At 62.7% G+C, this 54,991-nt stretch carries 43 protein-coding genes, 1 tRNA gene and 3 pseudogenes; 15 read left to right on the forward strand and 32 right to left on the reverse strand.

The window, feature by feature from the left end:
• Window positions 1–98 precede the first annotated feature (98 nt).
• Window positions 99–1,370, reverse strand: coding sequence for an O-antigen ligase family protein (locus NKH13_RS31275; protein WP_352916667.1), 1,272 nt, complete (start codon window positions 1,368–1,370; stop codon window positions 99–101).
• A gap of 317 nt (window positions 1,371–1,687) precedes the next feature.
• Here NKH13_RS31275 and NKH13_RS31280 point away from each other — a divergent pair, with 317 nt between their 5' ends.
• Entirely contained in the window at window positions 1,688–2,440 is a 753-nt protein-coding gene (locus NKH13_RS31280; protein ID WP_352721497.1) for an SDR family NAD(P)-dependent oxidoreductase, read from the forward strand.
• 40 nt (window positions 2,441–2,480) lie between these two features.
• Here NKH13_RS31280 and NKH13_RS31285 read toward each other — a convergent pair whose 3' ends face one another.
• Together NKH13_RS31285 and NKH13_RS31290 are read right to left on the reverse strand one after the other, a co-directional pair.
• A complete protein-coding gene (locus tag NKH13_RS31285) occupies window positions 2,481–3,062 on the reverse strand; it encodes a DUF1349 domain-containing protein (RefSeq protein WP_352916669.1) in 582 nt (193 codons plus the stop codon).
• 38 nt (window positions 3,063–3,100) lie between these two features.
• Window positions 3,101–4,537 (reverse strand): aldehyde dehydrogenase family protein, encoded by a 1,437-nt coding sequence (locus NKH13_RS31290; protein WP_352721553.1) that lies wholly within the window; start codon window positions 4,535–4,537, stop codon window positions 3,101–3,103.
• 176 nt (window positions 4,538–4,713) lie between these two features.
• Between NKH13_RS31290 and NKH13_RS31295 the strand changes: the two genes are divergently transcribed.
• Window positions 4,714–5,745, forward strand: coding sequence for a hydroxyacid dehydrogenase (locus NKH13_RS31295; RefSeq protein ID WP_352721500.1), 1,032 nt, complete (start codon window positions 4,714–4,716; stop codon window positions 5,743–5,745).
• Window positions 5,746–5,770: 25 nt separating this feature from the next.
• Here NKH13_RS31295 and NKH13_RS31300 read toward each other — a convergent pair whose 3' ends face one another.
• The 11 genes from NKH13_RS31300 to NKH13_RS31350 form a co-directional block, all read right to left on the reverse strand.
• Window positions 5,771–6,256: a hypothetical protein gene (locus NKH13_RS31300; protein ID WP_352721501.1), complete on the reverse strand. Its 486-nt coding sequence runs from the start codon at window positions 6,254–6,256 to the stop codon at window positions 5,771–5,773.
• 104 nt (window positions 6,257–6,360) lie between these two features.
• Window positions 6,361–9,192 (reverse strand): nitrate reductase, encoded by a 2,832-nt coding sequence (locus tag NKH13_RS31305; protein ID WP_352721502.1) that lies wholly within the window; start codon window positions 9,190–9,192, stop codon window positions 6,361–6,363.
• 3 nt (window positions 9,193–9,195) lie between these two features.
• Complete coding sequence (nirD, locus tag NKH13_RS31310) at window positions 9,196–9,525, reverse strand: nitrite reductase small subunit NirD (RefSeq protein ID WP_352721503.1); 330 nt, start codon at window positions 9,523–9,525, stop codon at window positions 9,196–9,198.
• 63 nt (window positions 9,526–9,588) lie between these two features.
• Window positions 9,589–12,039, reverse strand: coding sequence for a nitrite reductase large subunit NirB (nirB, locus tag NKH13_RS31315; RefSeq protein WP_352721505.1), 2,451 nt, complete (start codon window positions 12,037–12,039; stop codon window positions 9,589–9,591).
• Between the two features lie 19 nt (window positions 12,040–12,058).
• Window positions 12,059–13,360 (reverse strand): MFS transporter, encoded by a 1,302-nt coding sequence (locus NKH13_RS31320; protein ID WP_352721506.1) that lies wholly within the window; start codon window positions 13,358–13,360, stop codon window positions 12,059–12,061.
• Between the two features lie 58 nt (window positions 13,361–13,418).
• Window positions 13,419–13,655, reverse strand: a complete 237-nt coding sequence (locus NKH13_RS31325; protein WP_352721508.1) for a hypothetical protein — start codon at window positions 13,653–13,655, stop codon at window positions 13,419–13,421.
• Window positions 13,656–13,905: 250 nt separating this feature from the next.
• Window positions 13,906–14,703, reverse strand: coding sequence for an ABC transporter ATP-binding protein (locus tag NKH13_RS31330; protein ID WP_352721510.1), 798 nt, complete (start codon window positions 14,701–14,703; stop codon window positions 13,906–13,908).
• 11 nt (window positions 14,704–14,714) lie between these two features.
• The gene (gene ntrB, locus NKH13_RS31335) at window positions 14,715–15,611 is read right to left on the reverse strand and encodes a nitrate ABC transporter permease (protein ID WP_352721512.1); all 897 of its coding nucleotides are present in this window, start codon (window positions 15,609–15,611) and stop codon (window positions 14,715–14,717) included.
• Between the two features lie 75 nt (window positions 15,612–15,686).
• Complete coding sequence (locus NKH13_RS31340; RefSeq protein ID WP_352916673.1) at window positions 15,687–17,003, reverse strand: CmpA/NrtA family ABC transporter substrate-binding protein; 1,317 nt, start codon at window positions 17,001–17,003, stop codon at window positions 15,687–15,689.
• Window positions 17,004–17,361: 358 nt separating this feature from the next.
• On the reverse strand, window positions 17,362–18,600 hold the full coding sequence (locus NKH13_RS31345) for a CmpA/NrtA family ABC transporter substrate-binding protein (RefSeq protein ID WP_352721516.1): 1,239 nt from the start codon (window positions 18,598–18,600) through the stop codon (window positions 17,362–17,364).
• 2 nt (window positions 18,601–18,602) lie between these two features.
• Window positions 18,603–19,202: an ANTAR domain-containing response regulator gene (locus tag NKH13_RS31350; protein ID WP_352464414.1), complete on the reverse strand. Its 600-nt coding sequence runs from the start codon at window positions 19,200–19,202 to the stop codon at window positions 18,603–18,605.
• 109 nt (window positions 19,203–19,311) lie between these two features.
• Between NKH13_RS31350 and NKH13_RS31355 the strand changes: the two are divergent.
• A pseudogene (locus tag NKH13_RS31355) lies at window positions 19,312–19,661 on the forward strand (ABC transporter permease); the annotation flags it as partial.
• Window positions 19,662–19,881: 220 nt separating this feature from the next.
• Here NKH13_RS31355 and NKH13_RS31360 read toward each other — a convergent pair.
• The 3 genes and pseudogenes from NKH13_RS31360 to NKH13_RS31370 all read right to left on the reverse strand — a co-directional run bounded on the left by NKH13_RS31360 (window position 19,882) and on the right by NKH13_RS31370 (window position 23,637).
• Window positions 19,882–21,600 (reverse strand): adenylate/guanylate cyclase domain-containing protein, encoded by a 1,719-nt coding sequence (locus tag NKH13_RS31360; protein WP_352916674.1) that lies wholly within the window; start codon window positions 21,598–21,600, stop codon window positions 19,882–19,884.
• A gap of 498 nt (window positions 21,601–22,098) precedes the next feature.
• A pseudogene (locus tag NKH13_RS31365) lies at window positions 22,099–23,241 on the reverse strand (ATP-binding protein); the annotation flags it as partial.
• 261 nt (window positions 23,242–23,502) lie between these two features.
• Complete coding sequence (locus NKH13_RS31370; protein WP_352721520.1) at window positions 23,503–23,637, reverse strand: hypothetical protein; 135 nt, start codon at window positions 23,635–23,637, stop codon at window positions 23,503–23,505.
• 279 nt (window positions 23,638–23,916) lie between these two features.
• Between NKH13_RS31370 and NKH13_RS31375 the strand changes: the two genes are divergently transcribed.
• Window positions 23,917–25,503 (forward strand): serine hydrolase, encoded by a 1,587-nt coding sequence (locus tag NKH13_RS31375; RefSeq protein WP_352721522.1) that lies wholly within the window; start codon window positions 23,917–23,919, stop codon window positions 25,501–25,503.
• A gap of 121 nt (window positions 25,504–25,624) precedes the next feature.
• Here NKH13_RS31375 and NKH13_RS31380 read toward each other — a convergent pair whose 3' ends face one another.
• The 4 genes from NKH13_RS31380 to NKH13_RS31395 form a co-directional block, all read right to left on the reverse strand.
• Window positions 25,625–27,124, reverse strand: a complete 1,500-nt coding sequence (locus NKH13_RS31380) for a helicase HerA domain-containing protein (protein WP_352721524.1) — start codon at window positions 27,122–27,124, stop codon at window positions 25,625–25,627.
• Between the two features lie 199 nt (window positions 27,125–27,323).
• Complete coding sequence (locus tag NKH13_RS31385; RefSeq protein WP_352721525.1) at window positions 27,324–28,211, reverse strand: alpha/beta fold hydrolase; 888 nt, start codon at window positions 28,209–28,211, stop codon at window positions 27,324–27,326.
• Window positions 28,212–28,267: 56 nt separating this feature from the next.
• Entirely contained in the window at window positions 28,268–30,331 is a 2,064-nt protein-coding gene (locus tag NKH13_RS31390; protein ID WP_352721527.1) for a PAS domain-containing hybrid sensor histidine kinase/response regulator, read from the reverse strand.
• 52 nt (window positions 30,332–30,383) lie between these two features.
• Window positions 30,384–36,095: a HAMP domain-containing protein gene (locus NKH13_RS31395; RefSeq protein ID WP_352721555.1), complete on the reverse strand. Its 5,712-nt coding sequence runs from the start codon at window positions 36,093–36,095 to the stop codon at window positions 30,384–30,386.
• 282 nt (window positions 36,096–36,377) lie between these two features.
• On the opposite strand from NKH13_RS31395, the gene NKH13_RS31400 reads away from it, so the two are divergent.
• On the forward strand, window positions 36,378–36,689 hold the full coding sequence (locus NKH13_RS31400) for a hypothetical protein (RefSeq protein WP_352721529.1): 312 nt from the start codon (window positions 36,378–36,380) through the stop codon (window positions 36,687–36,689).
• Between the two features lie 387 nt (window positions 36,690–37,076).
• Here NKH13_RS31400 and NKH13_RS31405 read toward each other — a convergent pair whose 3' ends face one another.
• From NKH13_RS31405 to NKH13_RS31415, 3 genes are all read right to left on the reverse strand, one after another.
• Window positions 37,077–37,325 (reverse strand): DUF6894 family protein, encoded by a 249-nt coding sequence (locus NKH13_RS31405; RefSeq protein ID WP_352464438.1) that lies wholly within the window; start codon window positions 37,323–37,325, stop codon window positions 37,077–37,079.
• A 57-nt stretch (window positions 37,326–37,382) separates the two neighbouring features.
• Complete coding sequence (locus NKH13_RS31410) at window positions 37,383–37,556, reverse strand: hypothetical protein (RefSeq protein WP_352516943.1); 174 nt, start codon at window positions 37,554–37,556, stop codon at window positions 37,383–37,385.
• A gap of 935 nt (window positions 37,557–38,491) precedes the next feature.
• Window positions 38,492–38,710: a hypothetical protein gene (locus tag NKH13_RS31415; protein WP_352916677.1), complete on the reverse strand. Its 219-nt coding sequence runs from the start codon at window positions 38,708–38,710 to the stop codon at window positions 38,492–38,494.
• Window positions 38,711–38,890: 180 nt separating this feature from the next.
• Between NKH13_RS31415 and NKH13_RS31420 the strand changes: the two genes are divergently transcribed.
• Window positions 38,891–39,115: a hypothetical protein gene (locus NKH13_RS31420; protein WP_352464442.1), complete on the forward strand. Its 225-nt coding sequence runs from the start codon at window positions 38,891–38,893 to the stop codon at window positions 39,113–39,115.
• 62 nt (window positions 39,116–39,177) lie between these two features.
• On the opposite strand, the gene NKH13_RS31425 is transcribed toward NKH13_RS31420, so the two are convergent.
• Both NKH13_RS31425 and NKH13_RS31430 read right to left on the reverse strand, forming a co-directional pair.
• A complete protein-coding gene (locus NKH13_RS31425; protein WP_352721532.1) occupies window positions 39,178–39,375 on the reverse strand; it encodes a hypothetical protein in 198 nt (65 codons plus the stop codon).
• Between the two features lie 101 nt (window positions 39,376–39,476).
• Window positions 39,477–39,722, reverse strand: a complete 246-nt coding sequence (locus tag NKH13_RS31430; RefSeq protein ID WP_352721534.1) for a hypothetical protein — start codon at window positions 39,720–39,722, stop codon at window positions 39,477–39,479.
• A 1,017-nt stretch (window positions 39,723–40,739) separates the two neighbouring features.
• On the opposite strand from NKH13_RS31430, the gene NKH13_RS31435 reads away from it, so the two are divergent.
• A complete protein-coding gene (locus NKH13_RS31435; RefSeq protein WP_352721536.1) occupies window positions 40,740–41,330 on the forward strand; it encodes a DUF922 domain-containing protein in 591 nt (196 codons plus the stop codon).
• Window positions 41,331–41,519: pseudogene (locus NKH13_RS31440) on the forward strand (SOS response-associated peptidase); the annotation flags it as partial.
• 820 nt (window positions 41,520–42,339) lie between these two features.
• Here NKH13_RS31440 and NKH13_RS31445 read toward each other — a convergent pair.
• From NKH13_RS31445 to NKH13_RS31455, 3 genes are all read right to left on the reverse strand, one after another.
• Complete coding sequence (locus NKH13_RS31445) at window positions 42,340–43,269, reverse strand: RNA-binding domain-containing protein (protein ID WP_352916688.1); 930 nt, start codon at window positions 43,267–43,269, stop codon at window positions 42,340–42,342.
• A gap of 237 nt (window positions 43,270–43,506) precedes the next feature.
• Window positions 43,507–43,582 (reverse strand) — tRNA-Ala (locus NKH13_RS31450).
• A 162-nt stretch (window positions 43,583–43,744) separates the two neighbouring features.
• Complete coding sequence (locus tag NKH13_RS31455; protein ID WP_352721538.1) at window positions 43,745–44,134, reverse strand: TIGR02300 family protein; 390 nt, start codon at window positions 44,132–44,134, stop codon at window positions 43,745–43,747.
• Between the two features lie 195 nt (window positions 44,135–44,329).
• Between NKH13_RS31455 and aroA the strand changes: the two genes are divergently transcribed.
• The 3 genes from aroA (at window position 44,330) to rpsA (ending at window position 48,514) form a co-directional block, all read left to right on the forward strand.
• Window positions 44,330–45,688: a 3-phosphoshikimate 1-carboxyvinyltransferase gene (aroA, locus tag NKH13_RS31460; protein WP_352916680.1), complete on the forward strand. Its 1,359-nt coding sequence runs from the start codon at window positions 44,330–44,332 to the stop codon at window positions 45,686–45,688.
• Between the two features lie 273 nt (window positions 45,689–45,961).
• Window positions 45,962–46,612, forward strand: a complete 651-nt coding sequence (cmk, locus tag NKH13_RS31465) for a (d)CMP kinase (protein WP_352721541.1) — start codon at window positions 45,962–45,964, stop codon at window positions 46,610–46,612.
• 204 nt (window positions 46,613–46,816) lie between these two features.
• The gene (gene rpsA, locus NKH13_RS31470) at window positions 46,817–48,514 is read left to right on the forward strand and encodes a 30S ribosomal protein S1 (protein ID WP_023676278.1); all 1,698 of its coding nucleotides are present in this window, start codon (window positions 46,817–46,819) and stop codon (window positions 48,512–48,514) included.
• A 105-nt stretch (window positions 48,515–48,619) separates the two neighbouring features.
• On the opposite strand, the gene NKH13_RS31475 is transcribed toward rpsA, so the two are convergent.
• The 3 genes from NKH13_RS31475 to NKH13_RS31485 are packed head-to-tail and all read right to left on the reverse strand — an operon-like array spanning window position 48,620 to window position 51,810.
• Window positions 48,620–49,327, reverse strand: a complete 708-nt coding sequence (locus NKH13_RS31475; protein ID WP_352721542.1) for an SDR family NAD(P)-dependent oxidoreductase — start codon at window positions 49,325–49,327, stop codon at window positions 48,620–48,622.
• 57 nt (window positions 49,328–49,384) lie between these two features.
• Complete coding sequence (locus NKH13_RS31480) at window positions 49,385–50,965, reverse strand: 5-guanidino-2-oxopentanoate decarboxylase (protein ID WP_352721544.1); 1,581 nt, start codon at window positions 50,963–50,965, stop codon at window positions 49,385–49,387.
• Entirely contained in the window at window positions 50,962–51,810 is an 849-nt protein-coding gene (locus NKH13_RS31485; RefSeq protein WP_352721559.1) for a dimethylarginine dimethylaminohydrolase family protein, read from the reverse strand. The genes NKH13_RS31480 and NKH13_RS31485 overlap by 4 nt, the downstream gene beginning before the upstream one ends.
• Window positions 51,811–52,027: 217 nt before the next feature.
• Between NKH13_RS31485 and NKH13_RS31490 the strand changes: the two genes are divergently transcribed.
• The 4 genes from NKH13_RS31490 to NKH13_RS31505 all read left to right on the forward strand — a co-directional run.
• Window positions 52,028–52,837 carry an ABC transporter ATP-binding protein gene (locus NKH13_RS31490; RefSeq protein WP_352721545.1) on the forward strand — a complete coding sequence of 270 codons (810 nt, stop codon included), beginning with the start codon at window positions 52,028–52,030 and terminating at the stop codon, window positions 52,835–52,837.
• 55 nt (window positions 52,838–52,892) lie between these two features.
• A complete protein-coding gene (locus NKH13_RS31495) occupies window positions 52,893–53,687 on the forward strand; it encodes a transporter substrate-binding domain-containing protein (protein WP_352721547.1) in 795 nt (264 codons plus the stop codon).
• A gap of 125 nt (window positions 53,688–53,812) precedes the next feature.
• Window positions 53,813–54,544, forward strand: a complete 732-nt coding sequence (locus NKH13_RS31500; RefSeq protein ID WP_352916684.1) for an ABC transporter permease — start codon at window positions 53,813–53,815, stop codon at window positions 54,542–54,544.
• Window positions 54,544–54,991 (forward strand): ABC transporter permease subunit (locus tag NKH13_RS31505; protein WP_352916686.1); only part of this gene is annotated, 448 nt, incomplete at its 3' end. The genes NKH13_RS31500 and NKH13_RS31505, both read left to right, overlap by 1 nt.

Raw genomic sequence — 54,991 nt, forward strand, 5'->3', positions numbered from 1 at the left:
GCCTCTGTCGTTGTGGCGCTCCCATGCAGAACCTGGCCCATAGTGCATCCTTTGATTCGGACGACAATGATGAACCATCAAAGCCCGGGATCAAACATCTAGCCTCGCACGGCGTCCGGTTCCTCGAGATGGTTCACGGCGCTCCACCGGGAAGGAGCAACGGCCGGCACCCTCACCAGCTTGAAGTAGCTGTAATACAGCAGGAACGATCCCATGATGTAGGGGTTGAGGGTCTCGACCTCGACGAAGGAGCGGATGAACAGAAGCACCATGACGCCGGCAAGAATCACCGAGTCGGCTTGCCATGTCCTGAATATCAGCGCCGAGACGTGACCCCAGAGCGTGCGCAGGATGATCAGCGAAAGCAGTGTCGCACCGACGAAGCCGAGTTCCACCAAGGTCTCGATGTAGGTGTTGTGGAAGTGGAAGCCGCTTCGCGCGGCGATGTAGAATTCGTTCCACAGCCGCTCGGCCTCGGAGAAGCCCTGCACCCAATAGGCCGCGTAGCCGACGCCGAGGATGGGCGCTTGCTGCGCGGCATTCCAGCCCTGCTGCCAGAGGTAGGTTCGTCCGGTGAGCGTCGAATCCTTGCCGAAAAGGCCAAGGACAAAATCCATCAGCCCGAGATTCAGCGCAATCACGGTGCAGGCGACCAGCGCGCCCGCACCGATCATGAAAATCACCCGGCGATGTCGGAGCGAAAGCAGCTTGCCGATGGAAAGCAGGGCGACCAGAGCCAGAACCGCTGGGGTCGATGCCATCGAAGTGGCCGAATGCGACACGACCAGCAGATAGCCCGACAGAAGGACAATCGGTACGATCAACAAAAAGCTTATCCTGCCGCGCCTGAGAAAGGCGAGGTAGACAACGCAGAAATAGATGCCAAGCGATGCGACAAAGCCAATCTGGTTCTTGGAGCTGAACGCGCCGACGAAATTATACGTGCCATCGAGAACGTCATAGGAATAACTCGCGACCTTGAGCGAGTAGAGCAGGACGACGAAAATCCCGATCAGGGCGCCTATGGTCAAGGTCCGGACGCTGACGGTGCGCGCGGCAATATAGGCGCAGGCGATGTGGGAGCAATATTGGACGGCTGTCCTTGCCGTGGTGCCGGGAGCTGCCGACCAGAACACCGAGAAGCAGACATAGGTCGCAAAGGCCAGCGGAAGCCAGGCGCTGGAAGCGTGCCTTAATATCTTCCGGTAGTCGACCAGGATGAGCGGCAGCCAGACTGCATAGTAGGCCAGGATCATAGCCTGGCCGAAAATGGTCGAGTAGGAGAACGCCCAGATAGAGACGGCAACGGCAAAGCTGCCATAGACCGTGTTCTTGTCCGGATCGATCAACAGAGATTTTGGAATCTTCATCTCGGTAGCGGTTTTCCGTCCTTGCAGCTCAATGCCGATTTCATGGGCCGATTCATCGGATCGATGGGAGGCTCGCCTGCAGGCGCTCGCATTGTGCAGTGCAATATAACCCATCCGGCGCCGCCTGTCACCCGGATGCCAACCGGGCGCGTCGTTCCTGCAGTTCTCTCAGTACGGGACGAGACGATTTGGGCAGGAGGCAGTCCCGTCCAATTGCCCGGTGCTGGCCCATCACAAGCTGTTCTGAGGTTGCAAGTCCGCGCTTGAACTTGTCGGCCGTTGACTTCACATTCGCCGCCAATTGGGAGGAAGACCACATGCCGATGAGTTTCGCGGGACGATTTGCCGGACGATCTGCTGTTATCACCGGCGGCGCCTCAGGCATCGGCCTGGCGGTCGCGCAAAGGATCACTGACGAAGGCGGGCGTGTTTCGGTCTGGGATCGCGATGCCGCCCAGATCGAGCAGGCCAAGGCCAGTGTTCCAGGCCTGCACAGCGTGACCCTCGACGTCGCCGACCCCCTAGCGGTCGAAGCCGCCGCCGGAGAGACGATCAAAGCGCTTGGCGCAGTCGATGTGCTTGTCACCAGCGCTGCCATCACCGGACCGAACATGACGGCCTGGGAGTATTCGGTGGAGGATTGGCGCCGGGTCATCGACATCAACATCAACGGCGTCTTCTTCTGCAACAAAGCGCTGGTCCCGCATATGCTCGAACGCAATTACGGCAGGATCGTCAACATCGCCTCGATTGCCGGCAAGGAAGGTAACCCGAACGCCTCGGCCTACAGCACCTCCAAGGCGGCGGTGATCGGCATGACCAAGTCGCTCGGCAAGGAGTTGGCCAAGACCAAGGTGACGGTGAACTGCGTCACGCCGGCGGCCGTGCGCACCGCAATCTTCCAGCAGATGAGCCAGCAGCACATCGACTTCATGCTGTCCAAAATACCGATGGCGCGGTTCGGCGAGGTCGAGGAGGTGGCGGCGCTGATTTGCTGGATCGCGTCCGAGGAATGCTCGTTCACGACGGCTGCCGTCTTCGACGTCTCCGGCGGCCGAGCGACCTACTGAGGCAGGCCGGACGCAAACCGCCCGACCGCATCGCGGCGCCTCAGTCGTGAAGCTCCCGCGAGATCGGCGGGCCGATCGAAAAATCGCTGAATGTCACTTCGAAGCCCTCGCGCTGCGGCGAACAGCACATCATGCCGACATCGACCGTTTTCGACGGCGGGAAATAGGCAAGCCGCACCGGTTTCCAGTGCTTGTCGGTCGCGTCCAGATACTGGACACGGATCGTCTCGGCATGGCGGGTCAGGCGGATCCTGACCCCGTCCGGATCGGCCGGAATGCTGGCCAGCGACCAGTCGGAGGCATCGTTGGTGACGACGACGGAAAAATACATCAGCCCGTCGGTGTATTCGATGCCGGCCTTGATCCAATGGGTCTGGCTCAGGCGGACCATAAGCCCGGCCTGATCGTAAAGCACCTCATAGTGCCCCTTGACCGTGACTTCGGCGCTGAAATCGCCCTCGACCTCACGATAGAGGAAATGGCCATTATCACGCCAGAAGCCGTAGAACGTCTCTCGCCAGAAGTCGGTCTCCTTGCCGGTCCGCACATGCACCGTATTGTTGCCGAAGGCATGGTGCGGCGGCGGATTGAGCCAGGTCAGGTCGGTATTCTCAGATGTCATCGACTTGCTCGCCTGCCTGGCTGGTCTGCCGCCTTTTCTTAGCCGGCAAACGTGTAAGCGGTCTTCACCGTGGTGTAGAACTCTGCGGCATAGCGGCCCTGCTCGCGCGGGCCGTAGCTCGATCCCTTGCGCCCGCCGAAAGGCACGTGGAAGTCGACGCCGGCAGTCGGCAGGTTGACCATGACCATGCCGGCTTCCGAATTGCGCTTGAAATGCGTGGCATGCTTGAGGCTCGAGGTGCAGATGCCGGACGTCAGCCCGAACGGCGTGTCGTTGGCCACAGTCAGCGCCTCATCATAATCCTTGACGCGGATGACGTTGGCGACCGGTCCGAAAATCTCCTCGCGCGAGATGCGCATGGCGTTGGTGGTTTCGGTGAACAGCGCCGGTTGCAAATAGAAGCCGCGGGTTTCACGATCGAGCCGCTCGCCGCCGAATGCAAGGTCCGCGCCTTCCTGACGGCCGATGGCGATATAGTCTTCGTCCTGTTTCAACTGGCTCTGGTCGACAACCGGTCCGATCTGGGTCTTGGCATCGAGAGCGTCGCCGACGACCAGCTTGGCCATGCGGTCCTTGAGCGCCTCGACGAAGCGGTCGTGGATGCCGTCCGTCACCACCAGGCGGGACGACGCCGTGCAGCGCTGGCCGGTCGAGAAGTAGGCACCGTTGATGGCGCAGTCGACCGCGACGGCAAGGTCGGCATCGTCGAGCACGACAAGCGGGTTCTTGCCGCCCATTTCGAGCTGGAACTTGCGCATGTGCTCGACGCTGGCGGCGGCGACACGCTTGCCGGTGCCGACAGAGCCGGTGAAGGTAATGGCGTTGAGGTCAGGGCTGTCGAGCATAGCCTGGCCAACCACCGAACCTTTGCCCATCACCAGGTTGAGCACGCCCTTGGGCAGTCCGGCGCGGTGCAGGATGTCGACAATGGTCCAGGCGCTCTCCGGAACGAGTTCCGCCGGCTTGAAGACGATGGTGTTGCCGTAGGCCAGCGCCGGAGCGATTTTCCAAGCCGGGATGGCGATCGGGAAATTCCACGGCGTGATGATGCCGACGACGCCGACCGCTTCGCGGGTGATCTCGACGCCGACGCCGGGCCGCACGCTTGGCGCCAGCTCGCCCGACAGGCGCAGCGTCTCGCCGGCGAAGAAGTCGAATATCTGGGCGGCACGGACAGTCTCGCCGATGCCCTCGACCAGCGTCTTGCCTTCCTCGCGCGCCAAGGCCCGGCCGATTTCATCTTTCCGCGCGGTGATCTCGTCCGACGCCTTCCTCAGCACCGCGTGGCGTGCCAGCAGGCCCGATCGCGACCATGCCGGAAATGCCGCCTTCGCCGCCGCGATGGCCTGCCGGGCGTGCTCGGCGCCTCCCGATGCATATTCGCCGACCACGTCGTCGAGATTGGACGGGTTGATGTTGCGGGAGCCGGCATCGCCCACCCACTCGCCATCGATGAGGTTCTTTCGAAACGGGATCATGTCGCTGTCTTCCTTGTCGTCCTTCGATCGCCGTCTATCTGGACCACCGACCGCCGCACCGCAAGGCCGAAGGCAGGCAAACTTCTCCTCCTCGACAGGCATGTGATAGGTGTCGGGGCGGGAAAGACGATTCTAGTGTGGTGCGACGCGGATCGCACGGGAGGAAAGGTATCATGTCCGACAGCGCCTTGCCGCTGGTGATCAGCGCACCCGAACCGCGCACGCTCGACCTGATCTTCACGCCGGCTGCGCTGGCGAAATTTCGATCGAAATACCGCATCGTCGAAACATCGCCCGAAGGCGTCGCGGCGCTGCCGGCCGATGTGCTTGCCGAGACCCGCTACATCGTCGGCCAGCCACCTATCGCGCCGGAGACGCTGGAAAAAATGAAGGCGCTGCGCTGCATCTTCAATGTCGAGAGCAACCTCATCAACAACATGCCCTACGAGACGCTGTTTTCGCGCGGCATCCATGTCGTCACCACCGGGCTGGTCTTTGCCGAACCGGTGGCCGAGCTCGGCCTTGCCATGGCGCTCAACCTTGCCCGCGGCATCGTCGATGCCGACCTCGCTTTTCGTCAGGGCAAGGAGCTGTGGGGCGGCGACGGCAACCGGACGGCGCGGCTTCTTTCCGGTGCGGATGTCGGCATCATCGGCTTCGGCGATCTTGGCCGTGCGCTCAACCGGCTACTGTCGGGCTTTCGCACGCAGATAAAAGTCTTCGACCCGTGGCTGCCGCCGTCGATCCTGATCGAAAACGGCGTCGAGCCGGCCTCTCTCGACGACGTTCTGTCGAACAGCGATTTCATCTTCGTCGTCGCTTCGGTGACCAGCGAAAACCAGGGTTTCCTTGGTGCCGAGGCGTTTGCCAGGATGCACAAGGGAGCCGCTTTCATCCTGCTCAGCCGAGCCGGAGTGGTCGATTTTCCGGCACTGATGGACGCCGTCCGCAGCGGCCATATCGTCGCCGCCAGCGATGTTTTTCCTGAGGAGCCTCTGGCCCAGGATCACCCGGTCCGCACATTGCCGGGATTCCTGCGCTCCGCCCACCGGGCCGGCGCGCTCGACATCGCCTTCAAGCGGATGGGCGACATGGTGCTGGAAGACATGGACCTGATCGACCGCGGCCTGCCGCCGATGCGTTCGAAGCGGGCCGAGCGTGAGACCGTTTCGCGAATGCGTTCAAAACCGGTCGACAAGAATTAAGCCGTCTGCCGACGGTCGCACATGCTCAGACGGTGAAGGACCAAAACAGGCAGGCCAGTGTCGCTGCGGCAAAGACGACGAAGAACAGGCTTCTCAACAGGATGTTGTGGCGCAGCTCGTTGATGAAGAGATGGCATCCGACGACGGCTGCGACAAACAGGAACCGCCAGTTCAGCAGCGCCGAGAGCACATCGCGCTGACCGAAAGCAAATCTCGCGGCGAGACATCCAACGATGACCGCAAACAACACGATGACCGTCCAGAAGATCGCATCGGCGGCATGTGTCAGGACGATGCCAGCGAGCCTGATCGGCAGAACCATCATCAGCAGTGCGCTGAAAAAATAGATCGCCGCGAGCGGAATGAACGTCCCCGCATCGGCGACGTCGCTCAAGCGCTTGGCGCCGATCGCGCCATAGGGATAGCCATGCCTGGCCACCGTCAGGCTGAGCGCCATCAGCAAGGCCGCCAGCACGGCGGCAAGCGCGAATGAGGTCAGGGCTTTGCTCATGGGGTTCCCGTTCCGAACGAATCGAAGTCAGAACGTTGGTAGCCCATGGTTTGTAAATTGCTAGTAAGCATCATGCAGCGGCGCGGCAGAGTTCCTCGGCACATTCACTCCGCAGCTTGAAGACGCCGACCGTCGATAATGGTCTTGATCTCGGCGCGGCAAGAGCCGCAATTGGTGCCGGCGTGAAGCGCGGCGCCGATTGCCGCGACGCTGGTGCAGCCGCCGCGCACCGCTTCCGCGATCTGGTTGGCACCGACCCCGAAACAGGCGCAGACGATGGCACCGCGGTCGACGCTCTTGCCGCCCGGCCGCCCGGCGACAATCGCCAGCCGCGCCTGCCGATCGGCATGGTCGGCACCCAGTTGTTCGACCGCCCAGCCGCGCGACACCGCTACCGGGGTCGGCGCAAGATAGAGCGCGCCGACCAGCCGACTGCCCGCGAAACGAGCGAAGCGATGGTGCCCGCCGGCGATGTCGTGATAGGCGAGCGTCTCGCCTTCCATGCCTAACAGGGAGGCGGCAAACCCGGTCCAGTCGCGGCCGGACCGCAGCGCAATTTCGAGGCGCCAGCCGGCGGGGCTGCGAGCGAGGCTCCAGTAATCGGCGTCGATGGATGCGGGCCGTTCGGCAAGCACGGCGAATCCGAAGGCCGTGGCGGCGAACCGCTCGATGCGGGCGGCAACGTTCTTCGAGGCCGGCTGGCCTGAAATCGCATCGGTCGTCGGCGCGACCAGTGCATCGATACGCGCGCGGCCGGAGAACTGATCGGTCCAGTGCATCGGCACGAAAACCGAGCCTCGGCGTTGGCGCACCGTCACCAGCGCGCGGACTAGCACCTCGCCATAAGCCGTGGAGACGCGGACGATGTCGGCATCGCCGATGCCATAGTGCTGCGCATCCGCCGGGTGGATTTCGACGAACGGTTCGGCCATGTGCTGCGACAAGCGCGGGCTCTTGCCGGTCCGCGTCATGGTGTGCCAGTGGTCGCGAACTCGCCCGGTGTTGAGCACCAACGGGTAGTCCGGGTTGGTGCGGGTTTGTGCGGCTGGGCGGATGGCAATGAAGCGTGCCTTGCCGTCGGGCGTGTAGAAGCCGCCGTTGGCGAAGAAGCGGGTGCTTTTGCCCTCCGGCTGGCGCCAGGCACCCCCCTCTGGCCTGCCGGCCATCTCCCCCTCAAGGGGGGAGATTGGCAGTTTTGCCGGTACCGCCTTTTCAGCAATGGTAACGATTGGCGAAACCTGTGGCGACATCCAATCTCCCCCCTTGAGGGGGAGATGGCCGGCAGGCCAGAGGGGGGTGCCTTGGCTCGGCGCTGGCCATTGGAACGGCAGAAGATCCTCATAGGTCTCTGCACCGATATCGCCATACGCGCCTATATCAAAATCGCGCGCCCCGTCATTCTCGAATGTCGACAACGCGGCATGCTCGGCGAAGATGTCGGCCGGCGACACATGCGAAAACGCCTCGCCAAAGCCCATCCGCTTGGCGACTTCAGCGATGATCCACCAATCTGGCCTTGCCTCGCCGGGCCTGGCCAAGAAAGCCCGCTGGCGCGAGATGCGGCGCTCCGAATTGGTGACGGTGCCGTCCTTCTCGCCCCATGCCGCCGCCGGCAGCCGGACATGAGCATGGCGGACCGTGTCGGTCTCGCCCAGCACGTCCGACACCACGACAAACGGGCAGGCCTTGATCGCCGCTTCGACCGCATCGGCATCCGGCATCGAATCGACCGGATTGGTCGCCATGATCCACAGCGCCTTGATGCGTCCGTCGGCCACCGCTTGGAACATCTCGACCGCTTTCAGGCCGGGTTTTTCGGCGACGGTTGGGGCATTCCAGAAGCGCTGCACGCGGTTGCGGTGCTCGGGGTTTTCGATCTCCATGTGGGCGGCCAGCATGTTGGCCATGCCGCCGACCTCGCGGCCGCCCATAGCATTGGGCTGGCCGGTCACCGAAAACGGCCCGGCGCCGGGCTTGCCGATGCGGCCGGTGGCTAGATGGCAGTTGATGATGGCGTTGACCTTGTCGGTGCCCGAAGACGACTGGTTCACGCCCTGGCTGTAGACGGTCACCGTCTTCGCCGTCGCGGCAAACAGGCTGTAGAAGCGGGCCAGTTCGTCCTCACTGAGACCCGTGGCAGCCGCGATGCCGGCAAGATCGAGCGCCGAGGCGGCGAAAAGCGCTTGCCCGAAGCCGGTCGTGTGCGCCGTGATATAGGTGCGGTCCAGTGCGTTGTGCTGGCCGAGATAGGCGAGCAGCCCTGTGAACAAAGCGACATCGCCATCGGGCGCGATCGCCAGATGCATGTCCGCGATATCTGAGGTCATGGTGCGGCGTGGGTCGATCAGCACCACCTTCATCTCGGGCCGCTTTTCCCGGGCGGCGGCAATGCGCTGGTAGAGCACTGGATGGCACCAGGCGAGATTGGAGCCGACCAGCACGATCAGGTCGGCAAGTTCCAGATCCTCGTAATTTCCCGGAACGGTGTCCGAGCCAAAGGCGCGGCGGTGGCCGGCGACCGACGAGGCCATGCACAGGCGCGAATTGGTGTCGATATTGGCCGAGCCGATGAAGCCCTTCATCAGCTTGTTGGCGACGTAATAGTCCTCGGTCAGCAACTGGCCGGAGACGTAGAAGGCGACCGCGTCAGGGCCGTGCTCGGCAATGGTTTGCGAGAAGGTCGAAGCGACAAGGTCGAGCGCTTCGTCCCAGTCGGTGCGGCGACCGTGGATCTCCGGGTATAGCAACCTGCCGTCGAGGTCGATGGTCTCGGCCAGCGCCGAGCCTTTGGAGCAGAGCCGGCCGAAATTCGCCGGGTGGTCCGGGTCGCCACGAACGGTTATTTCGCCGTCCGCGGCGACCTTCGCCAGCACGCCGCAACCCACCCCGCAATAGGGGCAGGTGGTCCTCACCTCGCGCGCTTCATCAATCTGCATGGTTCACGCCGCGCAGCTGGCCAGCGCTTCCAGCGCTATGAACAGCCGCTCGCCGTCGATCCGGACCGCAATGGTGCGCACCGCGCCCTCGTCGGCGCCGAGCGCCTTGCCTGTCTCCAGCGAGATCACCCAATTGTGCAAGGGACAGGTCACCGCCGTGCCATGGACGATGCCCTGGCTGAGTGGCCCACCCTTGTGCGGGCAATGGTCGTCGATGGCAAAGACCTGATCGTCGGCCGTGCGAAAGACGGCGATCTTGCCTTCGGGCGTGGCTACGCAGCGCGCACCGCGACGCGGAATGTCCGAGAGCGTGCCAATTGATACCCAATTCATGTGGCCATTCCTCTTTTGCGCGTGTTCTTGTCCGAAAACCGCATTCCACTCGGGAACACGCGCCTACTCCGCCGCCTGCGCAAAGCCGACCGAAGCCATCGGCCGGAATTCATGCTTGTCCTTGCCGGAAGCACGTTCCGACCACGGATCGACCTGGGCGAATTTCTGCGAAAAGACGAAGCGGTCGAAATAGGTCTTGCGCTTCTCGCCATCGTCCATGATCTGGCGCTTGATCTCGGCGATGCCGACGCGCTTGGCCCATTTGTAGATACGCTCGAGATAGCGGCCCTGCTCGCGATACATCTGCGTCAACGCCACGATATGCTCCAGCGCCTCGTCCTCGGTCTTGACCAGGCCGAGCACTTCGGTGCCCTTGATGTCGAGGCCAGCGGCGCCGGCGAAATGGATTTCGTAGCCACTGTCGACGCAGATCACGCCGACATCCTTGCAGGTCGCCTCGGCACAGTTTCGCGGACAGCCCGACACCGCCATCTTTACCTTGGCCGGGGTCCACGAGCCCCACATGAATTTTTCGATACGGATGCCCAAGCCGGTCGAATCCTGCGTGCCGAAGCGGCACCAGTCCGAGCCGACGCAGGTCTTCACCGTGCGCAGTCCCTTGGCATAGGCGTGGCCGGAGACGAAGCCAGCCTGGCCGAGATCGGCCCACACCGCCGGCAGGTCCTCCTTGCGGATGCCGAGCATGTCGATGCGCTGGCCGCCGGTGACCTTGACCATCGGGATCTCGAACTTGTCGACGACGTCGGCGATGGCGCGCAATTCGGCGGCGTTGGTGACCCCGCCCCACATGCGCGGCACCACCGAGTAGGTGCCGTCCTTCTGGATGTTGGCGTGGACGCGCTCGTTGATGAAGCGCGACTGGTAATCGTCGGCGTATTCGTCGGGCCAGTCGCAGACGAGATAATAGTTGAGCGCCGGCCGGCACTTGGCGCAGCCGCAGGAGGTCTTCCACTCCAGCTCCTGCATGACGGCGGGAATGGTCTTCAGGCCCTTGGCCTTGATCAGCCGGCGGACCTCGTCATGGCCGAGCGCGGTGCAGCTGCACATCGGCTGGACCGCCGCGGGGTTGTATTTGTCGCCGATGGTCAGCACCATGAGCTTTTCGACCAACCCGGTGCAGGAGCCGCAGGAGGCCGACGCCTTGGTGTGGGCGCGCACGTCATCGAGCGAGGTCAGGCCCTTGGCCGTGATCGCGCCGGTGATCTTTCCCTTGCATACGCCGTTGCAACCGCAGATTTCCGCATCATCCGGCAAGGCTGCAACGGCCGCCATAGGGTCCAGGGGGGCGCCTCCCTGGTAGGACTGGCCGAAGATGAGCGTATCGCGCATCTCGGATATGTCGGTCTGCTTCTTCTTGAGGTCGTTGAACCAGGCGCCGTCCGCCGTCTCGCCATAGAGCACGGTGCCGATGATGCGGTCGTCCTTGAGCACCAGGCGTTTGTAGACGCCGGCCGCAGCATCGCGCAGCACGATCTCCTGGCGGTCATCGCCCTCGGCGAAGTCACCGAGCGAGAACAGCTCGATGCCGGTGACCTTTAGCTTGGTCGGCGTGTCCATGTGGACGAAAGCCGCCGCCTCATTACCGGCCAGATGGTTGGCGGCGACGCGCGCCATCTCGTAGAGCGGCGCGACCAGTCCGTAGACCTGGCCGTTGACCTCGGCGCATTCGCCGATTGCGTAGATATCGGGATCGTTGCTGCGCATGCCGGCGTCGACGACGATGCCGCGATTGACGGCAATGCCGGCTTCCTTCGCCAGCGCCGCATTCGGCCTGATGCCCACCGCCATGACGACGAGCGTCGCCGGGATGATGGTGCCGTCGGCAAGCTCCACCCGCTCGACCTTGCCGTTGCCGGTGATCGCCTGGGTGTTTGCCTTGGTGATGACCTTGATGCCGCGCTGCTCGACGGCGCGCTGCAGGAGATAGCCGGCGGCCGGATCGAGCTGACGCTCCATCAGCGTCGGCATGACGTGCAGCACGGTGACGTCCATGCCTTGCGCATTCAAGCCCGCGGCTGCCTCGAGCCCGAGCAGGCCGCCGCCAATGACCACGGCCTTGGCCCGCGACTGGGCGGCAAGCATCATCGCCCGGACGTCGTCGAGATCGCGATACGTGAGCACGCCGGGCAGATCATGGCCTGGCACCGGAATGATAAACGGCACTGAGCCGGTGGCGATGACGAGCTTGTCGTAGGGCTCGGTCACGCCATGATCGGAGGTGACGGACTTTGCCTGCCGGTCGATGGCGACGATCTTGTGGCCCTTGTAGAGGGTGATGCCGTGCTTGATGTACCAGCCGTCGCCATGGATGATGATCTCCTCATAGGCCTTTTCGCCCGACAAAACCGGCGACAGCATGATGCGGTCGTAGTTCACGCGCGGCTCGGCGTTGAAGATGGTGACCTGGTAGCGCCCAGGCGCCTTTTCCAGGAGGTGCTCCAGCATGCGCCCAGGGGCCATGCCGTTGCCGATGATAACGAGTTTCTCGGTCATGTCCTGATCCACTCCGGTCTCACTCAGCCGCGTAGGAAAGGCCTGAAGCTTCGTCAGACGCCGTGCGCTCCATCCGCCGGATGGAAAAATGCATCCAGGCAAAGCAGGTGGCGACGATGACGAAGAGCAGCATGAAGCAGCTCGACCAGACGCCGGTGAGGTCGTTGAGCGCGCCGAAGACGATTGGCAGGATAAAGCCGCCGAGCCCGCCAATCATGCCGACAACGCCGCCGACCGCGCCGACACTCTGCGGATAGTAAGCCGGGATGTGCTTGTAGACGGCAGCCTTGCCAAGGCTCATGAAGAAGCCGAGCACACAGGCAACGGCTATGAAGGCGAGCGGGCCGACCTCGAAATGGAAGGCGATCGGCCCGCTGACACCGCGCACGACGTAGTCTGCCGAGGGGAGAGACAGAACGAGAGTCGCGGCGGCACTGACAGCGAAGGTCCAGTAGAGCACGGTGCGGGCGCCGATCCGGTCGGACAGCACGCCGCCATAGGCGCGGAAAATACTTGCCGGAATTGAATAGGCCGCGCCGATCATGCCGGCGGTCGCAAGCCCGAAGCCGTAGACGCCGATCAGGTAGCGGGGCAGCCACAGCGAGAGCGCCACGAATGCACCGAAGGCGAAGAAATAATAGAAGGCGAAACGCCAGACCTGCAGGTTCTTGAGCGGCGCGAATTCCTGCAAGAAGCTTCCCGCGGGTGCAGCCTTGCCGTGGCGGCGCTCGCGAATGACCGGATCGTCGCCGGTCGTGAACCAGAAGACGGCGGCCATGACGACGAGTGCTGCCGCCCAGATCAGCGCGACCGACTGCCAGCCCCAGGAGAGAAGCACAAACGGTGCCAGGAATTTGGTGACCGCGGCGCCGACATTGCCGACACCGAAAATGCCAAGCGCCGTACCCTGCTTGCCGGCCGGGAAGAAGCGCGAGACATACGCGACACCGACGGCGAAGGAACCGCCGGCGAGCCCAACGCCAAGCGCAGCGACCAGCATCTGCCCGTAGGTGTGCGCAAAAGCGAGCAGGAAGGTCGCGACCGCCGCCGCAAGCATGGTCGCGGTGTATACCAGCCGTCCGCCAAAACGGTCGGTCCAGACACCGAGCACCATACGCACGAGCGAGCCGGTGAGGATCGGCGTGCCGACCAGCAGGCCGAACTCCGTCTCGTTCAGCCCCAGCTCCTGCTTTATGCGCACGCCGATGATTGAAAAGATCGTCCACACCGCGAAGCAGACGGTGAAGGCGATGGTGGACATCACAAGCGCCTGCCGGGGAGCACTGTCCTGGCTGGGCGCGGCTGGGAGATTTGCGGTCATTTTCTGGCTCCGATTTGCGGCGTGGGAGGCACCGCCCTTGTCTGTTCGTTCGCGACTGTCAGCGGCGCGGCATCGCCGTCAGCGCGCTGCTGGCCAGAAAATCGCGGCGCGTGACGTCCGCGAGGGACGCCCCAGTTCCGATCCGTTTCATCATCGTCGTCTCCGGTTGGGCGCCGCTTGGGACCAGCGCCGTCGATTGCGTCAAAACAAAAAAGCCGCCGGCCAGGTCTTCGCGTCCGGGGTTCCGGGAGCGCGTGTGGACCTGAGCGGCAGCTTTGCCTGTGGCGCCCGCCATTGGACGCCGTGTCACTTGGCCCTTGCGGACCTACATTTTGAAAAGCAGGAAGCGTGCCAATTCGACAGCGCTCAGAATTATCTAATGAAACCAATGTGAACCGCAGCCGCGCGACTCTTGACCAAGCTCGGCAGCGGATCAAAGATTAGTCAGAATGCCTTGCACAGCAGCATAATGTTTGTGCAATGCGGTAGATTGCCCATTGCCGATGCAGATTGCCAATGATGATGACGAGTTTCCGGTTATTGCCTTACTCCGCGGCTTCGACGAAGCGGTGGCGTTCGTAGAGGAATTTCAGCACCGCCTCGCGGCAGCGCAGGAAGGTGCGGTCGGAGGAAAGCTCGATGCGTCGGCGCGGCCGGGCAAGCGGCACGGGAAGAACCTCGCCGATGGTGGCCGCCGGACCGTTGGTCATCATCACGATGCGGTCGGACAACAGCACCGCCTCGTCAACGTCATGGGTGATCATGATCGTCGTCGAGCCGAGCCTCGAATGGATATCCATCACCGCGTCCTGAAGATGGGCGCGCGTCAGCGCGTCGAGCGCGCCGAAGGGCTCGTCGAGCAGCAGGATCTTCGGCTCCATGGCCAGCGCCCGGGCGATGCCGACGCGCTGCTTCATGCCGCCCGATATCTCGGCCGGACGTTTGTCCTTGGCATGCGCCATCTGCACGAGATCGAGATTGCGCATGATCCAGTCATGCCGCTCGGCCCGGCTCCTGCTCCGGCCAAAGACCTTCGTGACTGCCAAATTGATGTTTTCGTAGACGGTGAGCCATGGCAGCAGGCTGTGGTTCTGGAACACCACGGCGCGTTCCGGGCCAGGGCTGTCGACTTCCTTGTCCTCGAGCAGGACGGCGCCGGCGGAGACCTTGGTCAGGCCGGCGATCAGGTTGAGCAAGGTCGACTTGCCGCAGCCAGAATGGCCGATAATCGAGACGAATTCACCCTTGTCGATGGTCAGCCGGATATCCTTCAGGACGTCGCTGACCTGGCTGCCGCGGGCGAAGGATTTGTCGATATGGTCGAGCTTCAGATAGGCCGTCATCGTCCCTCTGCTCACTTTGCCGTTGTGCCGCGGGTGACGAAGACGCCGACTGCCGCGACCAGGCGGTCGAGGCAGAAGCCGGTGACGCCGATATAGGCGAGCGCGACGATGATGTCGGGCAGGCGGGACGAGTTCCACGCGTCCCAGATGAAGAAGCCGATGCCGACGCCGCCGGTCAGCATTTCGGCGGCGACGATGGCCAGCCACGACAGGCCGATGCCGATCCGCAATCCGGTGAAGATGTAAGGCGCGGCCGCCGGCACCATGATCTTCACGAAGAACTCGAGCTGGTTGAGCCGGAGGATACGGGCGACGTTGCGGTAGTCCTCGGGGATGTTGCGGACACCGACCGCAGTGTTGATGATGATTGGCCAGATCGAGGTGATGAAGATGACGAAGATCGCTGACGGGCTGGAATCGCGGAACGCCGCCAGCGACAGCGGCAGCCAGGCGAGCGGCGGCACCGTGCGCAGGATCTGGAAGACCGGATCGAGGCCCCGCATCGCCCAGATCGACTGGCCGACGAGCGCGCCGAGCGCGACGCCGACGATTGCCGCCAGGCCGAAGCCCATGGCGACGCGCTGCAGCGACATCAGCACCCGCCAGGCGAGTCCGATGTCCTGCGGGCCATTGTCGAAGAACGGGTGGGCGATCAGGTCATAGGCCTCGTTCCACACCTGGCTTGGCGGTGGCAGGCTGGCTGTGGGCGACGAACAGGCGACCTGCCAGACGACGAGCATGATGGTGATAACAATGACCGGCGGCACCAGCGTGCTTGCCAGCTTGCCGGCGATCGCGGCCGGGTCGAAGCGACGCCGCGCCCTGGCGGTGAAAGCGATGACCTCGGCGGGCTTGGCCGGTGCGGGGAACGGCTTCACCTCGCTGTCCTCGATGGCTTGGATAGACATTGTTTCGAAAAACTCCTTGGCGGCACGTGAAAGGCAGGCGGCGCTGCCACCGCCTGCCGCGCGTCTATGTCAGGCTCAGGCCGACACCTTGATCTTCAGGCTGTCGAGATAGGCCGACGGGTTCTCCGGATCGAAGATCTTGCCGTCGAAGAAGGTTTCGGGGCCGCGCGACGTAGACGCCGGAATATCGGCCGCGGCGACACCAAGGTCCTTGGCCGCCTCGCGCCACAGATCCTCACGGTTGACTTGGCCGACCAGTGCCTTGATGTCGGTGGTCGGCGCGAACTTGCCCCAGCGAATGTTCTCGGCGAGGAACCAGCTGTCGTGGCTCTTGAAGGGATAGGACACGCCGCCCTGCCAGAACTTCATATAGAGGTCGGTGCCGTTGGCGACGCGGCCATTGCCGTAATTGATGTCGCCCTTGAGGCGGCCGATGATGTCGGCGGTCGGCACGTTCATCCACTGCCGCTTGCCGATGATAGCGGCCATCTCGTCCTTGTTTTCTTTTGCTTCGCACCATTGCTGGGCTTCCATGACAGCCATCAGGATCGCCTTGGTGGCGTTCGGGTACTTGTCTATGAAGGCGGCGCGCAGGCCGAGCGCCTTTTCCGGATGGCCCTTCCACAGTTCGCCGGTGGTGGCGGCGGTGAAGCCGACGCCCTGATGGACGAGCTGCTCGTTCCACGGCTCGCCGACGCAGAACACGTCCATGTTGCCGACCTTCATGTTGGCGACCATCTGCGGCGGCGGCACGACGATGGTCGAGACGTCCTTGTCGGGATCGATGCCGCCGGCGGCCAGCCAGTAGCGCAGCCAGAGGTCGTGCGTGCCGCCCGGGAAGGTCATGGCGGCCTTCACCTCCTTGCCTGCGGCCTTCTTGGCAGCGAAGGCTTCCTTCAGCTTTGAGGCGTCGATGCCGACGCCGGTGCCGGCATATTCCTGGGCGACGGAAATGCCCTGGCAGTCGTAGTTGAGCCGTGCCACGATCGCCATCGGCAGCGGCTGCTTGTTCTGCGTCACCTTGCCCGTGTGCATCAAATAGGGCATCGGCGTCAGGATATGGGCGCCGTCAATGCCGTTGGCTTCGCCGCCGAGCACCAGATTGTCGCGCGTTGCCCCCCACGACGCCTGCTTGAGCACTTCGACATCGGGCATGCCGAATTTTTCGAACAGGCCTTTTTCCTTGGCAATCATCAGCGGTGCCGCATCGGTCAGCGCGATGAAGCCGAGCTTGGCGCCGGTGACTTCCGGCGCGGCCGCCGCGGCATAGGCGCCGGAGGGCAGCAGCGCACGCGCCGCCGCCAGCGTTGCCGCGGTGGCCGCGCTGATCCTCAGGAAATCCCGGCGGCTGATCGCCGTTTGGGCGGAATGGCTCTTGATGCGTTTCGTCATCGTCATCTCCGGTTGGGCGCGGCTTGGGATCGGCGCCGTCGATTGCGTGTTCGACCAAACAAAAAAGCCGCCGGCCAGGCCTCGCGCGTCCGTCCATCCGGGATCGCGTGTTGACCTGAGCGGCAGCTTTGCCTGTAGCGCCCGCCATTGGACGCGCATTCCGTGACTCCGAGAAGAGTCTGCCTATTACAAAGCAGGAACCGTGCCAGTTTCGGAATGGACGACAAACATCAATGAGATCAACGGCATGCCAAAATCGTCGGCGCGCCGGCCCGCTGGGCGAGCAAGCCAAAGATTGTTCATTAGCGCATTTGCACGCACATTTTTTGTGCAGCGCACAAGAATGCCGCGGAAATGATCAGGCTTCGGCGCGCGCCAATTTCTGGCCGGCAATGTAGGCGTCGATCTCGTCGGGATCGAATATCTGGCCATCGAAGAAACCGTCGGGACCGAGCACCAGGCTTGCCCCCGCCGAACCAACTGGAGTCGCGGCCTTCAGCGCGCCCTCGACCTTGGCATTGGCACCGGGAAGCGCCACGCCAAGCGGCTTCAACGCCGAGCGGTAGAGATCGGGGCGGTAGCAGTCGCGGGCAACAGCGAGGTTTTCCGGCGTATGCGCGACATGCCCCCAGCGTACCATCTGCGTGTAGAACCACAGCGCATGGCTCTTCCATGGGAAGTTCGCCGCCTTGTCGAAGGGCAGAAAGAAGTCGCCGACGCTGAGTTCGGCGCCGCCGCCGAGCGCAAGATGGCCGCTGAGGATCGGCATCTGCAGCGCCGGCGCCAGACCAAGGAAGGCCGGTTGCGCCATCAAGGCCGCGAGTTCGTCGCGGTTTGCCGGATCCTGGCACCAGCGCGCCGCATGATGCAGCGCGCGCAGCAGGGCCGAAAGCGCGTCCGGCTGTTTTTCCGCCCAGGCCTTGCGCACGCCGACGACTTTCTCCGGGCTGGTCTTCCAGATGGCCGCCTTGACCGTGGCGATATGGCCGGTGCCGGCGACGACAGAGGCGCTGTTCCAGGGTTCGCCGACGCAGTAGCCGTCGATCCTGCCGGCCGCGAGCGCGTCGGCCATGAAGGGGGGCGGCACGATGACGATTTCGATCTCATGCGACGGGTCGATGCCGCAGGCGGCGAGCCAGTAGCGCAGTTCGTAATTGTGCCCGGAGTGCGGATGGACGACGGCAAAGCGAAGCGGATCGCCGCCGGCATTCGCCCGTTCGCGGATCAGCGCCCCCAACGCCTTGCCGGCCCGCGCCGGATCGAGGTCGGGTCGGGCGTCGTGCGCGGCCATGCCCGCCCAGACGGCGTTCGAAACCGTGACGCAATTGCCGCCAAGGCCGAGCGAAAACGGCACGACCGTGTCGGAGGCGAGCGGCGTCAGCCCCAGGTTGCAGGCGATCGGCATCGGCCCCAGCATATGCGCCAGATCGAAATGGCCGATGGCGATGCGGTCGCGGATGTTGGCCCAGGACGTTTCCCGGTTGAGCGTCAGATCGATGCCTTCACGCAAGGCGAAGCCGATTTCCTTCGCTGCGACAAGGACAGCGCTGTCGAAGAGCGGCATGAAGCCAGCATTGATCCGGTGCTCGGCCGCCATTCTCAACTCTCCTCGGGATCCAGAAGGCCTGCCGCCGTCACCAGGCTCTGGGCGATTTCGGCGATCTTGCGGTTCTGGTTCATGGCGGTCTTGCGCAGCAGCGTATAGGCCGCGTCCTCCGACAGGCCGCGCGACTTCATCAATATGCCCTTGGCGCGATCGATCACCTTGCGGCTTTCCAATTCGCTGCGGGCTTCTTCCAGTTCGCGCGCCATGCGCGAAAACGCGTTGAAGCGGCTGATCGCCATATCGAGGATCGGCTTGACGCGCTCCTGGCGCAGGCCGTCGACGACATAGGCCGACACCCCGGCTTCCACCGCGGCTTCGATCGACGCCTGGTCCGAGCGATCGACGAACATGGCGATCGGCCGCTTCACCACGCGCGAGAGCTGGAACATGTTTTCGAGCATGTCGCGGTTGGGATTTTCGAGGTCGATGACGATCACGTCGGGTTCGATCTCGGCGATCCGCCGCGCTATGCCGGTGACGTCGTGGATGACCGTGACCTGCTGATGGCCGGCCTCCCGCAGTCCTGCTTCGATTATCGAAGCGCGGATGTGGTTTTCATCGATCACCAGGACAGTGAGGGATTTGCGGATCATGCCGCATTTTGCGCAGGCGAGGCGATTGTGCAATGCGGCATGGCGAGATTCACGCAAACAAAGCCGGGCGCCGCCTGAGCATTGGATGCGACGGCCAGCGTCGCGGGCGGCCGTCGGCGACTACGAATGGGCAACGCGCCTGTCCGGCGTCCGCTACTGGCGGGTGATCACGGCACTCTACGTCATCTCGAGCGTACTCGCCGGCACTGCTCTACATCGCCTGATCAAGGCGCTGTCGCTCGTCGAACCGCTGGTGCTGCCTTCGGTGGCCGCGGCGGCTACACCGGCACCATCATTGGGGCGCTGATCCTCACCGTGCTGACGACGCTGCTGACCATCCTGCAGATGCCGGAAGGAGCGCGGCGGATTTTGTTTGGGCTGATCATGCTGTTTGTCACGGCGGCTTATTTGCGGATTATTGAGGATCGGCAGGGGGCTGACGCGAGCAGCTGCTTTTGACCCGAAGCAGACTCTCGCAAACGGAGCCGTGCATGACAGCTTGCGCCGCACGGCAGTCATTCCTACGGTCCCGTCGATTCACCAAGAGCGGACATCGCTAAGGCAGCTTTGCGCTATCAACGGTCATTGATCGATGGAACCCACTGGCATCGCCCTCATAGCCAAAAGACGAGCGTATGTCCTGACGAGAGCAAGTCGGCGATCCAAAGCGATGCGCTCCTTAGTCGGGAAGGCCAGCCTTGCGGTAACCTTCGACGAAGCGCTGGAGCACTTCTTCGTCGTCGAATGGCTGCGATGTTGCCCAGTGCCTGATGCTGAAATAGGGATCGCTCATCAGGAAGAATTCCGCCTCTTGACGGGCTTCGTCAAGGCGCCCGAGCTGCGCGAGGGCTGCCGCTAGGATGCGCCGCGACGTGGTGCGGTAGGTTTCCGGCTTGCGTAAGGCATCGACCGCAGATTGATAGTCGCCGAGCGCATAATAGGCTTGGCCCGCCATCCAATAGTACCACCCTGGAGGGTGCGGATTGAGCCGCAACGCCCGCTTCACGAATTCGACGCCCTTGACCGCGTCGCCCCTTAAGGTGATGAGATCCGAGCGCATCGCCCAGGCATCGGCATGATTGGGATCGAGCTTGAAGGTCGCCTCGAACTCGGCATCCGATTCCCGGAAGCGCCGTTCGTGACCAAGTATGATGCCCAGCAACCAGCGGTTCCCGGCATCGTTAGGGTCGAGCGCCACTGCCCGCTGCGCTTCCGCGAGCGCGCGAGGCTGGTTGGTTTCCTTCGGCTCGTTCCAGAACAGCCAGCCGAGCCAAAGATTGAGGGCCAGCAAGCTATGTGCTTCGGCATAGTCGGGATCGAGTCCGATCGCCTTTTCCAGGAGCATGCGCGCTTCCCGCGCGCCTAACCCGGTCTGAAAACTGACGCCGCGGGCTCGGACGCAGAGGTCATAGGCTTCGAGACTCGTCGGCCGTTTGCGCGCCGGCTGTCCGGCCAATCGGCCGACAAGGGCTTCGACGATCTTGGCCGTGACCTCGTCCTGCACTGCAAAGATATCCTCGAGGCTGCTGTCGTAGCGCTCGGCCCAGATATGATCGCCGCCGACCGCGTCGATCAGCTGCGCATTGATGCGCACGCGCCCCGCGGCGCGCCGGGCGCTGCCTTCAACCACATAGCGCACCCCAAGATCACGCGCGGCCAAACGCACATCGACCGGCCGTCCCTTGTAGGCAAAGGTCGAGTTGCGCGCGATTACGAAGAGGCCAGCGCAGCGAGAGAGATCGGTGATCAGGTCTTCGGTCAAGCCGTCGACAAAGGTTTCCTGCTCCGGATCGTTGCTCATGTTGGTAAAAGGCAAGACCGCGATCGAGGGCCTGTCGGGCAATTCCAGCGATGTCAGTCGGCCGGCCGGAGCGGCTCTCGGAACCTGCAGGTTCACACGATAGCAGTATATCGGCTCGGCTATATTCTTTACCCGCTGCTCGCCCATGGGCTCGAACGCAAACGCCAACTTCTGCCTGACCTCCTTGGACACCTTCTCTGAAACGCAGATGCCACCGGGCTCGGCGAGTTGTTGGAGGCGCGACGCCACGTTCACGCCCTCGCCATAGCGATCGTCCCCTTCGACGATCACTTCTCCAAGGTTGATTCCGATCCGGACTTCGAAGCGCTGGTCTTCGGCGACGCTCGCGTTACGCTCTGCCATTCCGCGCTGAAGCGTGACCGCGCATTCGACCGCATCCACGACGCTGCCGAACTCCGCCAGCAGGCCGTCCCCCATTAGCTTGAAGATTCGCCCATGTCGCGTCGCGATCTCCGGCTCGAACAGCTCTTTGCGGCCACGTTTTAGCCGGTCGAAGGTGCCGGCCTCATCCGCCTCCATGAGCGCCGAGTATCCGACGACATCGATGGCAAGGATGGCAGCGAGCTTCCGCTCCATGTGAGCCTCAGTGAAGGTTCGCGACACGCAGGCCGCACGCCAGAGGCAAGTAGGGCCGGCGCTTCCGGCGTGCCCTCACCGGCCTCTATACCACAGATCACGCCTCTTGAGACTATGGCTCGCGCGACGCCTTGGCTCACCTGCCGCGGCGCCCCTGACGAGCGAGTCCCACCTATCCCGCCGTTTGTTCGCGGCAGTTGCCTCGCGACCGGACTGTGACCCCTTTGGCTCAAACGTTTCCCTTAGGCCGTGCTCGTTTGAAGGCCTGAAAAGGGGTCGATACATGACAGTCCCAACGGCGTTCGCGGAGGTCGCGATACGGCGCAAAGCGGTCCGCACTAAGACACGAAGGTCGGCTCTTTAGCCCAATCATCCCGAAAGCGGATCTTCCGATGTCGGCCCAAACGCGACATCTGAGTAGTGGTTCGGCGATGACCGCTCTTGGCGCTTTGCTGATCTTGAGCGACGTCAGCTTTCGCCCAAACCGCCCCGCCCCCATCACACAGCCAAACTCCCCTGCTCCGCCTCCGCGGCACCGGGATCGCCCGGCGCCGTCGCCCAGGCCAGTTCCACAAGCGTCACCGTCCGCCGTCCGACCCCGTCGAGCTGGCACACGATCAGCCCCTCTCCTCGATATAGGTCAGCAGGCGCCGGGCGCGGCGTAGCGAGTGCGAGCCATAGGCGCGGGCGATCGCCGCGTCGCTCGGGCAGGGCCAACCTTCCTTGGGGGCGCGGGCGATCATCATGAACACGCCCTGCATATCCTCGGGCAGCAGCGAAGCGCGCGCCGAAACGTCTTTGCCAGGCGTCGTCACCGGCCATGTCGGAGCCGAGGCCGGCGCGGGCGCGGGTCAGCATGCGGCGGAACTCCGGCAGGTCCGGCACGACCGAGGCGAGGCCCTCGATGCGGCAGCGGACCACGAACTCCTGATAGAGCACGCCGATGACACGGAAGCCGGCATCGGGTTGCGCCAGCACGGCGCGCAGCACCCGGTCGACGCGCTCGCGCCGCTCCGCCAGATCCTCAGCGCTGATCGGCGGCTCCGCCGGTTCGGGGCGGATTTCCAGCGCCGCCGATTTTGCCGCCATCAGCTGATCGAGCAGGTCCGGCGACGAGCGGCGCTGCGGCCGGACGGTTTCCGGCGGCGGCGCCGCCAGGATGATGGCGCGAGCATCCTCCAGTGCCGCTTCCGGCAGCGGCATCAGGCGCGGGGTCGCGTTGCGCGGACTCGTATCGGTCGGGCCGATGCGCAAGCCGAGCGGACGGCGCGACAGCGCCGGGCCCAGCGCCATGAATTGCCCGCGCTCGAGGTCGCGAAAAGCCTCCGCCTGGCGCCGCTCCATGCCGAGAAGGTCGGCGGCGCGCGCCATGTCGATGTCGAGGAAGGTCCGGCCCATGAGGAAATTGGAAGCCTCGGCGGCGACGTTCTTGGCAAGCTTGGCCAGCCGCTGGGTGGCGATGATACCGGCAAGCCCGCGTTTGCGGCCACGGCACATCAAATTGGTCATGGCGCCGAGCGAGAGCTTGCGCGCCTCGTCTGAAACCTCGCCGGCAACCGCCGGCGCGAACAGCTGCGCCTCGTCGACCACCACCAGCATCGGGTACCAGTGGTCGCGGGCGACCTCAATCATCCCGCCTAGTGCGAGCACGTTCTCAAATCTGTGCACAACTTGTACAATTGGTCGAGCGCTGCGAAGCTTGGTATCGACGGCTTAATACTGCGGAGGCCGAGGGCGAGGTGAAAGCGGCTAACTTTGCCCGCCTCAGCTACAAGGAGAATCTAGAACTCATCGTGGCAATGGGACAACGCACAAAACCTTATGCGGGCACGGTCAGATCTCTGATTAAGCAAGAAGTAGCAGCAGGGCGGGAGTGGCTTGGTGCAATAGTTTGGATCTGAATCAGGCGTTCGTCCCGAAAGCGGAAGGGCAGCTTTCGGCCCACTTGCCGCAAGCAAGATCGGTCAAGACGAAGCGTCCCGGCCCCTTGACCATCAGGACCCCATGCAGCAGGCCGTAGACCTCGCGATGGGCCATGTAATTGGCTTTCGATGACTTTCTGGTTGGCCGCCAGCCCGTTGGCGAACAACTCCTGATTGGATGCCGCCCGGGCTTGGAATGTTGACGTTCTCCCGCCGTCCAATTGCCGCCCGCGTAGGTAACGCGGATACTTCACCAGGTCCCGAAATCACATGACGCGCAGCCGCCGTCTCTGTCTGATCTTTGGAACTTAAACATATCGGTAGAAAATAGCCGTAACCATCTTTCATCTTGCCGCGTATGGTCCGATCATCGGTGCAAGTTTGAGGACATGCAATGAAGAAAGTCGCTGCTCTCCTGGTACTTTCTCTCGTTACCATGCTGCCCGCCATGGCAGCCGCGCAGTCCAACGTGCCGGAGCTTGGGCCATCGCCGCCGCAGGATGCTATGCAGCTGTATCCCGACGGCGTCGAGAAGGCGGTGGCCGCCCTGCCGGACATCGTCAAGAAAGTCGCGGACGCATCCAACGTTCCCGGCTTCGCCGTGGCGGTGGTGCATGGCGGCAAGATGATCTTTGACGAAGGCTATGGCCTTCGCGACAACCGGGACGACACCTCTAAGGTCAGCAGCACCACCATCTTCCAGGTCGCCTCGGTGTCGAAGTCGATCTCGGCCACGGTGGCCGCCATCGCCATGACGAAGGACCACAGCTTCGACTGGGATACCCCGGTCGGCAAGATCTGGGATGGCTTCCGCCTCAATCTCGACTATGTCTCGGGCAACGCCACCATCGGCGATTTCTTCGCCCATCGCTCGGGCTTGCCGATGGCGGCGGGCGACGAGCTCGAGGATCTCGGCTTCCAACGCAAGCAGATCGTCGGCAGCCTATGGATGGTGCCGCTCGATCTCTTCCGCATCTCCTATCACTACGCCAACTTCGGCACGACGATCGGCGCCGAGGCGGTGGCCCATGCCGAGAAACAGCCTTGGGAGCCGCTGGCCAAGAGCCTGCTGTTCGATCCACTAGGCATGCGTTCGAGCAGCTACCTGCACAAGGACTTCATTGCCGCCGGCAACGACCGCGCCCTGTTGCATGCGCGCGTCGCGGACAATGTCTTCAAGCCGCTCTACGACCGCGATCCCGACCAGCAGGCGCCGGCGGGCGGCGTCTCCTCCAGCGCCCAGGATCTTGCCAAGTGGATGATCCTGCTGCTTGCCGACGGCGCGTATAACGGCCAGCCCATGATCGACCCGAAGATCCTGCAGCCGGCCATCACACCGCAGATCGTGACCTACCGCGGCGAGACGCCCGATACGCGGGCCAGCTCCTATGGCTATGGCTTCAATGTGGGGGTGAACGCCAATGGCCGCACAACCATGGGCCATTCCGGCGCCTTCCTGCTCGGCGCCGGCACCACCTTCCAGGTCTTGCCCTCGGCCGATGTCGGTATCGTCGTGCTCACCAACGGCTCCCCCGTCGGCGCCGCCGAGGCGGTCGCCGCCAGCTTTATGGACATCGTGCAATATGGCCAGGTGACCCGCGACTGGTATCCCTACATCAAGCCGCGGTTCATGGGCTACTACAAGCCAGTGGGCGACCTCGCCGGCAAGGACAAGCCGACGAACCCCGCCAAGGCGCGCAGTCCATCCTTCTACGCCGGCGAATATACGAGCAACTATTTCGACACCGCCAACGTGCTGGCTGATGGCGAAAAGCTGGTGCTCGAACTCGGCCCCAAGCCCATGCGATTCACGCTCGAACACTGGGACGGCGACACCTATGCCCTCACCCCCCGCGGCGAGAACGCGCCGATCGGCTCGCTGTCATCGGTGACGTTCGTCGGTTCCCCCGGCAGCATTCACGCGCGGGTGATGACGGTGGACTATCTGAATGAGAACGGGTTGGGGCATTTTCAGAGGTAGGGGTGGAGGCGTCGGGTGCTCAGCTCAAAACGCGACGTCTGAGTAGTGGTTCGGCAATGAGCGCTCTTGGCGCTTTGGTGATGTTGAGCGACGTCAGCTTTCGCTTAAACCGCAGCAGCCATCACCCCGCCAGCCTCCCCTGCTCCGCCTCCTCGGCATTGGGATCCCCCGGCGCCGTCGCCCAGGCCAGCTCCACCAGCGTCACCGTCCGCCGGCCAACCCCGTCGAGCTGACACACGATCAGCCCCTGCTCCTCGATGTAAGTCAGCAGGCGCCGGGCGCGGCGTAGCGAGTGCGAGCCGTAGGCGCGGGCGATCGCCGCGTCGCTCGGGCAGGGCCAGCCTTCCTTCGCCGCGCGGGCGATCATCATGAACACGCCCTGCATATCCTCGGGCAGCAGCGAGGCGCGCGCCGAGACGTCCTGCCATGCGTCACCGCCGGCCATGTCGGAGCCGAGGCCGGCGCGGGCGCGCGTCAGCATGCGGCGGAACTCCGGCAGGTCCGGCACGACCGAGGCGAGGCCCTCGATGCGGCAGCGGACCACGAACTCCTGATAGAGCACGCCGATGACACGGAAGCCGGCATCGGGTTGCGCCAGCACGGCGCGCAGCACCCGGTCGACGCGCTCGCGCCGCTCCGCCAGATCCTCAGCGCTGATCGGCGGCTCCACCGGTTCGGGGCGGATTTCCAGCGCCGCCGATTTCGCCGCCATCAGCTGATCGAGCAGGTCCGGCGACGACCGGCGCTGCGGCCGGACGGTTTCCGGCGGCGGCGCCGCCAGGATGATGGCGCGGGCATCCTCCAGTGCCGATTCCGGCAACGGCATCAGGCGCGGGGTCGCGTTGCGCGGACTTGTATCGGTCGGGCCGATGCGCAGGCCGAGCGGACGGCGCGACAGCGCCGGGCCGAGCGCCATGAATTGCCCGCGCTCGAGGTCGCGGAAAGCCTCAGCCTGGCGCCGCTCCATGCCGAGTAGGTCGGCGGCGCGCGCCATGTCGATATCAAGAAAGGTCCGGCCCATGAGGAAATTGGAAGCCTCGGCGGCGACGTTCTTGGCGAGCTTGGCCAGCCGCTGGGTGGCGATGATACCGGCAAGCCCGCGTTTGCGGCCACGGCACATCAGATTGGTCATGGCGCCGAGCGAGAGCTTGCGCGCCTCGTCCGAAACCTCACCGGCAACCGCCGGCGCGAACAGTTGCGCCTCGTCGACCACCACCAGCATCGGGTACCAGTGGTCGCGGGCGACCTCGAACAGCCCGCCGAGAAAGGCGGCGGCGCGCCGCATCTGGTTCTCGGCGTCGAGCCCTTCGAGATTGAGCACCGTGGAGACGCGGTGGATGCGCGCCCGCTCGCCGGCGCTCTGCAGGCCGCGCGCGGTATGCTCCTCGGCATCGATCACCAGATGGCCGAAACGGTCGCCGAGCGTCACGAAGTCGCCCTCGGGGTCGATAATGGTCTGCTGCACCCAGGGCGCGCTCTGCTCCAAGAGCCGGCGCAGCAGATGGGATTTGCCGGAGCCCGAATTCCCCTGCACCAGAAGCCGCGTCGCCAGCAGTTCCTCAAGATCCAGCGCCGCCGGGGCGCCTGCGCTCGTCTGGCCCATCTCGATCGCAACGGTCATATCTCGACTCTCCTTGCGGAGAGGGCTTATCAACCGCATCACAGCCCGTCGAGCGCGCCATGGCCGGCGCTCGGTGTTGCGCACAGGCTGGATGCTGCCAGGTAAACGATACGAAACGTACCGTTTCGATTCAAGACTGCCACTAAGGAGTGGATTCTTGTCCATGGCATCGGCTACCGGATAGAGGCGCCCGACGCGGTCATTGACGCGGTGGAGATCGAGCGGCCGAAGCCGATTTTTTGCGGGCATTTGCCCGCTCCTCCAGGTCTCGCCAGAAGCCAAGCACTGTCGCCACGATCGCTTCCGGCGCGTCCTCCTGCATAAGATGCTTCGCGTTCGGCACGACGTGGAAGGAAGCGCTCGAAATGCGGCGCGCGAGCTCGCGACCGTCGGCGATGGGAATCCACTGGTCGTCCTCGCCCCACAGGATGGCAACGGGGCAACGAATCTCACCGTATCGCCACTCGACCTCTTGCGAGTATTTGTCATCCATCTGAGCGACCTGGCGCCAGAAGGCTTTTTGGCCTTCGGCTCCCAGCCACGGCGCGAGGTAAAGCGCCATCTCTTCCTCGCGTAGCGCATTCGCTACGGCGCCGCCGATGTAGGCGCGCAGGATCGCTTCGTGAATGTAGTGCGGGAGGCCGGAAAAGACCGTCTCGTGTTTCTTGGCGGCCTGAACAAGTGGTGAGCCTTGCGGGCTGATTGCGACCGGATCGATCAGCACCAGCGACCGGTAGTCGAGCCCGTTGAGCAAATGACCGCGCAACGCTGTTGAGCCGCCGAGATCATGCGCAACGATATCGGGGTCACGCAGGCCCCAATGATCGTAAAGGGCCGCGAAAAGCTCGTTCTGCATGCCACGGGACACGTCGCTGTCGGGTTTGTCGGATCGACCATAGCCGAGCATGTCAAAGCAATAGATTCGCCTCTGTTGGCCGAGCAAAGGCGCAATTCTACGCCATGCCGACGATGAGAAAGGCGTGCCATGCAGCAATACCGCGGGTGAGCCCTCGCCCATCGCGCCCCAGGCGATCGAGTTCCCTTGAAAGGTGAAGCGTTCAGGAAGAGGCCAGTCCGCTGTCGCCATCAGTCTTTCCTCCGATCCTAACGCAGCCAGCGACCTATCCAACGACAACCTGTACGTCAGGTTCCAATGGTCCGCTTCTTCACCGGCTGGGCCTGCTTGGCCCTCTGCGAGCCGGTGCGCGCAGCCGCCGCAAGAATGCTCTCCATCAGGTCCTTTTCGCGCAGTGGTTTGCCGAGCAGCGGCACGTCGGGGGGCCGGTCGGCGATCGCGTCGGCGTCGGCATATCCGGTTATCATCACCGCCGGCCAATCGGCCCGCAGATTGCGGGCGAACCGAATGACCTCCAGGCCCGAGACGAGCGGCATGGCAAAATCGGTGACGATGACGTCGAAGTCGTACGGCGCCCGCTCGATCATCGCCAACGCTTCCGCGCCACCCCCGGCGCAGGTAACCGCAAAGCCGTGTTGGCGAAGCGATTGCGCCGTCAGTTCCCGCAGTACATTGCTGTCGTCGATCAGCAGGACCGATGGATAGTCCTCGCCGGCATTCACGACGGTGTCGTCGGCATCGGACGTCTCGGCGATTTCGACCGGGCGCTCGATTGAACGCGGCAGCCAGAGCTGGACGGCTGTTCCACTGCCGACGGTGCTTTCAATGCGGAGCGTGCCGCCCGATTGCTTGACGAAGCCATGCACCGTGCTCAGACCGAGGCCAGTGCCTTTGCCGACCGGTTTTGTCGTGAAGAACGGTTCGACGACCTTGGCGAGAATGTCGGCCGGTATGCCCGACCCCGTGTCCTTGACGGTGACCACGACATAGTCGCCCGCCGAAATATCCTCGGCTGCACGGCCTAGCGTTCGATTTTGCGCCTCCACGATTATCGTGCCGCCGGACGGCATGGCATCGCGCGCGTTGAAGACCAGGTTCATCAGCGCCAGCTCCAGCTGGCTGGCATCGACATGCGCCGGCCACACAGTGTCGTCGACAAGCCAATCGAAACGGATCAGGCCTCCCAGGACCGGGGCCACCAACCCGTTCATTGTATCGCCGAGCGCGGCAAGGCGCACGGCCTGCGGCCTCAGTGTCTGGCGGCGCGAGAAGGCAAGCATGCGGTTGACGAGTTCGGCGCCCTGTTTTGCCGACCGGCGTGTCAGTTCCAGAACCTGCCTGGCCTGTCCATCGAACTCGGCGTGGCGCTCGAGCAATCCCAATCCGCTGAGAATTGCGGCAAGCAGATTGTTGAAATCATGCGCCAGTCCGCCGGTAAGCTTGCCGATCGCGTCGATGCGCTGCGATTGCAGCAGCTGGTTCTCAAGCTCGCGCCGCTCGGTAATGTCCAGCAATGTGCCGAGGATCTCTGGCTTTTGGCTGTCGGAGCCGTTCGACAGGACGCCCTGGTCGAGAAAAATCCGGTAATTGCCGTCGGCGCATTGCCAGCGGAATTCGCAGGTGTAGGAGCCGGTGGCCTTGGCTGCGAGCAGGGCTTGCCTCACTCTCGGCAGATCGTCGGGATGAACGCGGCTCAGGCCGAAGCCTGGATCGGAGGTCAGCCGTTCGGCAGGAAAGCCGGTCAAGCGTTCGACCCCTTCGGTGACAAAGCTGGCGCCGAACGGCGGCTCCGCCGCCCGCGCGTGGAAGCAGACCGGAAGAGAGCTCAAAATGGCATGCTGCCGCTCCTGGGCGCTGCGCAGCGCCTGCTCGGCCTCGAGCTTTTCCTTCTGCGCCTGCAGTGCCTGGGCCAGCAGCCCTTGCTCGGCAGCCGCCTTTTGCTGGATTTCCAGCGTCTTCTCATGAAGCTCGACGAACACGGCGACCTTGGAACGCAGCATGGCCGGGTCGAAAGGCTTGAACACGTAATCCACCGCGCCGGCGTCATAGCCGCGCAGCATGTGGGCGTCTTCCTTGTTGATGGCGGTGAGAAAAATTATCGGCGTTCGCCTGGATTGCTCGCGCTGGCGGATCAAGCCCGCCGTCTCGTAGCCGTCCAGCCGCGGCATCAGCACATCCAGCAGGATGACGGCGAAATCCTCCTTCAGCAGAGCGCGCAACGCCTCTTCGCCCGACTGCACGCAGACGACATCACCGATAGGGGCCAGAACCTCGCCGATCGCCAGCAGATTGCGCTCGTCGTCATCCACGGCCAGGATGCGCGCCTTTGCCGGCCCCGCTGCCGGCGCCATGACCCCCAGCTTTCTTGCTCCGTGCCTCGACAGTTTCTGCATCGAGCGGCCGTCAGTTCACTGCCATGAGCGTCTTTTCCGGACCATGGACACGGGATCGCGAGCGGCCGATCCAGACACGCAGCAATGCCAGCAGCAGATCGAGGTCGACAGGCTTGGCGATGTAGTCGGAGGCGCCGGCGTCGAGGCACTTCTGCCGGTCGCCCTTCATTGCCTTGGCGGTAACCGAGATCAACGGGATATGGGCAATCGCCGGCATGCCGCGGATCTGCCGCATCGTCTCGTAGCCATCCATTTCCGGCATCATGATATCGATCAGTGCGGCGTCGATGTCCGGGCTCTGCTCCAGAAGCGCGATACCTTCCCGGCCGCGCTCCGCATGCAGCACCTGGATGTCATAGGTCTCGAGAACGCTGGTAAGCGAATAGATGTTGCGGATGTCGTCGTCGACGATGAGGACCTTTGCGCCGGCGAGAACTACATTGTCCGGCTGTTCGGCTGTGGCATCATCGTTTTCATGTCCACGCCCGGGGAGAGTTGCCGACATCACGAGAGCCAGCTGAGCGAAATTCTCCGCCCGCGGAACATCCGCCAATGCCGGATGCAAGGCGAGCGACTGTTGCAGCGCTTCCGGATGAGGCGCAAAGAACAGCAGTAGCGACACCGACTGCCCGAACAGAACGGCAATCTCATCCAGCATCTGGGCGTTGTCCCTGGCCGAGCGGCCAAAGCCGAGCACAACGGCATCATAGTTGGCGATGCCGATATCGTCCGCATTCGCCGCGACGCGGCCGATCGCGGTGACCGAGGTGACGCCGTCGCGGATCGCGTCGATCAGCGAAAGGCGGCGCTCGGGATCGGTATCGGCAATCAGGACGCGGCGCTGGACGCGGAGCTTTCTGGAGTGAATGTCCTGGAAGACCTTCATCAGTTCGTCCGACGATACGGGCTTGGTTGAAATGCTGGATGCACCCCTGCGGGCAAGCACCTCGATATCCTCGGCGCCCGAAATGACATGGACGGGAATGTCCTTGGTTTTCGGGTCGTGGCGAAGCAGATCGAACAACACCCAGCCGTCGATATCCGACAGTCCGAGATCGAGCGTGATAGCATCGGGAACCAGCTTGCGCGCCAAAGCCAGCGTGCCGGAGCCCGCGGTCGACAGGACGCCTTTCAGCCCGGCCGAACGTGCGAGGCCGAGCAGCAGACCGCCGAAGGTCGGGTCGTCCTCGACGATCAGCACGACCCGATCTTCCGGTGAGATCGTGTCGCGGTCATCGAGCAATTCGGAGGACGGCGGGCTCGGCTGCGCTGTCGTTGCGGCCACCTCCATCGCCGGCAGCAGCGCCGCTTGCGGGGCCAACGCCATCCGGGGTCCATCGAATGGAATGACCAGCGTGAACGTCGAACCCTTGCCCGGCGTGCTCTCGACCCGCAATTCGCCGCCGAGCAGCCGGGCAATCTCCCGGCTGATCGAGAGCCCAAGCCCAGTGCCGCCATATTTGCGGCTTGTGGTGCCGTCGGCCTGCTGGAAGGCTTCGAAGATCAGCTTCTGCTTGTCCTGCGGAATACCGATGCCGGTATCGCTGACCACGATCGCGAGCGCCTCCATCGGTTGCGCCGAACCGTTGTGACGGCCCGTCTTTTCGGCCCGGAAATTCAAGCGGACCTCGCCTTGCGAGGTGAATTTGAACGCGTTCGACAAAAGGTTGAGCACAATTTGCTGCAATCGCTTCTCGTCGGTGCGAACGGTCTCCGGAAGCTCGGGGTCGACATTGATGGTGAAGCCAAGTCCCTTGTCGGTCGCCAGCTGCCGGAAGGTTCGCTCCATATGCTGGCGAAGATGCACCACCGGCATGTCGTTGATGTCGATCGAGACGGTGCCCGATTCGATCTTCGACAGATCGAGGATGTCGTTGATGAGGCTCAAAAGATCGGTGCCGGCCGAATTGATGGTGCGCGCGAACTCGACCTGCTTGTCGTTGAGATTGCCTTGCTGGTTGGTTGCGAGCAGGTTTGAAAGGATGAGCAGCGAGTTCAGCGGCGTGCGCAGTTCGTGGCTCATATTGGCGAGGAATTCCGACTTGTATTTCGAGGTAAGCGCCAGCTGCTCGGCCTTCTCCTCCAGCGCCCGTCGCGCCATCTCGATTTCGAGGTTCTTGTTCTCCACCTGCTTCTTTTCGTTCTCGAGCAGCTGCGCTTTTTCCTGCAGCTCCTCATTGGTGGCGTGCAGCTCCTCCTGCTTCTTGGTCAGCTCGGTCTGACGCGCCTGCAACTCCGACGTCAGCAGCTGCGACTGCTTGAGGAGGCCTTCGGTGCGCATGGTGGCGGCGATGGTGTTGAGAACGATGCCGACGGATTCCATCAGCTGGTTGAGGAACGACTGGTGCGTGTCGCGGAATTCGCTGAACGAGGCGAGTTCGATGACGGCCTTCACCTCGTCTTCGAACAGAGCCGGAAGAATGATCACGTTCGCCGGCGCGGCATTGCCAAGGCCGGAGGTGACGCGCAGGAAATTCGGCGGCACATTGTCCAGCATGATGGCGCGCTTGTCGGCGGCACTTTGCCCGACAAGGCCTTCGCGCAGATCGAGGCGTTGCTTGATCTCCGCCTTGCTTTCGGCGCCATAGGAGGCGGCGAGCTCCAGATAGAATTCATCCTCGTCGCGGTTGGTCACGTAGAACACGCCATATTGCGCATTCACCAGCGGGGCGAGTTCGGACATGATCAGACGCGAGACCGTGGCCAGGTCGCGCTCGCCCTGCAGCATGCGCGAGAACCGGGCGAGATTGGTCTTCAGCCAGTCCTGCTCGGCATTCTTCAGCGTCTGGTCCTTCAGATTGCGGATCATCTCGTTGATGTTGTCTTTCAGGGCCGCCACCTCACCGGAGGCCTGGACGCTGATCGAGCGGGTCAGATCGCCCTTGGTCACCGCAGTCGACACCTCGGCGATGGCGCGCACCTGGGTGGTCAGGTTGGCGGCGAGCTGATTGACGTTGTCGGTCAGGTCGCGCCAAAGGCCGGCAGCGCCGGGCACCCGGGCCTGACCGCCGAGCTTGCCTTCGATGCCCACCTCGCGGGCGACGTTGGTCACCTGGTCGGCGAAGGTCGCCAGCGTCTCGATCATGCCGTTGATGGTGTCGGCGAGCGAGGCGATCTCGCCTTTGGCATCGACCGTCAGCTTGCGCTTGAGATTGCCTTGCGCGACCGCGGTCACGACCTCGGCGATGCCGCGCACCTGGTTGGTCAGGTTCGTCGCCATCAGGTTGACGTTGTCGGTCAGGTCCTTCCAGGTACCGGCGACGCCCTCGACCCGCGCCTGGCCGCCGAGCTTGCCCTCGGTGCCGACCTCGCGGGCGACACGCGTCACTTCGCCGGCAAAGGAGTTCAGCTGGTCGACCATGGTGTTGATCGTCGATTTCAGCTCCAAGATCTCGCCCTTGACGTCGACGGTGATCTTCTTCGACAGGTCGCCGCGCGCCACAGCCGTCGTCACCTCGGCGATGTTGCGGACCTGGCCGGTCAGGTTCTCGGCCATCGAATTCACATTGTCGGTCAGATCCTTCCAGGTGCCGGCAACGCCGCGCACCTGCGCCTGGCCGCCGAGCTTGCCTTCGGTGCCGACCTCGCGCGCCACACGCGTCACTTCGGAGGCAAAGGAATTCAGCTGGTCGACCATCGTATTGATGGTGTCCTTGAGCTCGAGGATCTCGCCGCGCACATCGACCGTGATCTTCTTCGACAGGTCGCCCAGCGCCACTGCCGTCGTCACCTCGGCGATGTTGCGCACCTGGCCGGTCAGGTTGGCGGCCATCGCATTGACGTTGTCGGTCAGGTCTTTCCAGGTACCGGCAACACCGCGCACCTGTGCCTGGCCGCCGAGCTTGCCGTCGGAACCGACCTCGCGCGCCACGCGCGTCACCTCGGAGGCGAAGGAATTCAGCTGGTCGACCATCGTGTTGATGACGTCCTTGATCTGCAGGATCTCGCCCAGCGCATCGACCGTGATCTTCTGGGTCAGGTCGCCGGTCGCAATTGCCGTCGCCACCTTGGAGACGTCGCGCAATTGCACGGTCAGATTGCCGGCCATGGCGTTGACGTTGTCGGTCAGGTCCTTCCAGGTGCCGCCGACGCCCTCGACATGCGCCTGGCCGCCGAGCTTGCCTTCCGAACCCACTTCGCGCGCCACACGCGTCACTTCCGAGGCGAAGGAGTTCAGCTGGTCGACCATCGTGTTGACGGTGTCCTTGAGCTCCAGGATTTCGCCCTTGACGTCGACGGTGATCTTCTTTGACAGGTCGCCGCGCGCCACTGCGGTGGTGACCTCGGCGATGTTGCGCACCTGGCCGGTCAGGTTGGCGGCCATCAGGTTGACGTTATCGGTCAGGTCCTTCCAGGTGCCGCCGACCCCCTTCACCTCGGCCTGGCCGCCGAGCTTGCCTTCGGTGCCGACCTCGCGCGCCACGCGCGTCACTTCGGACGCGAAGGAGTTCAATTGATCGACCATCGTGTTGATGGTGTCCTTGAGCTCGAGGATTTCGCCTTGCACGGCGACGGTGATCTTCTTCGACAAGTCGCCGGAAGCGACGGCGGTCGTCACCTCGGCGATGTTGCGGACCTGGCCGGTCAGGTTCTCGGCCATCGAATTGACGTTGTCGGTCAAGTCCTTCCAGGTGCCGGCAACGCCGCGCACCTGAGCCTGGCCGCCAAGCTTGCCCTCGGTGCCGACTTCGCGGGCGACGCGCGTCACTTCGCCGGCAAAGGAGTTCAGCTGGTCGACCATGGTGTTGATCGTCGATTTCAGCTCGAGGATCTCGCCCTTGACGTCGACCGTGATCTTCTTCGACAGGTCGCCAAGCGCCACAGCCGTAGTCACCTCGGCGATGTTGCGCACCTGGCCGGTCAGGTTTTCGGCCATCAGGTTCACGTTGTCGGTCAAGTCCTTCCAGGTGCCGCCGACACCTTCGACGCGCGCCTGGCCGCCGAGCTTGCCTTCTGTACCGACCTCGCGCGCAACGCGTGTCACTTCCGAGGCAAAGGAATTCAGCTGGTCGACCATCGTATTGATGGTGTTCTTGAGCTCGAGGATTTCGCCCTTCACATCGACGGTGATCTTCTTCGACAGGTCGCCGGAAGCGACGGCGGTCGTCACCTCGGCGATGTTGCGCACCTGTCCGGTCAGGTTCGTCGCCATCGCGTTGACGTTGTCGGTCAGGTCCTTCCAGGTCCCGGCCACACCCTTCACGCGCGCCTGGCCGCCGAGCTTGCCTTCGGTGCCGACCTCGCGCGCCACGCGCGTCACCTCCGAGGCGAAGGAGGCCAGTTGCCCGACCATGGTGTTGACGATCTTGCCGATGCGCAGGAATTCGCCGCGCAACGGCCGGCCGTCGATTTCGACCATCATCGTCTGCGACAGGTCGCCCTTGGCGACCGCGCCGATGACGCGCGCCACTTCGGCCGTCGGCTGAACCATGTCCTCGATCAGATCGTTGACGGAACGGACGCTCGATTCCCAGCTGCCGGTGGCGTTGCGGACACGGCCGCGTTCGCCGATCCGGCCATCCTTGCCGACGACCTTGCTGAGGCGTTCGAACTCGCGCGTGACCTGATCGTTGAGCTCTACGATTTCGTTGAAGGTATCGGCGATCTCGGAATCGAGGCCGGCGTAGACATTGTCGATGCGAACGGAGAAATCACCGCTCCGAAAAGCCTTCAGTGCGTTCAGTATTTGACGGCGATCCAATTGCCTTGTGGATGCAAGCACGCTCACAGCGCCCTCCCAGCTCACGGATTTCTTGAATGTCCTGGTATCCCCTGCGGCCCGACACAACTCCCCGCAAGCGCAACAACGCGGCATGCTCGATTTGGTTCCAGACGAAATTGCCGCTATGCGGCAGGAATTTCGGCGTCGCATTCATGAAACGACGAGCAACAAAGGTCCATAGTGATTGTATCGATCACTATTTCTGTCCAACGGAACATCTCGAAAAAACTCTCGTTGGGTATAGATCGCGATAGCGCGATGCAACTCGATGGAGACACTAAGATGATCAAAATTCTCTCTGCATCCCTACTTGCTATCGGTCTGGCTACATCTGCCATGGCACAATCGATGGGCTCCGGGACCGGCGGAACGGGTAACGGCCCCAATACCGGCGTCAACACAGGCACTTCCGGCGGCAACACCGGGACTGGCAGCGCAACTACCCCGAACACGATCGATCCGAACGCAACGAATGCCACCACGCCGCAGACAAACGGTATGGAGGACCGCTGCAAGGATACGGCGGGCAACGATGCCGACAACAACACCCCCAGCGGGGCTATGACGTCGGATATGCAGAACTGCAACAAGTAACGGAGTTTTGCTCAGCGGTCATTTCAGCCCGCTGCCTGGTCGAGTCCCGGTGCTCGCGGTTCAAACTACAGGCAGAAACGTGCACTGACCGGGCACGGGTGCGCCATTTTTGGATGAAGGGCGAGCCCAGGCCGGGCGGCCGATTACACTAGTCTCAGCTAGGTTCCGCGATAGGCGGCGGCCAGTCCGGGACGGGTGGCCGTTCTTCTTGATCAGTTATCAGGGGCCGGTCCTCTTTGGCGGCTAGCTGGGCCAGCAACTGGCGCGATGCTTCGATTGTCCGACGCGTCTCTTCGATAGTCGAATGAAGGTCGTCCACATGACGCCACGCCCGCGCTTGGCATAACCGGGCACCTTCAAGGTGAAGACGATCAGGTTCCCATCGATTCATTGTCTGATGGGCGCTATGCGGTTCAGTTCGAATTTGACCACGATCTGGACTAGCTGGTTGCCTGCTTCGTCGCGGACTTGAATGCCAGCCTCGTGGTAGGTGCCATCGGACAGCTTTTCTCTTGCGATTTCAAGCAGCGTTTTTGCTGCCTCGTCCTCCGCAGATTCCAGGCTCGGAAGCTCTGAACCTTCAGGGTCTGGGAAGGTCTCTCCATTGCTGGACAAGTCGAAGAAATAGCGCGGCATCCATCCTAACTAGGATTGCCGGAAAATGTTCAATGTCTGTTTTTTACATACAAAGAGCTAATTCAGCATGTCCCGCAGGGGCTTTTTGCGCTTCGGCGCCCTGTACTTCTCGACCAGCCTGACCTGGTCGATATCAATCGTCATAAGCGTTCCAAGGTCGATTGTCACCTTGCCGCCTTCCTCGGCCATGCGCGTGAGCCGTTCCTTAGTTTCTTCAACAAAGGCTTTCACACGAGATGCCGTCACTGGCACGAGTTGCTGGCCACAGCGATCCGGGATGACCGATCTGTCGGTAGCCGAATTTCTTCCACCGACGGTTGGTGGACGCATTGCAGATGATGGGCCTAAAGTTCCGGACGGTCCCCGTGCACCGGGCAAGCCCAACCCCCGCATCCCCCCAGCCTGGTGCAAGCCACTTGATCGGATCCCGCCGTCCTGGCATGTGCGGCGGGACTTTTTATCCAATTCGCGGAATACCGAGGCGGCTTCGACCTCTGTCACCTATCCGTCGCGAACGGCTCATGCTCGGGAAGGTGATGATGCAGCACTTCGACAAGGTTTCGCTTGTCGAATGTCTGGCCGCAAATTGGGCAGAACTCCAAATGCCCCGGTTCGTCGTTGTCCGGCGACCCGTGGATTTTGCCCTTCATAGTTGGCGGATTGTGCTTATCCCGTCTCACGTCGTCACCCATCATAACCTGATAGCGCGACGGCAGTTGGAGGGGCGATTTGGCCGCTGGGCGTACCGGCTGAGAGCGTTCGCCCCCAGCTGGAGCGGATTATACGCCCGTTCATGCATCATTGCTAATTTAATAAAATGATCATGGTACGCCACGCTTCGCTGCTGGCCTTCGACGACGAGGATCAGGACCACTAAAAGAAGGTAGTGTCACCCGAGACACTGCCTAAAACGAAGGCCACTGGCTAAAATCGGCGCGAGAACGTACTATGAAAGATCGCCAGCTACGCACCATGGGCGCTGACGCTTGGGAGCGACCATCGCACTCCTGCCCCAACCGGAGGCATTGGTGTGATGGCCGAAAAAAGAATCAAGGCCGGCAGGCCTGACGGACGAAAATCTACGCGCGCTTGCACGGGAGTCCGGTGCCACTGAGCAGCAAATACGTGACATCGCATCTCTGATCGGGCTCGATCGTGCCTCGATCCTAAGAGAAGCGCGTCTGTTGACCCTCGATCTGCGGCCGAAGCTTTAGGGCTTGGTCACTGACTTGGTCTCGGCACCGGGTCAGTCGGTCGACGGTTTCGATGATGGCCTTTGCAAGCGCCTCGCCCTCATGCACCGGCAACGGTCCATAGAGCAAGTTGACTGCCTCCTCGCTCGGCAGCACGCCGGCCGGGCAGGTCAGCTCGATCGCCAGGCTCACGAGCTGCAGGCCGGTTCAGCCCACGCCGCATCCGCTTCGCATGAGCCAGACCTATCGCTCTGCCGCTAGATCGCTGTGCGGCTATCGGCCAATAGGCTCAAACCTTGTGAGCTGCTCCGTGCGGCCAGGCTGGCCAGGCTCGATCTTCGTCAACCGCAATCTCGCCTCGGCCACGCGTCGTTGCGCAGCCCGGATCCTGCTGCACAGCGCGATATTGATGCCGACACCGCAGCCTTCATCCAGCATTTCATTTGCACGTTCGAGGGAGCGCTCGGCCCGGTTAAGCCGCTGTCGGGCTCTCGCCAGTTCCATATCCAAAAATTCCATTATTCCGAATCCATTGCGGTCCCTTCGATTGGTAAACCGCTTGTGGTCGCCGTTGGTTCCGGCTTGTTCGCACGGTGATGACGCCGGTGGCCTGGGCGCCGGTGGCCTGAAGGTCGCGACGAATGAAACGCCAGCCCAGGTCAACCCGCGCGGCGTCCTTCAACGCTGGCGGGATCGATCTCCACCAAGCGGTCTGCGGCCTCGACCGCAGTTCGTATCCTGCTGCACAGCGCAAGATTCTCGGCCAGCATTTCTTCAGTGCGTTGAAGCGCGAGCTCGGTCCGGTGGATGCGCTGCCTGGCATTGGCAACTTCCGATGTCAAAATATCGGCCGCCATCCCGTGGCCCTGGGGTTCCATAGTGTCCATGGATTTCTAACACATGGGGGCCGATATCGTTCCCATCCATCGCCAGGATACTGGCGCTGGGCTGTCGATCGTCAAGGCCGGCCGAAGCGCATCATGGCGCGCGCAATGACGAGTTGCGCCTCGACTCTTGGCATTTTTCCTTCTGCATCATGTTGTCGGCAGCGATGAGCCTCTTGAGCGACCGCATGACCTCCCCGGGCGCCCAGCCCGCATCGATCATGCAGGTCGACGATCGCCTGAAAGCCCGGCTCCATTGCCTCCTGGCAATCGATTTCGCGATCGGCATATTCGCCCTGTCGTCTTGGCGGGCTGATCATTTTTCGACGTGCCCCTTAAGATACGCTTCTCCGTCGGCACGGTGTTCAAAACAGAACCAATGCGATGGCTGCCTCGGCCTGGCGAACCCCCATCCGGCATCCTTGGGCCCGGAACCAGAGCATCCGCTCAAAAGGATAATCGCGGCCCCCGCCGCCGCGAAGGTGTGGTGTTTGCGCAATGTGATATCCCCCTACTCACACGCAACGTCAAAAGCTTCGCCCTCGCAAGGGCGCGATTGACGATAGCAGGAGGAAGTGGCTACGACCTGACCCGCTAACCGCGCGGTTTAGCCTTCGGTTGAGGGGTGCTTTCTGACGGGTTTGCAACCAATATTGCAGATCGCCGATCTCTGAGCCAAAGGGACTTTCTTGATGCGACTAGCTCGGCACGGTCGTCCTCAGCGGTCGCTCGACTATGCATAGCAGCGATGGCAAAGTCGGCTCTGTTCGTTCGGTAGTCTTCCTTTTGCACGGCCATTGTTTTCTCCCTGTTCGTGGCCCCTCTTTGCCCTGACAGGAGATTAAACTGCCGGTGCATTACGCGAGTCAAATCAAACTAAGCACTCCGCAGTCGCGCCTACATTTCGTTGTTTTCAATGATGCCCGCCATCGACCTGCTGGAGGCACCGGCCGCTTAGGAGCCCGATGAAGACGAGGAAGATGATCCGAATATCCTGATGCTCAAGGGCAGACATTTTCGTCTGTGATGGAAGGGGCGGCGAGATCTTAGGGCGCTTATCCAAATTTTCGGCCGCTGATCGGTGATGCTGTCCGCTTGGCTGGGTAACGCAGCGTGGAATTAGGGGTATTTGCTGCCTGCAAGCTGTCTGGCGCGGCCTCGGCAGTTGGCGATTTGCGCGTGAGCGGGGTACACCTGACCACCAGTTGTCCTGTACGAGTAACATATTCCAACGGCCGCTTCTGCAACGGAAGCATCAAGGACTCGGGTACGGGCGGCAAGTTTAGCTGCCGGGACAAGTCGGTGGCCAATTTTTGGTAAACGTTAGTGGGGGCTATATGCGAGCAGCATCGGCAGCATCCAACTTGTTCGCCGCTTTGGCGATGGCTGGAACATTGATTTGTGCTTCAGTTGCGCAGGCCGGTGTCAAAGTCATCCCAAAGGATACCCCCTACGGAATTACGGGAATCTCCAGCAAGGAAATCGGCCGACAGTTGACCCGACGTGGGGGAGCCAAGCTGACGGCAACCATAAGACGCGAGATTGAGTTTGCCCATTCGGAGCCATCCACTTGCTATGTCAGGGAGGCGGATTATACGCTGTATCTTATTACGACCTATCCGCGGCTAGAGGGCAAGGTGTCGCCGAAATTGCGAAAGCGTTGGAACGCGTTCCTATCCACAGTGGTCGCTAGTGACGCGAAAACGCGACAGTGGGCCATTCAAACGACTAACGCCATGGATGAGTTAACGGCTAACCTGTCGATGAAGAACGACCGCAGTTGTAATCGTCTCAGGAGCTTTGTTGCTCAGCGGTTGCATTCCATCGATCAAAAATTCAAAAAAGTGAACCAGCAATACGTTGACGAGCAAAACGGACCCAACGGTGCGGTTGGAAAAGCCACGACAGAATTTTATCGAGAACCATAGTTGAGCAATCTCTACAACATCACCACGTCGCACGAAGCGATCCGCCAATGGACCCGCGCCTTGCGCGATGTCGTAGGCAACCTTGAACCCTCCATTGACATCTATCCCAACCAATTCGGGCCTGTAGTCCGCAATGCGCAGGACCGCGCGCGCGAGCTTGCCAATCTCCACTGGGGAATGCCGTGGCCTGAGAACAGCGGTTACGATAATAGAGATCATCGACAGGATGAAGCGAGAAGCGCCGTGAGGGAGCGGTTCGTTACCGGATTCTCAAAACGGACTGGCACACCCGGTTGAGTCGGATGCTCAGAACAGCGTCGGAACAGCATGCTACTCGTCAGAGTGGGTGAGCGCCTCAGGCCACCCATTTTTTCACTCGCTATCGGGCAAGGTGGCGAGTGCCGGTGCATGCCGGCCAGCTCCTGAGGGCGTCAAGAAGCGACCTGCGACGCAGTGCCGGCCTGCTTGGTGAAGTCATGGCGACGCGCGCGAACATGTGCCAGCAAATTCACTTCATTGACGACCCCCGATTGAAAGAGAGACAGTGTGGTCGACGCGAGAATCTGGCTGTCTATCGAGGTGCTGTACGATTTGGCGTCGGCGGCTATCTGGTCGACAACCCGCTGGCAGATCGCTCGATCTTTAGGTCTAAGGAACTGACTTTTCGGTGCTCGTGGCATCTCGACGCCTTTAAAGGGGAAGTTACTGTGTCCCCCACGCGACGGATGCGTGGGCCTCCGCGAATGGACCCTAAACGCATTCAGACAGATAATTGCCATTCGTTTGAGTGGTGCCGCCAAGGGCTTGAGCCGAATTTAATTCGGGGATTCCGGATTAACCGCTGCAATTGAAAACAGTTGGGGAACGGTTAGCACGCTCGCTGAAAACAGCGGCGGAACAGCGTCCGGCGGCCGTTCCCCACTGAGAACAGTGGAGGAGCAGTGAGCCGCGCCAACAGGGATTCATGCTTGAAAACAGCGGGCAAACAGTCCCTTCAGAGCACCCCGCCTCATGGTGGGCTCATCTTTATGTTGCCTGGTTTCAATAGGCGGGCCCCACGATCGAAATCAGCAGGACCCAAGACTAAAGTTCCTTGTTTCGGGCGCATGTTTTCGGCGCTGAGTGAATACCGCGAAAGAAAGGTCGCGGCGTCGATTGGCATTCCGCCTGCCTTGAAAACCGGCCCTTCGAAGTTGAACTGGATTGCGAAATGCTCGAAGATTTGCGTATCACCAGGGTTCACCACGAAACCCTCTGGGCCGATTAGGCGAAGACTCTCTCCGAATTGTTGAACCTTGGTCAGCGCGGCGCCATATGGGCTGCCATTTTTTGTCCTAACCCCCGACCGCTCAATAACGGTCAGCGAAACATGCTTAGCTGTCGCTAGGCCCTCGTTCTTTATCGCTAAGCTGATTGAGGCGTTCACCAGCGGTCCGGAGGTCATGTTCTCCGTGAAGTCATATACAAGATCCAGGTCCGGAGAGCCGTTTCTGCGAAAAGCGTCTTCGATATCGAAATGCTCCATCGCATAGCTGCTCGAAGCAGATCGCTTAAAATACTGCTTCGCCATGTTGCACATGTGCGGACGTCGTTCCGAACGAGGGACGTCGATTAATAGGTAACCAACGGAATTATCATTCATAGACGGAAATCCGGCCACTCGAATGCCACCGTTCTTCGGCTGTAGTAGGTCTCCAACGGCCGAGCTTACCGCGCTCAAGGCCGTCTCCCAGACTGGTACAGGATCGAGCGCTTGAGCGACGTCCGCCCCCTCCCCAATCGATCTGCAATCCACGCCGATTAACACCACCCCGCCAGCCGAGTTGCTAAACGCCGAAAGCACTTTTCCGATAGCTCGCCGCCCGTCCTTTGTCAGCTTGCCGTCGTTGAACAGTGCGCCGGGCTTCCCGGCAGCCGAACCTTTAAAGTCGAGCTGCAGAGTTTCTTACGCAGCTTGCTGGATTGCTTCGGCCAGTCGGACCTCGCCACCAGAAATCCACTCATCGAAAGTCATTGTGTATCACCCCCGGCGAGGAGCAGTGTAAATAATAACGCCCCCAGCGGGGCAAACTCTTTTCTAGGTCGAAAAGGAGTCTGGCGGTGCCCCAAGGGATTTTTAGCAGAATGGCCCGAAACCGGACATCAACTAAGTTGTTGATTTCCTTGTAGGAAGAACTGGTGGAGCCAATCGGAATCGAACCGACGACCTCTTGAATGCCATTCAAGCGCTCTCCCAACTGAGCTATGGCCCCACTCCGGCAGTTCGCCGGCGCCGTTTCCGGCGAAGAGATCCGGCGCGGGTTGAGACCGCGCCGTTAGTGCAGGCGGCTTCTAACCCCGCCTTCAGTCAATATCAAGCCTTCAAGAACCGCTTTTTCTAGGCGGCGCGGCGAAAGCCGGCGAATGCGGTTCGCTCAGACTTCGTCGTCGTCTTCGCCGACGCCGATCATGTCGGCAACGTCATCATCTTCTTCCTCCTCGTCGGCGAGGAATGTGTCATCCTCGTCATCGCCAAGGTCAACGTCGTCCTCGTCATCGCCGAGATCGGGAAGCTCGTCGGCCTTCGCGTCCTCGTCCGCCTCTTCGAGCGAGACGACCTCGACGCCCTCTTCCTCCTCGGTGTCTACTTCCTTCTCGGCAACTTCCTCTTCCTCCTCGAGGGCGGCGATCTTGCCTTCTTCGAAATAGGAGCGCGGATAGCTCTTGCCCGTGTAAGGCGAGACGATCGGGTCCTTGTTCAAGTCATAGAATTTTCGACCCGTCTCCGGGTCGATGCGTTTGGTGCCAAGTTCGGGTTTTGCCACAGCAAGCCTCGTCGATGAAAGTTTGGTCCCCTTAACCAGAGTTTACGGCGCTGTCAAAGCGAAAAGCCGGCGTCCCAAAAAGCTTGAATTCGAAGGCCTTCATACCAAGGGGATGACCATTTCGGTCCGCCATGATAGGAGACCGCGCAAACCAGACGAAAATGGCCGGCCGCCGGCGTTTCCCAGGAAAGAACCATGTCGCACACTGCCGCCCCGAAGCAGGCCACCGCCCGCAAATCATCTGGCCTTTCAGGCGCGGCACGGGTGCCGGGCGACAAGTCGATCTCGCACCGCTCGTTCATGTTCGGTGGCCTGGCCTCCGGCGAAACCCGCATCACCGGGCTGCTGGAAGGCGAGGACGTAATGCGTACGGGCGCTGCCATGAAGGCCATGGGCGCTCATATCGAGAAGCATGGCGCTGAGTGGGTGATCCGCGGTACCGGCAACGGCGCGCTGCTGCAGCCGGAAGGCCCGCTCGATTTCGGCAATGCCGGCACGGGCTCACGCCTCACCATGGGCCTGGTCGGCACCTATGACATGGAAACCACCTTCATCGGCGACGCCTCACTGTCGGGCCGGCCGATGGGCCGCGTGCTCGAACCGCTCCGCCAGATGGGCGTGCAGTTGCTGAAGGCGACGCCTGGCGACCGCATGCCGATCACGCTGCACGGGCCCAAGCACGCCGCGCCGATCACCTACCGCGTGCCGATGGCCTCGGCACAAGTCAAGTCGGCGGTGCTGCTGGCCGGGTTGAACACGCCGGGTATTACGACCGTCATCGAGCCGGTGATGACGCGCGACCACACCGAAAAGATGCTCAAGGGGTTCGGCGCCAATCTGTCGGTCGAGACCGACGAGCGCGGCGTGCGCCACATTTTCATCGAAGGCCAGGGCAAGCTCATGGGGCAGACGATCGCGGTGCCTGGCGACCCCTCCTCGGCCGGCTTTCCGCTGGTGGCGGCGCTGATCGTGCCGGGCTCGGACATCACCATCGAAAACGTGCTGATGAACCCGACCCGCACAGGTCTTCTGCTGACGCTGCAGGAAATGGGCGCCCGGATCGACATTCTCGACCGCCGCAATGAAGGCGGCGAAGACGTCGCCGACCTGCGCGTGCGTTACTCCGAGCTGAAAGGCGTCACCGTACCGCCCGAACGGGCGCCGACCATGATCGACGAATATCCGGTGCTTGCCGTGGCGGCCAGCTTCGCCGAGGGCGCAACGCTGATGCTTGGCCTGGAAGAGCTGCGCGTGAAGGAATCCGACCGGCTGTCGGCAGTGGCCGAAGGGCTGAAGCTCAACGGCGTGGACTGCAGCGAAGGCGAGGCCTCGCTTGTCGTGCGCGGAAAACCCGGCGGCAAGGGCCTCGGCCAGCATCCCAACGGACAGGGCACCATCGTCCAGACCCATCTCGACCACCGCATCGCCATGAGCTTTCTGGTGATGGGGCTGGCGACGGAAAAGCCGGTGACCATCGACGACCAGGCGATGATCGCAACGAGCTTTCCGGAATTCATGGGGCTGATGAAGGGGCTCGGTGCGGAGATCGAGTAGCTTGATGGCAATCACTAGCCTTGGGGGTTGGGGCCAAACTGGAACGTCGGCGGGACAGCGCCCTCCTCTGTCCTGCCGGACATCTCCCCCACAAGGAGGCAGATTGGCAGCTTCGGCGCTCCGCTCAATCCTGCGACGTAGACAATTGGCGAAAGCCGCGATGGCCGCCGATCTCCCCCCAAGTGGGGGAGATGTCCGGCAGGACAGAGGGGGGCGCGAAGGATCGCTACGCCAATCTGGATCATTGCGCTTTTCGATTCCGGTGGGCGGCCAATGACCTCAACCTTCACCATTGCCATCGACGGTCCCGCCGGCGCCGGCAAGGGCACTCTTGCCCGGCGGCTGGCCGATCACTACCGGCTGAACCTGCTCGACACCGGCCTTACTTATCGCGCGGTGGCGCATTCGCTGCTCCGGCTCGGCCTGCCGCTCGACAATGTCTCTGCCGCTGAAACCGCGGCTCGTCAGGTCGATCTGGCAAAGCTCGACCGCGCCGTGCTTTCGGCACACGCGATCGGCGAGGCGGCTTCGAAAGTGGCTGTCATCCCGTCGGTCCGGCGCATATTGGTCGACAAGCAGCGTGCCTTCGCAAAAACCCCGCCGGGTGCGGTGCTCGACGGCCGCGACATCGGCACTGTCGTCTGTCCCGATGCCGACGTAAAACTCTATGTCACGGCCAGCGCCGAGGTGCGGGCAAAGCGGCGGCTGGACGAAATCGAGAGCATCGGCGGCACTGCCAATTTCGATGAAATCCTTGCCGATATCGTGCGCCGCGACGAGCGCGACATGGGCCGCATGGACTCGCCCTTGAAGCCGGCCGCCGATGCGCACTTGCTCGACACGTCGGAAATGGCTATAGAGGCCGCGTTTCTGGCAGCTCAGGCGATCATCGACGACGTCCTGGCTAAGAGAAACGAAGCCTGAGCCGGGTTTTCCTGCCGCCGCCGATTGCCGGCGACAAAAGAATTCCCATATTGGGCGTGAACCAGCCTGCCAGCATTCTTCATGCGCCGGAATTGCCGCTCAAGGGCGGCCAGGGGCTTTTTGCCCCGGAACGCCGGCAGGCCAACGCAACGCTAACCCACGGCGCCGCCCCGCGACAGATTGCGGGGCATTCCAGGAGAAACTATGTCAGTTGCAAATCCCACTCGCGACGATTTCGCGAGCCTGCTCGAAGAATCATTTTCCGCCGGCCATTCCGGCGAAGGCCAGGTCGTCAAGGGCATCATCACTGCCATTGAGAAGGACATGGCCATCATCGACGTCGGCCTCAAGGTCGAAGGCCGCGTGCCGCTGAAGGAATTCGGCGTCAAGGGCAAGGACACGACGCTCAAGGTCGGCGACACGGTCGAGGTCTATGTCGAGCGTATCGAGAACGCGCTTGGCGAAGCCATGCTGTCGCGCGAAAAGGCTCGCCGCGAAGAGAGCTGGGTCCGTCTCGAAGAGAAGTTCACCAAGGGCGAACGCGTCGAAGGCGTCATCTTCAACCAGGTCAAGGGCGGCTTCACCGTCGACCTCGACGGTGCGGTGGCTTTCCTGCCGCGCAGCCAGGTCGATATCCGCCCGATCCGCGACGTCTCGCCGCTGATGCACAACCCGCAGCCCTTCGAGATCCTCAAGATGGATCGCCGCCGCGGCAACATCGTGGTGTCGCGCCGCACCGTGCTTGAGGAAAGCCGCGCCGAACAGCGTTCGGAAATCGTGCAGAACCTCGAAGAAGGCCAGGTGGTCGAAGGCGTCGTCAAGAACATCACCGACTATGGTGCGTTCGTCGACCTCGGCGGCATCGACGGCCTGCTGCACGTCACCGACATGGCATGGCGCCGCGTCAACCATCCGACCGAAATCCTCAATATCGGCCAGACGGTCAAGGTGCAGATCATCCGCATCAACCAGGAAACCCACCGCATCTCGCTCGGCATGAAGCAGCTCGAGAGCGATCCGTGGTCCGAGATCGGCACCAAGTTCCCGATCGGCAAGAAGATCAAGGGTACCGTTACCAACATCACCGACTACGGCGCGTTCGTCGAGCTGGAGCCGGGTATCGAAGGCCTCATCCACGTTTCGGAAATGTCGTGGACCAAGAAGAACGTGCATCCTGGCAAGATCCTGTCGACAACGCAGGAAGTCGACGTGGTGGTGCTCGAAGTCGATCCGGCCAAGCGCCGTATCTCGCTCGGCCTCAAGCAGACGCTGGAGAACCCGTGGGAGGCCTTCGCGCGCAGCCATCCGGTCGGCAGCCAGGTCGAGGGCGAGGTCAAGAACAAGACCGAGTTCGGCCTGTTCATCGGCCTCGAAGGCGACGTCGACGGCATGGTCCACCTTTCCGACCTCGACTGGACCCGTCCGGGCGAGCAGGTGATCGAGGAGTACAATCGCGGCGACATGGTCAAGGCGCAGGTGCTCGACGTCGACATCGACAAGGAGCGCATCTCGCTCGGCATCAAGCAGCTGGCCAAGGACACGGTCGGCGAAGCCGCGACGTCAGGCGAACTGCGCAAGAACGCGGTCGTGACCTGCGAGGTTATCGGCGTGAAGGATGGCGGTCTGGAAGTGCGGCTGGTCGACAGCGGCATCGAGACCTTCATCAAGCGCTCCGACCTCAGCCGTGACCGCGACGAGCAGCGCCCCGAGCGCTTCACCGTCGGCCAGAAGGTCGACGCCCGCGTCATCGCCTTCGACAAGAAGACCCGCAAGCTGCAGGTCTCGATCAAGGCGCTGGAAATCGCCGAAGAGAAGGAAGCGGTCGCCCAATACGGTTCGACCGACTCCGGCGCTTCGCTGGGCGACATCCTGGGTGCCGCGCTGAAGAAGCAGGGCAGCTAAGCCAACACCGCGCCTCGCGCGGGTTATAAACGAAATAAAAAGCCCCGCCGGAACGATCCGGCGGGGCTTTTGCTTGTGACCTTTTGCTTGTGACGAGCCGCAGGCTTAGGCCCTGCCGTAAAGTGGCACCAGCGTGCCGCTGATGGCCATGTTGGCCGGCGAGGCAAGATAGGCAATGGCTTCGGCCGCCGCTTCAAGGCTGACCCATCTGCTGAAATCTGCGTTCGGCATGTCAGCCCGGTTGGCCGGTGTGTCGAGCGTCGAGGGCGCCACGGCATTGACCAGGATGCCGTTGCCCTTCAGCTCTTCGGCCATCGCCACGGTCATCGCGGCGACCGCCGCCTTGGCGGCAGCGTAGGCCACCTTGCCGGAGCCGCGCCGCGGATCGAGCCCGGCTCGCGCGGTGACATTGACGATGCGGCCCGACACGGAAGATTCCAGCATCGAGCGTATCGCCGCGCGGCAGCACAGGAAGGTGGTGCGGGCGTTGGTGTCCATCATCTCGGCAAAGGAGGCGGGCTCGATCTTCTCGACCGGCGCGGCGGTGAAGCCGCCGGCAAGATGCACCGATGCCCATAAATCTGGAACGCTGGCATAGAAGGCGTCGACCTTGGCAGGGTCGGCAAGGTCGACATTGTGCGCCAGCCTGACGCGGTCATGCGCCGGAAAGGGAAAATGCGCAGGCGCGGCAGCATGGGCATTGGGCACATGGCAGATCGCGCCCTGCTCCAGCAGTTTCCCTACGACCGCGCCGCCAAGCGCACCGGTGCCGCCGGTCACCACGATATGTCTGCCGTCCAGTGTTTCCGTCATATTCGACCGCTCCGTCATTGCGCGCCGCCGATGCGGAAGGTCGCGCCTTTCGCGCGATCACTCAACCGAAATCTCGATGACGTAAGGTCGTCCAGTCGCCCGCGCGCGCCCAAGCGCGTCCGCCAAGCCGCCAGCGCCGGAAATCCGCTCGGCGGCAATGCCATAGGCTTCGGCCAATTTGCAGAAATCCGGCGGTGCCGGGGAGACGCCGACCGGTTCGACGCCGACGTCGAGCATCGAGGTTTCGATCTCGCGGTAGCCACGATTGTTCCAGACGGTGAAGATCACCGGCGCCGCCGCGTCGAGCGCGGCGCCCAGTTCCGGCAGGGTGAACTGGAAGCCGCCATCGCCGGTGAGGCAAACGACCGGCGCCTCAGGCCTGGCAAGGACGGCACCGATCGCCGCCGGCGGGCCATAGCCGAGCGCGCCGAAGCCGGTGGCGGCGTTGAACCAGCCGCCCGGCCGGTCGTGATCGTAGTAGAGGTTGGCGGCGTAGACCGGCTGGGTCGAATCGCCGACGATGATCGCGCCAGGCAGTGCATCACGGATCGTCTCGACGGCGCGCAATTGCGCCTGCATAGCCGGGCCAATCTCGGCAAAGGCCGCTTGCCGCGTCGCGGCGGCGCGAGCGGCGCCGTCGCCCGATTGCGCCTCGCCCGTGCCGAGTTCGGCATGCAGCGCGTCGAGCGCCGCTCCGCAATCGGCCTGGATCGAAATCCGCGCAGGCCGGCGGGCAAGCTGGTCGGCGCCGATGTCGATGCGGATCAGATTGGCGGGCAGGACAAAACCGCCGTCGCCATAGCCATCATAGTCGGTCGGACCGAATTCGGTGCCGGCGGCAATGACCAGGTCGGCATCGGCCATTAGCGCACGCACCGCCTTCAGGCTGGGGCTGGCCGGCACGCCAAGCGGATGGCGATAGAGCAGGCCGCGCGCATTGGCGGTCTGGACGACCGGCGCTCCCAACCTCTCGGCCAGGCGCTGCAACGGCGCTTCGGCAGCTTTGGCGCCGCCGCCGGCCAGGATAAGCGGCCGGCGGGCAGACGCGCATAGCCTTGCCGCCTCTGCAATCGCCGCCACATCCGGCTCGGGCGGCGCTGAATTCCGCAGCAGCGGCACGATGCCGTTGGCAGGCAGGCTCATGACATCGGTCGGGATCTCGATGTGCACCGGACCCGGACGCGAGGATGAAAACAGCGCAAAGGCACGGGCGAGCACGCCGGGCAGTTCGCCGGCCTCGGTGACACGGTGCGAAAACAGCGCCACCTTCTCCATCATGCCGCGCTGGTCCGGCAGTTCATGCAGATGGCCAAGGCCTTTGCCCAGCGTCGGTGTGGCGTTGACGCCCGAGATTACCAGAATCGGCACCGAATCGGCGCGCGCCTGGCCCATGGCGGTGATGGTGTTAGTCAGCCCCGGCCCGGTGATGACGAAGGCGATGCCCGGCTTGCCGCTGGCGCGCGCATAGCCGTCGGCCATGAAGCCGGCGCCCTGCTCGTGGCGCGGCGTGACGTGACGGATCTTCGACCGCGCCAGCCCGCGGTAGAGCTCGACCGTGTGCACGCCGGGAATGCCGAAGACGGTGTCGACGCCGTGCGCTTCGAGCAAGGTGATGAGCGCTTCGCCGATCGTCGTCATTGTCTTAACACCGGGCGTGTGAGGCAGGTCGGGCCGCCCTCGCAGGCAACGCACAGCGCATCGGCCTCGAATGTCGAGACCGTACAGCCAGCGGCCTGCATGGCAGCCGCCGTCTTCGGAAAACCGGCAACGGCGATAACCTGGCGCGGCGCGGTCGGCAGGACGTTCAGGCTGAGCCCATTCGAGGCGAAGAATTCGTCGGCGTCGCCCTCGACCAGCCGAATGCCACGTTCGCGCAGCATCTGATGGAAGGCGACCGGCAGGAGCGGCGCATAGACCAGCGCCAGATCGTCGGCGAGCGGGCTGATCACCGACATCAGGTGCAGGCAGGCCTCCTCGCCCTGCCAGAGCGGCAGGTCGAAGCCGTAGACCTGGATGCCCTTGGGTGAAAGCAGGTTGGAGAGCTGCTGGATGCCGTGCTGATTGGTGCGCACGCCGCGGCCAACGGCCAGCGTGTTTGCATCCACCCACACGCAGTCGCCGCCCTCGACCTGGCCGGGAGCCTCGATACGGCCGAGGACGGGGATGCCCATGCGCCCGTAGGCTGCCTCGTGCAGGCCGGGCTCGGGCCGGCGCAGCGCCTTGCCCATGGCAAGGATGACCGCGCCATGATCGGTCATCAGCGAGGGATCGTGGGTAAAGACAGAATCGGCAAGCCCGTCATCGGCGTCGCTCAGCCATTCGATCTCGGCGCCTGAGGCCGAAATCAGCCTGGCCAACGCTTCGTGCTGGGCCGCCGCCTTTTGCGGATCGAAGCCCGGGCCATAGTGCCAATCCAGTGCTTTGGCTCGATGCATGGCGCTGGCGGCGGAGCGCATCAGCACACGCTGCAGCGGCCCGGCCATCGACTGAGACCCGTATGCTTTGCCCACTAAATTCTCCTGAAACGCGCCCGCCCTGCCAATAGCCACTCGGCTGGCCGTGATCAATGGTCCAAAAACTGCGGTTGACGGAGGCAAGCGGAACGGTCCATCTTGAGAATCGGAACGCTGTCCAGTGACGGGTAATGGGTAAAAAATTCCAGCAAGGACTGCCTCGGCTGCTCCGCGGGGCACCGCGACGATGACAGCGCCGGCCACCGCCCTGAAGCATACGGCGCAGAACGGCGCTGCCGAAGCCATCCACGTCGAGAACCTGCACAAGAATTTCGGCAAACTGCATGTATTGAAGGGCGTTTCGCTGTCGGCGCGCGATGGCGAGGTGATCGCCATCATCGGCGGCAGCGGCTCGGGCAAGTCGACGCTGCTGCGCTGCATCAACTGCCTGGAGAACCCGACCAGCGGCATCATCCGGGTCAATGGCGAAGAGATAAAGCTGAAGGCCGACAGCTACGGCCACACCGTGCCCGCCGACCGCAAGCAGATCGAACGCATCCGCTCCAAACTCGGCATGGTCTTCCAGAACTTCAATCTGTGGAGTCACATGACGTTGATCGAGAACGTCATCGAGGTTCCCGTGCATGTGCTCGGCGTCAAGCGCGATGTGGCGATCGGCGAGGCGGAGAAATTGCTCGCCCGCGTCGGCCTGGCCGAAAAACGCGACGTCTATCCCGCCTATCTGTCGGGCGGCCAACAGCAGCGCGCCGCGATCGCCAGGGCGCTGGCCATCAATCCGCGCGTCATGCTGTTCGATGAGCCGACCTCGGCGCTCGACCCGGAGCTGGTCGGCGAGGTGCTGAAGGTGATCGGCGACCTGGCGCGCGAAGGCCGCACCATGGTGCTGGTCACCCATGAGATGAAGTTTGCCCGCGAGGTCGCGACGCATGTCGTCTACCTCCATAACGGGCTGGTCGAGGAAGAAGGGCCGCCGGAACAGATCTTCGGCGCACCCAAATCCGAAAGGCTGAAGCAGTTTCTGCGCAATGTTGGATGACTTGCGAGAAAAGCAGACGGGAACGTCAAAACCAAAAAACGGGAGAACTGAAAAAATGAAACCTTTTCTCAAAACGGCGCTCGCGGCCACGCTGATCGCATTGTCGAGCGCATTTTCGGCAAGCGCCGAACAGATCAAGGTGGGTTTTTCGCCTGAAGCCTATCCGCCGTTTTACTCGCAGGATGCTTCCGGCAAGTGGGGTGGCTGGGAAGTCGACATCGTCAATGCCATCTGCGGCGAAGCCAAGCTGGATTGCGTATTGACGCCAGTCCCATGGGACGGCCTCATCCCGGCACTTAAGACCAAGAAGATCGATGCGATCATGAATTCGATGTCCATTACCGACGAACGCAAGAAGGAAATCGACTTCTCCGACAAATATTACAACACGCCGACAGCGGTGATCGGCGCCAAGGATCAGAAATTCGATGCGACACCTGAGGGGCTGAAAGCCAAGATAGTCGGCGTTCAGGCATCCACGGTGCACGCCGCCTACGCCAAGAAGCACTTCACCGACGCCGCCGAAATCAAGGAATACCAGACGCAGGACGAGGCAAATCAGGATCTCGGCGCCGGCCGAATCGATGCCACGCAGGCCGATTCGATCGCGCTCGACGCGTTTTTGAAATCGGACCAAGGCAAAGCGTGCTGCGACCTCAAGGGTTATGTCGCGCCCGACCTTGAAGTGCTCGGGCCTGGCGTGGGCGCCGGCATGCGCCAAGGCGACACGGAACTAAAGGACAAGATCAATGCCGCCATCAAGGCCATTCGGGCCAATGGCAAATATGCCGAAATCACCAAGAAGTACTTCGACTTCGACATCTACGGCGGCGAGTCACAGTCCAACTGACGGCAACGGCATCAAGCCGGCATGCCTAGCCGCCGTCGTCGCGGTGGGCATGTCCGGCGTGACGCATCATTGGCGCCTCAACCCGCAAGTCCAGGGGACATAAGCTGAGCGACGTTCTCGCCACCATGTTCGGAGCCAGTTCGCTGGAATTGCTGTCCTTCGAACCGCCGAACGGCAGGGGTCTCAGCCTTCTGCATGGGCTGGCAAACTCCGTCGGAATTGCTTTCGGTTCCTTTGGGGTTGGTCTTTTGATCGGCGTAGGCGGCGCCTATGGCAAGCTCTATGGCGGGCCGGTGGTCCGTGACCTGCTGGAAGTTTACACCACAGTGGTCCGCGCAGTGCCCGAGCTGGTGCTGATCCTGCTGCTTTATTTCGCTGGTACCGACCTCATCAACCAGTTGCTTACCGCGCTCGGCTATGCCGCGATCGACATCAACGGGGTTGTCGCCGGCATAGGCGTGCTCGGGGTCGTGCAGGGCGCCTACTCCACCGAAGTCTTGCGCGGCGCGATCCGCGCCATTCCGCAGGGCCAGATCGAAGCCGCGCGGGCGTATGGAATGCCTCCCGGCCTGCTTCTCAGGCGCATAACGCTGCCGGCGATGCTGCCCTTCGCCATTCCGGGGCTGGCAAATCTGTGGCTGATCGCCACCAAGGACACCGCGCTTCTCGCGATCGTCGGCGTTAATGAACTGACCCAAACCACACGGACGGCCGCCGGCGCGACGAAGGCTTATTTCACCTTCTTCATGGCGGCGGGCGCGCTCTATCTCGCTCTGACCCTCGTCTCCAACGTCGTTATCGGGCGCGTTGAGCGCTGGGCGCGACGCGGCATGCCGTCGATAGCTGGATCGCACTGATGGCGGCCGAAACTCCAGTCATTGACGCCGCCGCACGGGCCTCGCTCTGGATGCGGCCGCACCGCATAGCGCTGATCTTGATCGCGCTGGTTGTCGTACTGGCATCGATTTTTCTCATGCGCTGGGATTGGCTACCCACCTATCTGCCGCTGGCTTTGCAAGGCATATGGCGAACCATCTGGCTGCTTGTGGTAACGTCGGCGCTGGGCATCGCGCTCGCCATTCCCCTCGGCCTTGCGCAGGTGATCGGCCCGCCGATTTTGAGCGTGCCGGCCAAGGTGTTCTGCACGATTATTCGCGGCACGCCGCTGCTGCTCCAGCTGTGGCTGCTCTACTACGGACTGGGCTCGCTGTTTCCGCAATTTCCCTGGATACGCGAGTCGTCCCTCTGGCCCATTCTAAGGCAGGCATGGCCCTACGCCGTTCTTTCTCTGACGATCTCGTATG

Origin of the sequence: Mesorhizobium sp. M1348, from assembly GCF_040317925.1 — a bacterium.
Lineage (GTDB): Bacteria > Pseudomonadota > Alphaproteobacteria > Rhizobiales > Rhizobiaceae > Mesorhizobium.

Coding starts and splice junctions, on each gene's coding strand:
- rpsA (WP_023676278.1), top strand. CDS start 46,817: ATGTCAGTTGCAAATCCCACTCGCGACGATTTCGCGAGCCTGCTCGAA.
- NKH13_RS31390 (WP_352721527.1), bottom strand. CDS start 30,331: ATGGCGCCGGCAGCGGGGCCGGCAAAGGCGCGCATCCTGGCCGTGGAT.
- NKH13_RS31430 (WP_352721534.1), bottom strand. CDS start 39,722: ATGATCAGCCCGCCAAGACGACAGGGCGAATATGCCGATCGCGAAATC.
- nirD (WP_352721503.1), bottom strand. CDS start 9,525: ATGAATTGGGTATCAATTGGCACGCTCTCGGACATTCCGCGTCGCGGT.
- NKH13_RS31485 (WP_352721559.1), bottom strand. CDS start 51,810: ATGGCCGGGCCGCTGCAGCGTGTGCTGATGCGCTCCGCCGCCAGCGCC.
- NKH13_RS31295 (WP_352721500.1), top strand. CDS start 4,714: ATGTCCGACAGCGCCTTGCCGCTGGTGATCAGCGCACCCGAACCGCGC.
- NKH13_RS31305 (WP_352721502.1), bottom strand. CDS start 9,192: ATGCAGATTGATGAAGCGCGCGAGGTGAGGACCACCTGCCCCTATTGC.
- NKH13_RS31300 (WP_352721501.1), bottom strand. CDS start 6,256: ATGAGCAAAGCCCTGACCTCATTCGCGCTTGCCGCCGTGCTGGCGGCC.
- NKH13_RS31500 (WP_352916684.1), top strand. CDS start 53,813: ATGTTCGGAGCCAGTTCGCTGGAATTGCTGTCCTTCGAACCGCCGAAC.
- NKH13_RS31320 (WP_352721506.1), bottom strand. CDS start 13,360: ATGACCGCAAATCTCCCAGCCGCGCCCAGCCAGGACAGTGCTCCCCGG.
- nirB (WP_352721505.1), bottom strand. CDS start 12,039: ATGACCGAGAAACTCGTTATCATCGGCAACGGCATGGCCCCTGGGCGC.
- NKH13_RS31480 (WP_352721544.1), bottom strand. CDS start 50,965: ATGACGACGATCGGCGAAGCGCTCATCACCTTGCTCGAAGCGCACGGC.
- NKH13_RS31330 (WP_352721510.1), bottom strand. CDS start 14,703: ATGACGGCCTATCTGAAGCTCGACCATATCGACAAATCCTTCGCCCGC.
- NKH13_RS31275 (WP_352916667.1), bottom strand. CDS start 1,370: ATGAAGATTCCAAAATCTCTGTTGATCGATCCGGACAAGAACACGGTC.
- NKH13_RS31385 (WP_352721525.1), bottom strand. CDS start 28,211: ATGGCGACAGCGGACTGGCCTCTTCCTGAACGCTTCACCTTTCAAGGG.
- ntrB (WP_352721512.1), bottom strand. CDS start 15,611: ATGTCTATCCAAGCCATCGAGGACAGCGAGGTGAAGCCGTTCCCCGCA.
- NKH13_RS31400 (WP_352721529.1), top strand. CDS start 36,378: ATGATCAAAATTCTCTCTGCATCCCTACTTGCTATCGGTCTGGCTACA.
- NKH13_RS31435 (WP_352721536.1), top strand. CDS start 40,740: ATGCGAGCAGCATCGGCAGCATCCAACTTGTTCGCCGCTTTGGCGATG.
- NKH13_RS31475 (WP_352721542.1), bottom strand. CDS start 49,327: ATGACGGAAACACTGGACGGCAGACATATCGTGGTGACCGGCGGCACC.
- NKH13_RS31340 (WP_352916673.1), bottom strand. CDS start 17,003: ATGACGAAACGCATCAAGAGCCATTCCGCCCAAACGGCGATCAGCCGC.
- NKH13_RS31325 (WP_352721508.1), bottom strand. CDS start 13,655: ATGGCGGGCGCCACAGGCAAAGCTGCCGCTCAGGTCCACACGCGCTCC.
- NKH13_RS31345 (WP_352721516.1), bottom strand. CDS start 18,600: ATGGCGGCCGAGCACCGGATCAATGCTGGCTTCATGCCGCTCTTCGAC.
- NKH13_RS31375 (WP_352721522.1), top strand. CDS start 23,917: ATGAAGAAAGTCGCTGCTCTCCTGGTACTTTCTCTCGTTACCATGCTG.
- NKH13_RS31280 (WP_352721497.1), top strand. CDS start 1,688: ATGCCGATGAGTTTCGCGGGACGATTTGCCGGACGATCTGCTGTTATC.
- NKH13_RS31490 (WP_352721545.1), top strand. CDS start 52,028: ATGACAGCGCCGGCCACCGCCCTGAAGCATACGGCGCAGAACGGCGCT.
- NKH13_RS31380 (WP_352721524.1), bottom strand. CDS start 27,124: ATGACCGTTGCGATCGAGATGGGCCAGACGAGCGCAGGCGCCCCGGCG.
- NKH13_RS31350 (WP_352464414.1), bottom strand. CDS start 19,202: ATGATCCGCAAATCCCTCACTGTCCTGGTGATCGATGAAAACCACATC.
- aroA (WP_352916680.1), top strand. CDS start 44,330: ATGTCGCACACTGCCGCCCCGAAGCAGGCCACCGCCCGCAAATCATCT.
- NKH13_RS31405 (WP_352464438.1), bottom strand. CDS start 37,325: ATGCCGCGCTATTTCTTCGACTTGTCCAGCAATGGAGAGACCTTCCCA.
- NKH13_RS31285 (WP_352916669.1), bottom strand. CDS start 3,062: ATGACATCTGAGAATACCGACCTGACCTGGCTCAATCCGCCGCCGCAC.
- NKH13_RS31425 (WP_352721532.1), bottom strand. CDS start 39,375: ATGGCGGCCGATATTTTGACATCGGAAGTTGCCAATGCCAGGCAGCGC.
- cmk (WP_352721541.1), top strand. CDS start 45,962: ATGACCTCAACCTTCACCATTGCCATCGACGGTCCCGCCGGCGCCGGC.
- NKH13_RS31495 (WP_352721547.1), top strand. CDS start 52,893: ATGAAACCTTTTCTCAAAACGGCGCTCGCGGCCACGCTGATCGCATTG.
- NKH13_RS31360 (WP_352916674.1), bottom strand. CDS start 21,600: ATGGAGCGGAAGCTCGCTGCCATCCTTGCCATCGATGTCGTCGGATAC.
- NKH13_RS31370 (WP_352721520.1), bottom strand. CDS start 23,637: ATGGCCCATCGCGAGGTCTACGGCCTGCTGCATGGGGTCCTGATGGTC.